At 63.1% G+C, this 57,671-nt stretch carries 46 protein-coding genes (2 of these 46 cut by a window edge); 28 read left to right on the top strand and 18 right to left on the bottom strand.

Features of this window, described 5'->3' with window-relative positions; all coding sequences use genetic code 11:
• The 4 genes from KUW18_RS04370 to KUW18_RS04355 form a co-directional block, all read right to left on the bottom strand.
• Nucleotides 1-5,755, bottom strand: the 5' portion of a protein-coding gene (locus KUW18_RS04370; protein WP_222560885.1) for a type I polyketide synthase. The gene continues 1,934 nt to the left of window position 1, outside the view; only the first 5,755 of its 7,689 coding nucleotides appear in the window; it begins with the start codon at nucleotides 5,753-5,755; its stop codon lies off the left edge, out of view.
• Complete coding sequence (locus tag KUW18_RS04365; RefSeq protein ID WP_222560884.1) at nucleotides 5,752-7,458, bottom strand: LTA synthase family protein; 1,707 nt, start codon at nucleotides 7,456-7,458, stop codon at nucleotides 5,752-5,754. The genes KUW18_RS04370 and KUW18_RS04365 overlap by 4 nt, the downstream gene beginning before the upstream one ends.
• 49 nt (nucleotides 7,459-7,507) lie before the next feature.
• Nucleotides 7,508-8,770, bottom strand: a complete 1,263-nt coding sequence (locus tag KUW18_RS04360) for a capsule biosynthesis protein (RefSeq protein WP_222560883.1) — start codon at nucleotides 8,768-8,770, stop codon at nucleotides 7,508-7,510.
• Nucleotides 8,771-9,357: 587 nt separating this feature from the next.
• Entirely contained in the window at nucleotides 9,358-9,981 is a 624-nt protein-coding gene (locus tag KUW18_RS04355; RefSeq protein ID WP_261396420.1) for a histidine phosphatase family protein, read from the bottom strand.
• 226 nt (nucleotides 9,982-10,207) lie between these two features.
• On the opposite strand from KUW18_RS04355, the gene KUW18_RS04350 reads away from it, so the two are divergent.
• Nucleotides 10,208-13,096, top strand: a complete 2,889-nt coding sequence (locus KUW18_RS04350; RefSeq protein ID WP_222560882.1) for an EAL domain-containing protein — start codon at nucleotides 10,208-10,210, stop codon at nucleotides 13,094-13,096.
• Between the two features lie 18 nt (nucleotides 13,097-13,114).
• Here the strand turns inward: KUW18_RS04350 and KUW18_RS04345 are convergent, their stop codons facing one another.
• The 3 genes from KUW18_RS04345 to KUW18_RS04335 form a co-directional block, all read right to left on the bottom strand.
• On the bottom strand, nucleotides 13,115-13,750 hold the full coding sequence (locus tag KUW18_RS04345; RefSeq protein WP_261396419.1) for a hypothetical protein: 636 nt from the start codon (nucleotides 13,748-13,750) through the stop codon (nucleotides 13,115-13,117).
• Between the two features lie 81 nt (nucleotides 13,751-13,831).
• Nucleotides 13,832-14,293 carry an Rrf2 family transcriptional regulator gene (locus KUW18_RS04340; RefSeq protein WP_206943719.1) on the bottom strand — a complete coding sequence of 154 codons (462 nt, stop codon included), beginning with the start codon at nucleotides 14,291-14,293 and terminating at the stop codon, nucleotides 13,832-13,834.
• Between the two features lie 1,181 nt (nucleotides 14,294-15,474).
• On the bottom strand, nucleotides 15,475-15,792 hold the full coding sequence (locus tag KUW18_RS04335) for a c-type cytochrome (protein WP_206943721.1): 318 nt from the start codon (nucleotides 15,790-15,792) through the stop codon (nucleotides 15,475-15,477).
• Nucleotides 15,793-16,209: 417 nt separating this feature from the next.
• Here KUW18_RS04335 and hemN point away from each other — a divergent pair, with 417 nt between their 5' ends.
• The 3 genes from hemN (at nucleotide 16,210) to KUW18_RS04320 (ending at nucleotide 20,808) form a co-directional block, all read left to right on the top strand.
• Nucleotides 16,210-17,595, top strand: coding sequence for an oxygen-independent coproporphyrinogen III oxidase (hemN, locus tag KUW18_RS04330; protein WP_222560881.1), 1,386 nt, complete (start codon nucleotides 16,210-16,212; stop codon nucleotides 17,593-17,595).
• Between the two features lie 234 nt (nucleotides 17,596-17,829).
• Complete coding sequence (locus KUW18_RS04325; protein ID WP_222560880.1) at nucleotides 17,830-19,941, top strand: adenosylcobalamin-dependent ribonucleoside-diphosphate reductase; 2,112 nt, start codon at nucleotides 17,830-17,832, stop codon at nucleotides 19,939-19,941.
• Between the two features lie 81 nt (nucleotides 19,942-20,022).
• Complete coding sequence (locus KUW18_RS04320) at nucleotides 20,023-20,808, top strand: ribonucleoside-diphosphate reductase (RefSeq protein ID WP_222560879.1); 786 nt, start codon at nucleotides 20,023-20,025, stop codon at nucleotides 20,806-20,808.
• Nucleotides 20,809-21,179: 371 nt separating this feature from the next.
• On the opposite strand, the gene KUW18_RS04315 is transcribed toward KUW18_RS04320, so the two are convergent.
• Together KUW18_RS04315 and KUW18_RS04310 are read right to left on the bottom strand one after the other, a co-directional pair.
• Entirely contained in the window at nucleotides 21,180-22,676 is a 1,497-nt protein-coding gene (locus KUW18_RS04315; RefSeq protein WP_206943728.1) for a CoA-acylating methylmalonate-semialdehyde dehydrogenase, read from the bottom strand.
• A gap of 217 nt (nucleotides 22,677-22,893) precedes the next feature.
• Complete coding sequence (locus KUW18_RS04310) at nucleotides 22,894-24,174, bottom strand: aminotransferase class III-fold pyridoxal phosphate-dependent enzyme (RefSeq protein WP_308126692.1); 1,281 nt, start codon at nucleotides 24,172-24,174, stop codon at nucleotides 22,894-22,896.
• Nucleotides 24,175-24,602: 428 nt separating this feature from the next.
• On the opposite strand from KUW18_RS04310, the gene KUW18_RS04305 reads away from it, so the two are divergent.
• The 8 genes from KUW18_RS04305 (at nucleotide 24,603) to KUW18_RS04270 (ending at nucleotide 32,953) form a co-directional block, all read left to right on the top strand.
• Complete coding sequence (locus tag KUW18_RS04305; RefSeq protein ID WP_409995820.1) at nucleotides 24,603-25,379, top strand: FadR/GntR family transcriptional regulator; 777 nt, start codon at nucleotides 24,603-24,605, stop codon at nucleotides 25,377-25,379.
• Nucleotides 25,380-25,510: 131 nt separating this feature from the next.
• Nucleotides 25,511-26,704 carry an ABC transporter substrate-binding protein gene (locus tag KUW18_RS04300; protein ID WP_206943734.1) on the top strand — a complete coding sequence of 398 codons (1,194 nt, stop codon included), beginning with the start codon at nucleotides 25,511-25,513 and terminating at the stop codon, nucleotides 26,702-26,704.
• Between the two features lie 57 nt (nucleotides 26,705-26,761).
• Nucleotides 26,762-27,622, top strand: coding sequence for a branched-chain amino acid ABC transporter permease (locus KUW18_RS04295; RefSeq protein ID WP_206943736.1), 861 nt, complete (start codon nucleotides 26,762-26,764; stop codon nucleotides 27,620-27,622).
• A gap of 1 nt (nucleotide 27,623) precedes the next feature.
• Entirely contained in the window at nucleotides 27,624-28,649 is a 1,026-nt protein-coding gene (locus KUW18_RS04290; protein ID WP_224851947.1) for a branched-chain amino acid ABC transporter permease, read from the top strand.
• Entirely contained in the window at nucleotides 28,646-29,422 is a 777-nt protein-coding gene (locus tag KUW18_RS04285; protein WP_206943738.1) for an ABC transporter ATP-binding protein, read from the top strand. Before KUW18_RS04290 ends, KUW18_RS04285 begins: the two co-directional genes overlap by 4 nt.
• Nucleotides 29,422-30,117 carry an ABC transporter ATP-binding protein gene (locus tag KUW18_RS04280; RefSeq protein ID WP_222560877.1) on the top strand — a complete coding sequence of 232 codons (696 nt, stop codon included), beginning with the start codon at nucleotides 29,422-29,424 and terminating at the stop codon, nucleotides 30,115-30,117. The genes KUW18_RS04285 and KUW18_RS04280 overlap by 1 nt, the downstream gene beginning before the upstream one ends.
• A gap of 110 nt (nucleotides 30,118-30,227) precedes the next feature.
• Complete coding sequence (locus KUW18_RS04275) at nucleotides 30,228-31,529, top strand: Zn-dependent hydrolase (RefSeq protein WP_222560876.1); 1,302 nt, start codon at nucleotides 30,228-30,230, stop codon at nucleotides 31,527-31,529.
• The gene (locus KUW18_RS04270) at nucleotides 31,526-32,953 is read left to right on the top strand and encodes an amidase (RefSeq protein WP_222560875.1); all 1,428 of its coding nucleotides are present in this window, start codon (nucleotides 31,526-31,528) and stop codon (nucleotides 32,951-32,953) included. Before KUW18_RS04275 ends, KUW18_RS04270 begins: the two co-directional genes overlap by 4 nt.
• A gap of 198 nt (nucleotides 32,954-33,151) precedes the next feature.
• Here the strand turns inward: KUW18_RS04270 and KUW18_RS04265 are convergent, their stop codons facing one another.
• Together KUW18_RS04265 and KUW18_RS04260 are read right to left on the bottom strand one after the other, a co-directional pair.
• Nucleotides 33,152-34,810, bottom strand: a complete 1,659-nt coding sequence (locus tag KUW18_RS04265; protein ID WP_222560874.1) for a thiamine pyrophosphate-binding protein — start codon at nucleotides 34,808-34,810, stop codon at nucleotides 33,152-33,154.
• Between the two features lie 13 nt (nucleotides 34,811-34,823).
• A complete protein-coding gene (locus KUW18_RS04260; RefSeq protein WP_206943748.1) occupies nucleotides 34,824-35,141 on the bottom strand; it encodes an NIPSNAP family protein in 318 nt (105 codons plus the stop codon).
• Between the two features lie 384 nt (nucleotides 35,142-35,525).
• On the opposite strand from KUW18_RS04260, the gene yiaK reads away from it, so the two are divergent.
• The 4 genes from yiaK to KUW18_RS04240 all read left to right on the top strand — a co-directional run bounded on the left by yiaK (nucleotide 35,526) and on the right by KUW18_RS04240 (nucleotide 39,824).
• Nucleotides 35,526-36,539: a 3-dehydro-L-gulonate 2-dehydrogenase gene (gene yiaK / locus KUW18_RS04255; protein ID WP_222560873.1), complete on the top strand. Its 1,014-nt coding sequence runs from the start codon at nucleotides 35,526-35,528 to the stop codon at nucleotides 36,537-36,539.
• Nucleotides 36,540-36,723: 184 nt separating this feature from the next.
• Nucleotides 36,724-37,695 (top strand): Bug family tripartite tricarboxylate transporter substrate binding protein, encoded by a 972-nt coding sequence (locus KUW18_RS04250; RefSeq protein WP_222162415.1) that lies wholly within the window; start codon nucleotides 36,724-36,726, stop codon nucleotides 37,693-37,695.
• 49 nt (nucleotides 37,696-37,744) lie between these two features.
• The gene (locus KUW18_RS04245; protein ID WP_222560872.1) at nucleotides 37,745-38,305 is read left to right on the top strand and encodes a tripartite tricarboxylate transporter TctB family protein; all 561 of its coding nucleotides are present in this window, start codon (nucleotides 37,745-37,747) and stop codon (nucleotides 38,303-38,305) included.
• Between the two features lie 4 nt (nucleotides 38,306-38,309).
• Complete coding sequence (locus KUW18_RS04240) at nucleotides 38,310-39,824, top strand: tripartite tricarboxylate transporter permease (protein WP_206943756.1); 1,515 nt, start codon at nucleotides 38,310-38,312, stop codon at nucleotides 39,822-39,824.
• A gap of 167 nt (nucleotides 39,825-39,991) precedes the next feature.
• On the opposite strand, the gene hmpA is transcribed toward KUW18_RS04240, so the two are convergent.
• Nucleotides 39,992-41,164: an NO-inducible flavohemoprotein gene (hmpA, locus tag KUW18_RS04235; protein ID WP_222560871.1), complete on the bottom strand. Its 1,173-nt coding sequence runs from the start codon at nucleotides 41,162-41,164 to the stop codon at nucleotides 39,992-39,994.
• Between the two features lie 465 nt (nucleotides 41,165-41,629).
• Here hmpA and norR point away from each other — a divergent pair, with 465 nt between their 5' ends.
• From norR to KUW18_RS04195, 8 genes are all read left to right on the top strand, one after another.
• Complete coding sequence (gene norR, locus KUW18_RS04230) at nucleotides 41,630-43,195, top strand: nitric oxide reductase transcriptional regulator NorR (protein ID WP_222560870.1); 1,566 nt, start codon at nucleotides 41,630-41,632, stop codon at nucleotides 43,193-43,195.
• Between the two features lie 156 nt (nucleotides 43,196-43,351).
• Complete coding sequence (locus tag KUW18_RS04225; protein WP_222560869.1) at nucleotides 43,352-44,536, top strand: NnrS family protein; 1,185 nt, start codon at nucleotides 43,352-43,354, stop codon at nucleotides 44,534-44,536.
• 4 nt (nucleotides 44,537-44,540) lie between these two features.
• A complete protein-coding gene (locus KUW18_RS04220; RefSeq protein ID WP_206943766.1) occupies nucleotides 44,541-44,942 on the top strand; it encodes a SirB2 family protein in 402 nt (133 codons plus the stop codon).
• A 285-nt stretch (nucleotides 44,943-45,227) separates the two neighbouring features.
• Nucleotides 45,228-45,680, top strand: a complete 453-nt coding sequence (locus tag KUW18_RS04215) for a c-type cytochrome (RefSeq protein ID WP_222560868.1) — start codon at nucleotides 45,228-45,230, stop codon at nucleotides 45,678-45,680.
• Nucleotides 45,681-45,760: 80 nt separating this feature from the next.
• Entirely contained in the window at nucleotides 45,761-47,101 is a 1,341-nt protein-coding gene (locus tag KUW18_RS04210) for a cbb3-type cytochrome c oxidase subunit I (RefSeq protein WP_222560867.1), read from the top strand.
• Nucleotides 47,102-47,153: 52 nt separating this feature from the next.
• On the top strand, nucleotides 47,154-47,999 hold the full coding sequence (locus KUW18_RS04205; protein WP_222560866.1) for a CbbQ/NirQ/NorQ/GpvN family protein: 846 nt from the start codon (nucleotides 47,154-47,156) through the stop codon (nucleotides 47,997-47,999).
• Between the two features lie 8 nt (nucleotides 48,000-48,007).
• Complete coding sequence (locus tag KUW18_RS04200) at nucleotides 48,008-49,957, top strand: nitric oxide reductase activation protein NorD (RefSeq protein ID WP_222560865.1); 1,950 nt, start codon at nucleotides 48,008-48,010, stop codon at nucleotides 49,955-49,957.
• Nucleotides 49,954-50,190, top strand: coding sequence for a hypothetical protein (locus KUW18_RS04195; protein ID WP_222560864.1), 237 nt, complete (start codon nucleotides 49,954-49,956; stop codon nucleotides 50,188-50,190). The genes KUW18_RS04200 and KUW18_RS04195 overlap by 4 nt, the downstream gene beginning before the upstream one ends.
• Here KUW18_RS04195 and KUW18_RS04190 read toward each other — a convergent pair.
• The 6 genes from KUW18_RS04190 to KUW18_RS04165 all read right to left on the bottom strand — a co-directional run bounded on the left by KUW18_RS04190 (nucleotide 50,187) and on the right by KUW18_RS04165 (nucleotide 53,958).
• A complete protein-coding gene (locus tag KUW18_RS04190) occupies nucleotides 50,187-50,534 on the bottom strand; it encodes a hypothetical protein (RefSeq protein WP_222162424.1) in 348 nt (115 codons plus the stop codon). The genes KUW18_RS04195 and KUW18_RS04190 overlap by 4 nt on opposite strands.
• Before the next feature lie 111 nt (nucleotides 50,535-50,645).
• Nucleotides 50,646-50,933: a cytochrome C oxidase subunit IV family protein gene (locus KUW18_RS04185; RefSeq protein ID WP_222560863.1), complete on the bottom strand. Its 288-nt coding sequence runs from the start codon at nucleotides 50,931-50,933 to the stop codon at nucleotides 50,646-50,648.
• Nucleotides 50,934-50,967: 34 nt separating this feature from the next.
• Entirely contained in the window at nucleotides 50,968-51,621 is a 654-nt protein-coding gene (locus KUW18_RS04180; protein WP_261396416.1) for a cytochrome c oxidase subunit 3, read from the bottom strand.
• A 6-nt stretch (nucleotides 51,622-51,627) separates the two neighbouring features.
• Complete coding sequence (locus KUW18_RS04175; RefSeq protein ID WP_222560862.1) at nucleotides 51,628-52,107, bottom strand: hypothetical protein; 480 nt, start codon at nucleotides 52,105-52,107, stop codon at nucleotides 51,628-51,630.
• 16 nt (nucleotides 52,108-52,123) lie between these two features.
• Complete coding sequence (locus KUW18_RS04170; RefSeq protein WP_315900639.1) at nucleotides 52,124-53,590, bottom strand: cytochrome D1 domain-containing protein; 1,467 nt, start codon at nucleotides 53,588-53,590, stop codon at nucleotides 52,124-52,126.
• A complete protein-coding gene (locus KUW18_RS04165) occupies nucleotides 53,587-53,958 on the bottom strand; it encodes a c-type cytochrome (RefSeq protein WP_261396415.1) in 372 nt (123 codons plus the stop codon). Before KUW18_RS04165 ends, KUW18_RS04170 begins: the two co-directional genes overlap by 4 nt.
• A gap of 691 nt (nucleotides 53,959-54,649) precedes the next feature.
• Here KUW18_RS04165 and KUW18_RS04160 point away from each other — a divergent pair.
• The 4 genes from KUW18_RS04160 to KUW18_RS04145 form a co-directional block, all read left to right on the top strand.
• Nucleotides 54,650-56,374: a nitrite reductase gene (locus tag KUW18_RS04160; RefSeq protein WP_206943782.1), complete on the top strand. Its 1,725-nt coding sequence runs from the start codon at nucleotides 54,650-54,652 to the stop codon at nucleotides 56,372-56,374.
• 62 nt (nucleotides 56,375-56,436) lie between these two features.
• Nucleotides 56,437-56,928, top strand: coding sequence for an Lrp/AsnC family transcriptional regulator (locus KUW18_RS04155; protein ID WP_224851949.1), 492 nt, complete (start codon nucleotides 56,437-56,439; stop codon nucleotides 56,926-56,928).
• Nucleotides 56,925-57,533 carry an Lrp/AsnC family transcriptional regulator gene (locus KUW18_RS04150; protein WP_222560861.1) on the top strand — a complete coding sequence of 203 codons (609 nt, stop codon included), beginning with the start codon at nucleotides 56,925-56,927 and terminating at the stop codon, nucleotides 57,531-57,533. Before KUW18_RS04155 ends, KUW18_RS04150 begins: the two co-directional genes overlap by 4 nt.
• A gap of 38 nt (nucleotides 57,534-57,571) precedes the next feature.
• Nucleotides 57,572-57,671: the 5' end (the start) of an Lrp/AsnC family transcriptional regulator gene (locus tag KUW18_RS04145; protein WP_222484850.1), read on the top strand. The gene runs 410 nt beyond the window's last position; the window shows 100 of its 510 coding nt (coding positions 1-100); it begins with the start codon at nucleotides 57,572-57,574; its stop codon lies off the right edge, out of view.

The raw sequence follows: 57,671 nt of genomic DNA, 5'->3' as shown, positions 1-57,671 counted from the left end.
TCAACGCGCTAGCACCGGTGACCAGGCGGGAGGAGAAAGCGTTTGAGCCGAGCCCCATGACGAGGTCTCCCGACGCCAGTCCCTCGACACCGCGGCCCGCGGCTTCAACGATACCTGAGAACTCAAGCCCCAGGCCTGCGCCCGAGAACCCTTGTTCCAGGGCCTCGTCGCTCAGCATGCCGAGGGCATACATGACATCGCGGAAATTCAGTCCCGTGGCCAGCACCTTGACCCTGACCTGATCGGCGTCGAGGGCATCAGGCGCATGGCCGCTGGTGAGCGCTGGTTGCCAGGTCAGTCGTGATAGCTGTCCCGGATGGCTGATGGCCAGGCGCTGGTCGTTCGCGCCGGTCGTCACAGGCGCGGACACTGGCCTGTCGCAAGCCGGGGGGAGCTCTGGCCATCGGCGCACGCGAACCGCGTAGCGATCTCCCTGGGCAGTGATCACGGTTTCCTCTTCGCCATCGTCCTGCTCAAGTGCCCGGCCAAGCGTCTGCAGCGCCTCATCGGTCAGGACAATATCAACGGCGCGACAGCGAACCTTCGGCCGTTCATTTGCCAGGCTGCGCCACAGTCCCCAGGCGGCGGCCTGCTCAATCTCATCAGCCGCCGTGCACCACATCGCGTCCGCCGACCTTGGCGTGGCGCCGTTCAGCAACGGTGCCAGCTGGCAGGTGACCAGCGTCATGGCTGCGACCTCAGGCAATCGAGCGAGCTGGCTAAGCTGTTCCAACCGATCGAGACAGCGACGGTGGGTATCGAGGGGGAGGCTTGGCTCTTGCTGCGCACTGGTGGCTGTAGCGCCAGTGGCTGGAGCAGGCGCAAGAGGCGCTGGGTGATCGCCTGTGGCCAGGCCGCGCAGGTCGACGAGATGAATGCGTGCGCGCTCGTCACTGGTCAGATGTTCAAGCTCAGCCGCCAGCTCACTACCCATTAGGCAACGTGGCATCAGGCAGTGTGCGTGGCTTGCTCCTTCCTCTTCTCCTTCCTCCTCGCCTTTCCCTTCTCCTTGCCCTAGCTGCAGCAGCAGACGCTGCGCTGCTTGCTGGCTACGCTGATCGGTGATGAGCCAGAGTGCCGGTGAGGAGTTGGCAGCGGCCTCGGCCATGTTGGGCTCTGTCAGTACGGCGTGAATGATCGCCGGTTGATGAGCACCCGTACGTGAGGGTGGGCTGAGAATGTCAAAGCCATGGTCGATGAGATACCGACATATGGCGTCGTGTCGGGCCGGACGAGCGGTTGGGTACAGTGCACCCAGGGCTTGCCACCAGCGGGTGGGAGGGGGCACCAGGATGATCAGCTGTCCCTGTTCGGCCAGACGGGCCCTGGCCTGATCGATGGCCTTCAAGCTGGCATCGAGATCGAGGGGCGTGGTGACCACCCAAGCCAGTTGAGCCGGAGGCCCGGCCGTGGATGTCGCCAACGATATGGCGCTGTTGGCGTCGATCAGGCGTTGGGCGCGCTGGCGCGAAAGCTCGTCCGAGACGCAGATCTGCAGCGTGATGCGGCTAGGCTGAAGCACCGGCAGCAGTGCCTCCGCCAGGCGTGGGGCCGCCATCCCCGCCTCCACCAGGCGTACAGGCTGAGACGAGGGAAGCTCCTGGTGCAGCGTGTCGACCAGCCCACGGACCTGCCGATGCAGTACCTCCCATAGAGCGTCATCCATCAGACTGGCCGCGGCAGGCTGGAGCTGTTCCAGAGTCAGGTCGTCGATGACCTGGTGCGTCCCGGCCAGCAGCGACGGCAGGTGCTGGCCAAGGCGTCCAAGCGGGCCTAGCAACGCCAGTTGCTGAGGATATTCCGCCAGCAGTAGCCGCCACAGCGCGACGGGCGCAGGTTGCCCATCTTCGCTAGCCGCGGTGGTCGAAAGCTGCGCTTTGTCCTGACAAAGGGGCTCTGGCGAGTCACCCCCTGAGACGGGGCGTGTGGTCGGGAGCAAGGCTTCGAGCCGGTGTGCCACGCTGTCTTCTGCGATACCGACGCTTTGCTCTGTCCTGGGCTCGCTGGCTGCAGCCTGGCCGGCGGCCTGTGCAAGCCAGCGATCGCAGAGGTGATTCAGCAGCACGCTGAGTTCCTCCAGCACAAGTCCGTGGGGGCCGTTGATCAGCTCCTCGAGCTGAGCGGCTAGACGGCTGCCGTGCTGACCGATCGGATGCGGCGAGAGTGGCGCGGGGACCAGGGTCGACGTCAGTCGTTCCACACTGCCTGTGTCGTTAGAAGAGACTCCTCGTGGCAAGGGCGTGGCGGCAAAACGCACCGCCTCAAGGGCGGCAACACAGCCACCGGCGTTGTAGAGCCATAGGTCGGCGGTGAACGAATGGGGGGAGCGCCGACGTATGACGGCTCTGGCCAGTGTCGGCTGGCCTGAGCCGCGACGAAACTGAAGTCGCGACAGTCGCACGGGTAGATAGCCACGTTTCTGGGGTTCTCCCAGCAAGGGAAGACACAGCTGCAGGGCGCCGTCGAGTAGACCGGGAGGCAACTCCCAGTTGGTGTCGTCCTCTACCATGGCCAGCGTGGCCACGGCCTCCTCACCTTGACACCAGATATGCTCGAGGCAGCGATAGTCACCGTGGTAGTCCAGTCCCATGGTCTGGGTGAGCTCGGTATGCTGCTCGCCGCTAAGCTGGGAAGGGGAGTCGGGTAGCTCGGGAGTTGGCTCCTGCAGCGTGCGCCCCAGGCAGCTTGGTGCCAGGCGTGCCGTCAGTTGTGGCGTCCACCGATCTGCCTCGTCGAGTCCTCGGGTCTGCAGGCTGACACGACGCTGGGCATCCACTTCCAGCCGGGTCAGACGTCCCAATGGGTCCTCCAGTACCAGCGGTGCGAGGATCTCCAGGTCGTTGATCTCGAGACAGGCGGAATCCTCGAGTGCGGCAGCGGCGGCCAGCACCATCTCGACCTGAGCCGCGGCAGCGAGTACCGGCGTGCCACCGACGCAGTGGTCTGCAAGCGATGGCAGCGTGGCAGTGCTCAGGCGTTGATGCCACACGGCCAGCGTAGGATCCGGGCGGTAGCCCAGCAGCACATGCTCTTCTCGAGCGATCAGCGAGTGGTCGCCCCAGCCGCTTGGACGGGGCCAGTGGTGGCGACGTTGCCAGGGGTAGGGTGGCAGCTCCACGGGGGCATGGCGTCGATCAAACCAGGCGGCGAAGCTGCCCTGCACGCCACTGAGCCACAGCCTAGCGGAGGCTTCTTCGAGCGTCGCCGAGGCATCTTTGGTGCGCGCCAGGGTAGTGACATGCAGGACCGGTTGACCATGCAGCCGGTACTGGGCCTCGATATAGCGTTTCAACAGCGGATGCCCACCAACTTCCAGCAGCACCGAGTCGCCGCGCTCCACTAGAACATCGAGGACCTCGCGAAACCTTACCGGGGCGCGCAGATTACGCCACCAGTAGCCAGCATCCAGCGGAGCGTCGATCAGCGTTCCGCTGACACTCGAGATCATCGGCAACTGGGGTGGGGTAGGGGCCAGGTCCCCCAGTGCATCCCGCAGCGAGGGTTCCAGTTCGTCCAGTAAGGCACTGTGAAACGGATAGTCCAGCGGCAGGCGAAGATGACGAATACCGGCGGCGGCAAGCTCATGTTCCAGCTCCGTCAGCGCTGCCAGTGGTCCTGCCAGGGTGATATTGCCGTGGCTATTGTCCCCCGCCAGATCAAGGGCAGCAAAGCGAGGCTGTTCCAACCAGGGCGCTATATCGTCCAACTGACAGGCGATGGCCGTCATGCCGCCCCGGTAGCGAAGCAGACTCTGCAGGCGACTGCGCTGGAATACCACCTCTACCGCATCGCTGAGTGACAGGGCACCACAGGCCCAGGCCGCGGCCACTTCGCCTACGCTGTGGCCGGTCACCGCCGTCGGTACTATGCCCGCCGCACGCAGCCATTCGGTCACGCCAACCTGTAGCGCAAAGAGAGCCGGCTGTGCCACCAGGGTGTCGTTCAGCAGCTCAGCATCGACGCCTTCCGCCAGCAAGGTGAACAGCGAAAACCCACCGCGGGGTGCAAAGCAGTCACTGACCTTGGCGATGGCGTCCCGGAAGACGCCACTGCTGGTAAAAAGCTCTCGCCCCATGCCTAGCCATTGGCAGCCGTTGCCAGTGTAGACAAAGACGGGCCCGCGGGGGGCCGCGAGACGCGGCTGCCGCCACACCACTGGCGGCTGGCCGGCAGCGCTGTGCGCTGCATCGGAGGAGTCGTCGCCCCCTGATGCTGGCGTAGCCGCCAGCTGGCGCAGCGCCCTCATGGCCTGCTCGTGATCACTGGCCAACGCGATGGCCTGGTGGCTTAGCCGTTCACGATGCTGGGTGAGGGTCCAGGCTAGCGCCTCCAGCGCTGGTTGATGGTGCTCAAGGTGGTCGGCAAGCTGAGCGGCCCGCGCCGCCAGGGCCGGCTCGTCATGGGCGGACAGTACCAGCGGCCAGCGCTGTGCGTTGGGCACTGGATGGGTTGCCACGGTAACCTGGGTAGGCGCTGTCTGGCGCGGTGGTGAGGTCAGCACGACGTGGGCGTTGGCGCCGCCAAAGCCGAAGCTGTTGATGCCGATGGTCAGCGGGCCACTGGCAGCCAGCGTTCGGGTATGACGAACGACCTCCAGATTGTGGTCATCCAGGCGCAAGGCAGGATTCAAGCGTTCAATGCCGATCGTGGCCGGAACCCGACGGGCGCTCAGGCAGCCCAGGGCCTTGTAGAGCCCGGCCATGCCCGCGGCGGTCTCGGCATGACCGATGTTGCTCTTGATCGAGCCGATAGGCAGGGGCATTGAGCGATGCCTGCCGAGTGCTTCACCGATGGCGGACACCTCGATGGGGTCGCCCACCGGTGTTCCGGTGCCATGCGCTTCCAGGTAGTCGAGCTGGGCCGGCGCGATTCCGGCGCGTGCATAGACCTCGGTCAACAGACGCGACTGGGCGTCGGCGCTCGGCACCGTAAGTGCGCTCTTGTGGCCATCGGTATTGACGCCGGTCGCCGCCACCTCTGCCAGGATCGAATCGCCGTCGGCCAGCGCCCGGTCGAGCGCCTTGAGCACGACGACCCCGGCGCCTTCCGCGCGCGCATAGCCGTCCGCCTCGTCACTGAAGACGCGGCAACGGCCGCGTGGGGACAGCATGCCCGCACGCGAGAAGGCGATGAAACCGAAGGGATGGAGATGCAGACAGACTCCGCCGGCCAAGGCGGTGTCGCACTCACCGCTGCGAATGGCCTGGCACGCCTGGTGAAACGCCACCAGTGATGACGAACAGGCGGTGTCGATGGCCATGCTGGGGCCCGTGACGTCCAGCAGGTAAGACAGCCGATTGGCGGCGATGCTGAAGGTATTGCCGGTAGCGGACAGGCTGTCCAGTGACGCCAGGTCACCGGCGTGCCGATAGGCGAAGTCGGGGCTGGAAATCCCCACGTAAACCCCGCAGCGCGTTCCTCTCAGTGTCGATACCGGAATAGCGGCATGCTCGAGGGCTTCCCAGGTCAATTCCAGCAGCACACGCTGCTGCGGGTCCATGGTGGCAGCCTCTCTGGGGGAAATGCCGAAGAAGTCGGCATCAAAGCCGCTGATGTCCCCGAGCGACCCGGCGGCCATGCTGACGCTGGTCCCCAGCGAGCCTCGCTGCGGATGATAGAAACGACGAGCATCCCAGCGCGAGGGATGCACCTGCGTGACCAGGTCTCGCCCGGCCAGCAGGCTCTGCCATAGAGACTCGCCGGGCTGTTGTGGAAAGCGGACTGCGTTTCCGATAATGGCGACACGCCGGGTCATGGCGACTCCTTCTGCCGACGTACGCGGCCAGACACGTTGGGAGAAATGCCGTGCGAGAAGTGCGGCGATGCGGGCGATCGTCGTTCGGCATCTTGATATGCCAGGGCCGAGGCGGCATCCAGCACGCCATCGGCCAGCTCGGTGAGCTCCGTCACCGGTGGCTGTGGGTCAATACTGGCGCCCTGGGGGCTCCATAGCAGAAAGGGTGTTTTGCCATCTGGATCGCCGAGCCAGTCATAGCTGGCGCTCAAGATAGGCACGTGATCACCGTAGGCACAGAGCAGTCCCGGGCGCGACTGGCCTGTCAGTGCCTCGGCGAGGTGGCCGATCATGGTGTCGATGTTCGCCAGATGGTGCAGATAGATGTCCAGCTCGTGACTTACCTTGTCCGGACGCCGGGCGTCTGGAGTCAGCCAACGTAGCGGCGATGGCATAGGTTCGAGCAGAAAGGGCCCATGACTTTCCATGGTGATCACCAACACCATCAATGGCCGGGGATCTGGATCCTGGAGCGCCCGTTCGACACGCTCAGCCAGTACTGCATCGGCCACGTAGGGGCCGTCGCGACGCTCGTGCCGGAAGCTGTCGAGATCTTCAAAGACATCAAAGCCTAGCCTCGGCATCACCTTGTCCCGCTGATAGAAGCTGGCCGGATAGGGGTGAAGCACCAGGGTCCGGTAGCCGAGTTGGGAGCAGGCGCTGGCCAGGCTGGGGACCTGTTGGCGAGCCAGCTGGTGGTAAGGATTGAAGCGATGCATGCCGAGGGCGTCAGCGCTCAGCCCACAGAGAAAGGCGGTCTCGCTGCGCACGGTATTGGCGCCCCAGGCGGGCACGCTAAGGCGCCCATGGGCCAAGGCGCTGGCGCAAAGGTGGTCCCAGTGGGAGAGCACCTCAGCAGGCACCCGCGAATACCAGGGACGAGGGTCGAACAGCGACTCCCCCTGGACGATGACCAGGTGAGGCAGGTTGTCCACCGAGGGCCTGAAGGGGGGCGTGTGCTGAGACAGCGGGATCGATGGCTGGTTGAAGTGCATCCGTCGAGGTTGGCGCAATGAGATGGGGGCGCGAGAGACATCGATCGGTGTGTCTGGATAGCGCGCGAAGGCCCAGAAGCCTGCCCATAGCCCCAGTCTGCGGTGATGGGCAACAGGATCCAGGCTGGCCCCTGGCAAACGCGTCAGGCCCAGCGCCAGAGCTGCTGACGGCGCCAGGGCCAGGAAAAGCCACCACAGCACGCTCTGCTGAGGGCCAAGCATGGACACCAGGCTGGGCTCCAGCCACCAGAACGCCGCGATGGCCAAGAGGCCTGCCAGGGTCGCTGATATGGCCAGCGTGATGCCGAAGAAGGGCAAATACAGTCGCGGATGACGCACCGCGTCCAGGAAGTACTCGAAATCCTGCAGCAGGAAGGGTTCCTTCAGGCTCTGCCATTTGGCCTGGTGGCTGCGATGCACGACCCACTGCAGGGTAAGGGTGATAACCATGGCCAGCATGCCGCGCTGTACCAAGGCCAGCCAGAGCAAATAGACAAGACCCCATGAGCCCATGTGGACCAGCCAGGCGGACGCAGGGCGTTGGCGCCATGGCGCGCGTTCATCGGAAGCCTCGAGGGCGAGGCTGAGCAGCGTGCCGAGGGGAAGACCAAGCAGCCCCAGGCACAGTGCTGTTCTCGCTATCTGTGTATCCAGCCCGGAGGTCATCATGACAGGACATCCTGGCCGAACCCTCGGTTCCCGGCGGCTGACCCAAGGCCTACGCAGCGCATGGCACGCATGACAGCAACTCCTCTAGTCGAGAGCGTTCGGTACACAGGCGACGGGTGCTGTGGTGGACCGCCAGTGCGATGCCTGGGCGGCAGTAGAAACTGCCGTTGAGCTGAACGGTATGGAGCAATGTTGTTTTCAGTGCCTGGAATAGCTTGCCGTCTGGGCGGGGCGGTGCATGCCAGAAGTCTGCTGGTACCCGACGTCGAGATAGCGTCAGGCCCGGCAGGTTGTAGATGGCATTCCCGAGGGAAAGTAGAGGGCAGTGGTTTTCCAGCGCCACAAAGCCCGAGGTGCTGTTGACGGTAATGGCTCCCTGGGCGGCAGGCAGCAGGTGATTGAGGTCGCCGCCCTCGATGAACAGCAGGCGATGATCGATCTGCCACTCCCTTGCCATGCTCTGGGTATGCCGACGAAGGCCACTCAACCCCGGATCGAGAGGATGATTCTTGACCAGTAAGCGAGCGTCGGGAGGAGCAAACTGAGCAAAGGAAAGCAGTACCTCGCGCAGTACCCTGACCATGTCGGGATAGTCTGAGTGACAGCGAATCTGCGCATCGCTGTCCAGCTGCAGCAGCAACACAAAGTAAGGCCCAGGATGGCCAAGAAACTCCCTCAGGCGACGAGCTTCGCTGGCGCGGCCAAGACGCTTGCGCGTCAATTGCCGTAGATAGCCGGCGTATTCGCGCGGTGCGCTGACGGGAGCGTGGCCGCGGTAGCCGGGAAACAGCAGTGGATTGGAGAGCCCTGCCAGGTGGTAGAGGACGTCATGGGTGGCACGCACCCTGAAGGGACTGAGGCTGTGTTGTGCAGGGGGCGGTGGGCCGAGCCTGGCAGCGGCTTCCACAAACCAGTCTGGGTCCTTGGGGAGCCGGGAGCAGCCGTTGACGCCATCCGGCTCCAAGGTGATCCAGTGGGGTCTAAGGTAGCCTTCTTCAAACACCTGGACGCGAAGTGCAAGCTGCCGGGCAGCCTGGATCGCTGCTCGATGGTGAGGGCGCTGATCACCAAACACCACAAGGTCGGTGATCCGCCATTGGCTCATCCAGGTGGCAATCTGTGACGTGAAGTCCGTTATCCCGCCGCGAAACCGACGACTGCCCAGCCGCCAGCGGTAGACCAGGTCACCGCCGCACAGGTCTATCAGATGCACGCCGTGCCCACGTTCCAGCAGTTCACGACTGAGCTGTGTGAAGAACGGTGAGCAGGGGCCCTGTAGCAGCAGGAACTGGCGAGTCCTGAGCAGCGTCATTGGTTGGGCACCCCTAACCTGCCGGGCCGCTCTACTCTGTGGCGCAGCCCCAGGGCGAGATGATCGCTCGTGTCCTGGCAGTGACTCGTCGACAACAGCAAGGCGCGCGATGATTGGCCATCCACCGCTAAGCCGCGGTGCTGAGACGTGGGTTCCATCATGCGAGCCAATAAAGTCCTGTGTCAGTGAAACGCCTGGCAGCGACCACAACGCCTTGGCTGGCTGCGCCGAGGCTGAGGCATCTGAGAGCGATGCCTCTGAGAGCGATGCCTCTGAGAGAGATAGAGGTGTGGTTCGCAACATATCATGCGGGCGAGTGACGATTTGGTACGAACTTCGCAGAATCGGGCGCTAAAAGTACGAGATCCATGACAGTCGCTGCTTCTATCCGATGGCTGCACAGCTTTTGTCGGCCAGGATAGGCGTTGATCGCGCTTCTGCGACTTTTCCACAGGACATCTCTGTGTCGTCCACAGTGTTGTGCACAGGCAGGAGCCTGGCAGGGCTGCCGGTCGGGGAAGGTGCTGGTCACGTGGGAGACGTACCGGCGAGGGCCGCCCGCCCGTCAGGGACCCGTGGAAACGGCGTCAGGAGGAGGTGGTGCCAGCGGCATCGGCGCCCACGATCAGAGGACGGATATCTGCCGGGGCCAGTGGCGGCTGGTCACGATGTGCCGACAGTGGCTGCCCGCTGGCGGCTGTCAGCAGGATGTGCAGTGGATCGCCGTGGCTGACAAGCAGGATGGTCTGGTGGTGAAAGCGGGCCTCCAGGTCGATGATCAGCGCGAACATACGCTGGACAACGTCCGCGACACTCTCGCAGCCTTGAAGGTGGTGATGGGGGTTCTCGGCATCGTGGCTCCAGGTAGAGGCGTAGGCGCTATCCGGACCCTGGTCGAGATCACCGAAAAAACGCTCTCTAAGCCGTTGGTCGGGCGTGGGCGTGAGCGAGAAATACGCGCCGACGTGCTCGGCGGTCTGGGTGGTACGCAGAAAGTCGGAGTGCACGATATGTGTCGGTGTCGCTAGATGCCAGCTGTCGAGTCGGTGCTGCAGCTGTTCCTCGCCCTTGGCAGACAGGCCATAGCCCTCGCAGCCGTGGGTAGGGGAAGACACGATCAGTCCTCTGGCATTGGCCTGGCTATGTCCATGGCGCATCACCAGATAGTGGTTGTGGCAGTGAGGAAGAGCCACTGTAGTGGCGTCTGCCATGGGCGTAGCTCCCGCTGCAAGAGGTGTTGCCTGGAAACGGCGTGCGGTCGGCGAGCGTCTGTGACATCGCCGTATCACCCAACAGCATAGGCGCTGGTAGAACAGGCTGCATCGTCAGCTTTCATCAGCGTGGCCCTTAGCGTGGAAACCCCCACTGCGATGTCAGCTCCAATTCAGCTATTCTCGATACATTGAATGCCTGATTCAGGGATGGGTCGCTCAGCCGATGAAGATGGACGCCCGCCGAGCCTTTCAGCGCCTTGCCGACAGCCTCTCTCGCGAAGTGGGGGGAGACTTCTTTGTTCATCTGGTAGAACGCCTGGCGGTGATTCTCAATGCAGATGCACTGGTGGTGGCGGTACCCGTCGGGGATGGCACGAGGCTGCGCACGCTGGTGTTGTATGTGGATGGCGAATGCCTGCCGAACATCGAATACGTGTCGGCGGGGACTCCCTGCCATGGCGCCATGGTCAGTGGCGCCTGCAGCTATACCGAAGACGTCTGTCATGCCTTTCCCGATGACCAATGGTTGCGTGAGTTCAGGGCCCAGGCCTACTCCGGTGTTCCCATGCATGGGCCGGATGGAGAGTTGCACGGGGTGCTGGTGGCGCTGTACCGCCATCCTCTGCGCCAGCAACATCTGGTGGAGGAGGTGCTGCGAATTGCCGGTGCCCGCTGCGGCGCTGAACTCTCCCATCAACGCACCGAGCGCAAACTGGCATCTACCGCGATTCAACTGGAAGCCACCAACCGGCAGCTGCAGCGAACCCATCGCGCTCTGACACTGCTGCGTCTGGTCAACCGAGCCGTGATCCGGTTGACGGACGAAATGGACGTACTCGAAGAGGTCTGTCGGCTGGCTGTTGATCAGGGGAGCTATCGCTATGCTTGGGCAGGGTTGGCCCAGGACGCACCGGACTATCGCATTCTGCCGCTGGCCAGTGCTGGGGGGGCGGATGAACTGCTGCGCCATGCCAGCTTCAGCTGGGATGCTGACGGACGCCATGGTCAGGGGCCGAGCGGGAGAGCGATTCGTGAGGACGTAGAGCATCTGGTGGCCGATTACGCCGACATGGAACACTACCCCAACTGGGTCCAGCGCTTCGGAGTGAGGGCTGAAATCGCCTTGCCGCTACATCTGGGGAGTGGGCGCCGGGGCGTGATGGTGCTGCTGATGGACACACCCTATCGCGCCAGTGACGGTGAGCTGGCGCTATTGAGGGAGCTGGCGGGCAATCTGTCGTTTGGGCTGCAGGCCATGCGTGCGCACCAGCATCAACGCCATACACAGCAGGCGGTGCTGGATATGGCGGAAGTGGTCACGGCCCGCAGTGATGACGCCTTTTTTTCTCAGTTTGTGCGCCGACTGGCCAAGGCTCTGGGAGCAGACGGTGTCTTTGTGTCCCGGGTAGAAGAAAGCGTCCCGCTACAGGCGACCTTGTTGGCTGGATTGGTGGATGGTCAGCCGGTGGCACCGTTTCACTACTGCTTTGAAGGCTTGCCTTGCGACGATGCCTTTCGCGACCTGGAACACGTTATTGCGCGTGGGGTAAGCGACCGCTACCCACGTGCCCAGGAGATGATCGGGGTCCGTGTGGAGGCTTATGTGGGGCGCCGCCTGGAAGACGCTAGCGGGGATGCCATTGGGACATTGTTCGTGCTGTTTCGTGAGCCTTTGCACGACCCAGAGCCCGTGTCGCACCTGTTGCGCATCTTTGCCGCAGGCGCGTCGGCGGAGCTGGAGCGGCGACGCAGCGACGCCCATATCCGCCGACTGGCGTTCTTTGACCCCGGTACCGGATTGCCCAATCGCGCTAACTTCATGGAGTGTCTGCAGAGTGCTATCGCCCTGGCGCGCACCGAGCAACACCGGGTCGCGCTGATGTTTCTGGACCTCAATCGGTTCAAGGAAATCAACGACAGTCAGGGCCACGATGTAGGTGACCAGGTGCTCAAGGAAGTGGCTGCACGGTTCAGCGCCTGCCTGGGCAAGCAGGGTACCCTGGCCCGCCTGGGCGGCGATGAGTTTGTGGTCATGGTCGAGCGAGCTGACGAAATCGGAACGGCTCAGGTCGTGGGGCGACTGCTCAGTGCACTGAATGCTCCGGTGGTGCATGACCGTCATCGCTTCAACGTGGAGGTAAGTATCGGCGTTGCCTTCTTCCCAGAGGATGGGGATGGGCCTAGAGAACTGCTGAAACACACCGATATCGCCATGTATCACGCCAAGGAAAGCCGCAGCGGTTATCGTTTCTATGCGCCGGAAATGGGTCGTGACCTGCGTCGTCGCCTGGTGCTGGCTGCGCGCCTCGATGATGCGCTGGCCGGAGAGCGGCTGGAACTGTGTTTTCAGCCCAGCGTGGCGTTGGGCAGTGGGGCTCTCGTTGGGGCCGAGGTGTTGTGCCGCTGGTTCGATGCCGAGCTGGGTTGGGTGAGCCCGTCAGAGTTCGTCACGATCGCTGAAGAGCGTGGCATGATCGAGGCCTTGGGCAGCTGGGTGATGGAGCGCGCCTGTCGCCAGCTGAAAGAGTGGCAGGACGCTTCGCTGACGCGCTTGCCGCATCGCCTGCACGTCAATTTGGCTGCCGCACAGTTTGAGGACCCAGACCTGGCCAAGCAGTTGACCGACATTGCCAGTCGCTATGGGATCTCGCCGCAACAGCTTGGGCTTGAGATCACGGAGAGCGGCTTCATGAAGGACCCTGAGCAAGCCGTGCGAATCACCGACGATCTCCGCCAGCGAGGCTTCTCGCTGTCTATCGATGACTTCGGCACCGGCTATTCGTCCCTTGCCTACCTGAAGCGTTTTGCGGTGGAGGCGGTCAAGATCGACATGTCCTTTGTCAGCGATATGCTGACGGACAGTAACGATCACGCCATTGTGGCGACCATCATCGCCATGGCACGGCAGTTGGGATTGACCGTGGTCGCTGAAGGCATCGAGACCGCTGCTCAGCTAAAGGCCCTGCGCGATCTGGGGTGCGACCATGGCCAGGGTTACCTGCTGTCGCGTCCACTGAGCAGCGAAGAGTTCGCCCAGCAGTGGTTGATGGGTGAGACCAGCAGAGGACCCCTGACAGAGACCGAGTCCGCCGAAGGGTATCGTCCTGGCTAGATCGTACAGGCTAGGTCGTCATGGCGAGATAGAGGGCGAGTCGGAGGAGTCGCCTGCCTCCTGAGTGCACAACCTGTTCAAGCGCGACAGCGCCTCATCGGCGCCTGCCAGTGAGAAACTGAGAAACCAATAGTCACTTTCCTTCTCGGTCATGCGCAGCCGGAGATGCAACGTACTGCCGGTGCTCAGGCGTGACTCCAGCAGTGGCATGTCCAGATCTTCGACGTGGACATACAGACCGTCATCGCCCCGCTGCGTAGAAAGCACTGCCGTCCCGGTCTGGGCGGTCTGCTCATCGACCAGAATATCGACGGGCACGCGGTTGACCACTTCACTGCGTGATTGACGTTCCCCCAGGCGGCTTCTCAGCTCAAGCCAATGGATGGCGCAGTGCCCTGCCGTGGCATTGATGCTGAGCAGCGTATCGCTGTAGCTGGTGTTTTCAAGGGCGCGTACATGTCGCTCCCCACCCAGAGAGGCGGTCAGCGACTGCCAGCGTTGGTGACGTTGTCCGTCGGCGACATTGAAGCTGGTGGCGAATACGGCTTGGGAGCTGGTCAGCGCGCCTACCAGGATCGCCATGCCAAGCAGACGACTGGCACCACGGCGAATACCCCGGTGAACGGAAAAGGCATGGGACAGCAAAAACGGCATGACAGCTCCTGACAGCGCTCGAGACAGAGCTCAGGAGGCTAGCACTCACGGGCGTCTCTGTCCCGGCCTTAGCCGGTGCGATCAGGCGCTCTCGGCTTCCGGTGTCAGCGAAATCAGCTTCAAGGCGTGCAGTCGCTGGCGGCAGTCAGTGGTCATCAGGTCATCCAGCGTATAGCGGTCGAGTACTTCCAGGAACGCTGCCAAGGCCTCGTTGGCGATCTGCTTGAAGCGACAGATGGGTGCCATGTAGCAGGCGCTGTCGTCCCCATCGCACTCGACCAAGGCCAGGCTGTGCTCCGTATCCTTTACCAATGTGCCCAGGTGGATGCTGGCGGGTTGACGCTTGAGCGACAGCCCTCCGTGCTTTCCTCTGACGGCGGACACATAGCCCAGGCGACTGAGTTCCTGGACCACCTTCATCAGATGGTTGCGAGATACCTCAAATCGCGAGGCAATTTCGGCGATGGTGGTGCGCTCATTACCTGATTCTGCCAAGTACATGAGAACGCGAAGAGAGTAGTCAGTAAAACGTGTGAGGTGCATGGGTCGTATCCCGGCGCCCTAGGGCGGCAGTTAGAAAGCGATAGAGGAAGATCTTTATCGGGTTCGACTCTATCAGGGGAGGGCAATACTAACGCAGGTATGGAGCATGAAAGTGAAGTAATGTGTGGAAAAACCTACAGCACATGACCTATATCAATTACTCGATCGTGAGCAGATTTCTCATCATCTTTGATGTCATCAAAACCTCACTATAATTTGAATGTAGCATGGAACTTTTCTTGAAATAGATGAAACATGAATTAATGAGTTCGGATGACCGCATTGGTTTAGTTTTCATACCTCGTTCGGGGTATTTGGAAGAAAGTCTGCTGATGTGGCTACCACGATTGAGACTTTATTCGGCCGGCCAATCTACTGGGCTATCAGCGAGTGAGCAGAGAGAAAGCCGGACAGGCAGGGGCTGGAGGCGCCGTACGAAGGGGGATGTCGGTAAGGGAATGAGTCACTTGTGGCGCAGTGGTCTCGCCTTTTCCAGATGGATTTCACTACCATACAGCGTAAAGCGTCACTATTTTTTTCATCGCCTAGGTGTCGATAAATGACTAAATCGCGACATCTGACTGACCCACCGTGACGGCAATGTGTCTATCAAAGGGGGTAGATTGGGATGGCGAGGTAACATTTTCAGGATGTGATGAAGGGACCTCGAGAGCGAGAAAAATTTATGATTTTTCTGGAATATCCAGCAATGATTGTGTGGTCATAAATGCGTGTTTTAGCAAAGTGCTTAAGGAAGCTTCTCTCCTGGGAAGCGGATCGACGGGCGTGCCGCCATGGAGCAAATCTCGCTGAAGTATGTCTGGATAGTCGTGGCTCTTGATAAATGGCGCAGAAGCATGTCGTGAGCATAGCGTCGCGGGCATAGCAGGGGAGATAACGCGCCAGGGGGCATGTTACGTGCGTCATGACGTCTCTTTGTGACACCCGACACGGTCATCAGCGGCTTGCGCCGCATGGCTATCCGCCTCGTGCCTCCCGAAAGGCCCATGTGCCAGCAGGCCGTGGGTGATAGCCGCCATTGTGAGGCAGGCATCATGGCGGTGGTGGTCGTCATGTGCTGGCACGAGAGCCCGGCCTGGCTGAGGGTTGCCGGTACTGTAGGACACCGGAAGCTAGAGAGAACGCTTCGCTGGGTGGCCTAGCAGCCTAGAGACCTGGTGTCAGGGCGTCAGTGAGGAGTAGTAGGCGGCAATATCGGCGATGTCTTGATCGGACAGTGCAGCCGCCTGGGGGGCCATGATGGCGGACATGCCGCCGCTGCGCTGGCCGTCGCGGTAGGCCTTCAGCGCGCCTTCCAGGTAGGGCGCATTCTGTCCTGCCAGGTTGGGATAGATGGGGCCAGTGGCCTTGCCATCGGTGCCATGGCAGGCGGCGCAGGCCCCGACCTTGGTTTCACCGGCGGCGGCGTCGCCCGCGGCGTGGGCAGTAACACTGAACAGACAGGCGGCGCCAAGCGCGGCCAGGGGGAACCATTTCATGATGAGCGCTCCTCGGGATTGGGTCTGCGGACGGGCAGCGTGGGCAAGGCATGCCACGCCGCCAGCCGAGTCTGTCCGGGGTCGTTGTGTCGGCAAGCCAGAGCTGCCGGCAACCCTTGGGACTCTCGAGTATTGGAGCGCTCAGCGACAATACCCTATGACGCTGGTCAACTTTCGCTAGGGAGAGGTAGTCGCTACGCACTATGCTTGATGGGGATCAAGGGAATCAGACAGGCATCATTGCGGTGGCGGCCGTCATGCGCTAGCACTAGAGACCGATCTGCCTGGGGATGACGTCTTGGCACTGATTTGATGCAGATCATGTCTGGCTTCGTCTGTCGCAGCCAAGCCGAGATGACGTGAGACAATGCCGACAGATGCCGCCGTCGGGCGGTCGTGTCATGAGAGGCCTTGTCGATGTCATCCGATGTTCTGCCGTTTCAGCGTAACCTGGTCGAAAAGTATGATCGTCCCGGCCCGCGCTACACCTCCTACCCCACTGCGCCGAATTTCCATGCGGGCTTCGGCGTCGATGACTATCGACAGGCGGTACAACGCAGCCAGCAAGGAGAGCCAAAGCCGCTGTCGGTGTACGTGCACGTGCCCTTCTGCGAGAGCCTTTGCTACTACTGCGCCTGCTCCAAGATCATTACCCACAATCGCGAGCGTGCCGCCGAGTATCTGAACCTGCTCAAGCGCGAGATCGCCCTGCAGGCCGAACTGTTCGATAACGACCGCGAATTGACTCAGCTGCACCTGGGCGGAGGCACCCCCACCTTTCTGACCAACGCCCAGTTGGCCGGGCTGATCGACAGCCTGGCGCAACACTTTTCCTTCGCTCCGCCGTCCCGTCGTGAGTTTTCGCTGGAAGTGGACCCGCGCACGGTAACGCCCCAGCAGATACACGAATTGCGGGCCATGGGCTTCAATCGGTTGAGTTTCGGCGTTCAGGACTTCGACCCCCTGGTGCAGAAGGCGGTGAATCGGCTGCAGAGCGAGGCCCAGGTAGCGGCGCTGATGGATGCCGCCCGGGAGGCGGACTTCGCCTCGGTGTCGGTGGATCTGATCTACGGGCTGCCGCTGCAGACCCGTGACAGCTTCGATACCACGCTGGCCAAGGTCGTAGCGCTCAGGCCCGATCGTATCGCCGCCTACAGCTACGCCCATCTGCCATCGCTGTTCAAGGCGCAGCGGCTGATCCGTGACGAGGACATGCCGCCGCCTGGGCGTAAACTAGAACTGCTCGAGCTGACCATCGAGCGGCTGACCCAGGCGGGCTACGTCTATATCGGCATGGATCACTTTGCCTTGCCCGAGGATGAGCTCAGTCTGGCCCGTGAGAATGGCACCCTGCAGCGCAATTTCCAGGGCTACTCGACCCATGCCCAGTGCGACATGATTGGCCTGGGGGTGACATCCATCGGCAAGGTGGGCGATGCCTACAGCCAGAACGTCAAGACCACCGCCGAATACGCCGAGCACCTTGAGGCCGGGCGGCTGCCGGTGCTACGTGGTTACCGCTTGACCGCGGAGGACCAGCTGCGCGCAGAGCTGATCACTGCCCTGATGTGCCACGGTGAGGTGCGCTTTGCCGAGTTTGAAGATCGTCATGGTATCCACTTTCAGCAGCACTTCGCGGCGGCGCTGAACCAGCTGGAAGAGATGCGCGAGGACGACTTGATCGAGATCAAGCAGGACGCACTCAGGGTGCTCCCGGCAGGCCGGCTGATGATGCGCAATCTGGCCATGGCCTTCGACGCCTACCTGGTGGCGGAAAGTGGGCGCTTCTCCCGTACCGTCTAGGATGCGCCGGACGGTTGGCGTCCCCGCCAGGTCCTCGCCGGTCCCGGCGTGACCGTTTATGCGCCAAAGGCAATTTAAAAACCGGGCCTTCCGTGTCCGGTTTTTTCGTTTATATTGTGCCGCCGGCCAAAAATTTAACTATATCTAGTATAGCGATCGACCTTGGCCGTAACGCGCGTCGACGCCCTTGTTACCTCGTTTCTTTGCCGGCAATTTCATCGGAGACATGTGTTCATGACCACATCCGCCAAGGCCGCCGCCCTGTCGCAGGAGGTCCCCATGCAGGGTCCCTCGTATGATATCTGGGATGCCAAGTACCGCTTGAAGGATCGTCACGGCCAGCCCGTGGATGCCGACCTTCAGGCCACCTGGGAGCGTGTGGCCAAGGCCCTTGCCGCGGTGGAAGGCGATGCCGCCGACATCTGGTTGCCGAAGTTTCGCTGGGCTTTGGAGAACGGTGCCGTACCGGCGGGCCGGATCACCTCCAACGCCGGCGCCGAGGGCTACAAGCCCGCCGTCAGCCTGATCAATTGCACCGTGTCCCGCACCATCCGCGACTCCATGCACGACATCCTCGACAGCGTGGTGGACGCCGGCATGACCCTCAAGGCCGGCTGCGGTATTGGCTACGAGTTTTCCACCCTGCGCCACAAGGGAGCCTTCGTGTTCGGTGCCGGCGCTGGCACCAATGGCCCCCTGGCGTTCATGGATATCTACGACAAGATGTGTTTCACCGTCGCCTCCGCCGGGGGACGCCGCGGGGCTCAGATGGGCACCTTCGACGTGGGCCATCCCGATGTTCGCGAGTTTATCGAGGCCAAGCGTGAAGCCGGTCGACTGCGCCAGTTCAACCTCAGCCTGCTGATCACTGACGAGTTCATGGAGGCGGTGAAAGAGGACGCCGACTGGCCGCTGGCCTTTCCCCTGCACTCCGGCGAGAGGGGTGATGTCGAGGACAAGGACCTGATCTATCGTGACTGGCCGGTGATCGAAGACGGCTACACGGTGGACGCCGAAGGGCGCGTGGCCTGCCGCGTGGTCGAAGTGATCAAGGCGCGCGAGCTGTGGGACACCATCATGCGTTCCACCTATGACTACGCCGAGCCTGGCTTCATCCTGATCGACCAGGTCAATCGCATGAACAACAACTGGTTCTGCGAAGAGATCCGCGCCACTAACCCCTGTGGGGAGCAGCCGCTGCCGCCGGAAGGGGCCTGTCTGCTGGGCTCGATCAACCTGACTCGCTTCGTGATCGACCCGTTTGGTGAGGCGCCGCGCTTCGACTGGGACAAGTACCGCCAGGTGGTCGCGGTTTTCACCCGCATGCTCGACAACGTGGTCGAGATCAGCGGCCTGCCGCTGTCCGGCCAGCGTCGCGAGATCGAGGCCAAGCGCCGCCATGGCATGGGCTTTTTGGGACTGGGATCGACCATGACCATGCTCAAGATGCCCTATGGCAGCGCCGAATCGCTGGTCTTTACCGAGGAAGTCAGTCGGGTGTTGGCCGTGGAGGGCTGGAAGCAGGCGCTGGAGCTGTCCCGCGAGAAGGGCATGGCGCCGATTCTCGAACAGGAGTTCGAGCTGACCCCCAGGATGCTGCGTGAACGTCCAGAATTGAGCCGCGATGGTTACGAGGCCGGCGACAAGGTGCCAGGCCGCACCCTGCATGCCCGCTACAGCCGCTATATGCAGAAGATCGCCGAGGTCGAGCCTGAACTGGTGGCGCAGCTGGCCGAGCATGGGGCGCGCTTCACCCATCACTCCTCGATTGCCCCCACCGGCACCATCAGCCTGTCGCTGGGCAATAATGCCTCCAACGGTATCGAGCCGTCGTTCTCTCATCGCTACTTCCGTAACGTCATCCAGGCGGGCAAGAAGACCAAGGAGCAGGTCGAGGTGGTGTCCTTCGAGCTGGCCGCCTATCGTCACTTCATGCACGCCGAGGCGGTAGAGAGCGACCTGCCGGATTACTTCATCACCGCCGATGCGGTGACCCCCAAGCAGCACGTGGCGGTGCAGGCCGCCGCCCAGGCCTGGGTCGACTCGGCGATCTCCAAGACGGTCAACGTGCCCACCGACTTTGCCTTCGAGGCGTTCAAGGACCTGTATCTGGACGCCTACCAGAGCCGCCTCAAGGGCTGTACCACCTTCCGCTTCAATCCGGAGGCCTTCCAGGGCGTGCTGGTGCGCGAGGATGACCTCAAGAACACCACCTACGTGTTCGAGCTGGAGAACGGCGAGACCCTCGAACTCAAGGGCGACGAGACGGTGATCTACGACGGCGAGGAGCACAATGCCGCCAACCTCTACGACGCCTTGAAGGAGGGGACCTATGGCAAGTGGTAACGCCCGGGGCGAAAGGTCGTTGCGTGGTGGCCGGCGCCTGTGGGCACCGCGTCTGAATCATCTTTGTGGAGGAGCCTGCTGATGGCTGTCGAAATCACATCCAAGATCGTGGGCTACCGGGTCAAGAGCGAAGAGGCCCCTGCGGCCCCGGTGCCGCCCCCTCTGCCCGAAGAAAACCCGCTGACCATGCGCATTCCCTCGCGCCCCGAGGGAACGCTCGAGGCGGTGTCCGAGAAGATTTCCTACGTCGGCGCCGAAGGCCGCAAGAAGGTCTACCTGTTGGTGTCCTTTATGCCGGTGGAAGGGGTGCTGAACGGACAGCGCGTGATCATCGAGCGTCCGGTGGAGTTCTTCTTTCCCTCCGGTCAGCTGTCCAGCGAGCACCAGTGGATCACCGCCACCATGCGCAGCCTGTCGCTGGCCGCCCGCGGCGGCTACGTCACCCAGGCGGTGGCCGATCTGCGCAAGGTGGCCTGGGACAAGGGCCTGGTGCGTTGCGGCATGAACCGCTGGAACAAGCCGATGTTCCACGACTCCGAGGTTGCCGCGATTGCCTGGTCGATCCAGCAGATCCTCTATCGCCGCGGCTTTCTCGATATCGACGGCAACCAGATTCCGGTAGAGGAGCTGGTCAGCCGCTATGCCAAGCGTCAGGCCTCTGGCCACGGCTGGTTCCCCGCCGAGGTCGAGGACGAGACCCCGAGCGGCGCGGTCGAGCCCTTGGATGGCAAGCCCGTCGTGGATGGCGCAGGTGAAGGCGCCGGCCCCGCGGTGGTTGGCCACTGCCCCGAGTGTCGCGGCGAGCTGATCATGATGGACGGTTGCCCCACCTGCTACGCCGGCTGCGGTTGGTCGAAGTGCGGCTAGTCGAAGCGCGGCTAAACAAAGCGCGGCTAAAGCAAGGTATGGCCAAACGATGACCCAACTGTAGCCAAACTATGACCCAACTATGGCCAAACCAGGCATGACTCATTTGGCGTCATGGCCGTCGCCGCCGTTGCGACGCTGACAGGTAGCAGGTGAACGTGGCTTTCAGCGAGCGAACAGCAAGCCTGACGAAAGGGTAGTGCGCCGACAAGGGTGTGGATAAGTGTGCGGTTTGACTGTGAATAAGCGTGTGGTAATCGGTGGAAGGGCTGTGCAAGGGATCTGTTCGCCGCTCGGCGTGGAGTGACAATAGCGTGTGACGGCAAAAGAAAACGGGCCCCTGGGGGCCCGTTGTTGTATCGAATGCAGGGTTACTGTCCGCCGGAGGGGAAGTTGAACTCTGCCTTGGCGGTCTCGAAGGATGATGGCCAGCGCTGGGACACGGCCTTGCGGCGAGTATAGAAGCGCACCGCGTCAGGGCCGTAGGCATGCAGGTCACCAAACAGCGAGCGCTTCCAGCCACCGAAGCTGTGGCTTGCCACCGGTACCGGCAGCGGCACGTTGATGCCGACCATGCCAACCTCGATGGCATCGGTGAAGCGGCGCGCCGCTTCCCCGTCACGGGTGAACAGGCAGGTGCCGTTGCCGTACTCGTGGGCGTTGGTCAGGTCGATGGCTTCATCCAGGCTCGATACCCGCACCACGCACAGCACCGGGCCGAAGATTTCTTCTGCATAGATGGTCATCTGCGGGGTGACTCGGTCGAACAGACAGCCGCCGACGAAGAAACCGTCTTCATGGCCTGGCACCACCAGGTCGCGCCCATCGGCGACCAGGTCGGCGCCTTCCTGAATGCCCTTCTCGATATAGCCGAGCACCTTGTCACGATGCTGGGCGGTGACCAGGGCACCCATGTCCAGGCCCTTGTCGGTGCCGGGGCCGATCTTCAGCGCGGCGATCTTCGGCGTCATCGCCTCGATCAAGCGATCAGCGGTGTCATCGCCGACACACACCGCCACGGAAATGGCCATGCAGCGTTCGCCAGCGCTGCCGAAGGCAGCCCCCATCAGGGTGTTGGCGGCATTGTCGATGTCAGCGTCGGGCAGCACGATGGCGTGGTTCTTGGCGCCACCGAGGGCCTGCACGCGCTTGCCGCTTTCGGCGCCACGGCGGTAGATGGTTTCGGCGATGGGAGTGGAGCCAACGAAGGAAATGGCCTTGACGTCGGGGGCATCCAGCAGCGCCTCCACGGTCTCACGACCACCTTGCACGACGCTCATGATGCCCTGGGGCAGGCCCGCCTCTTCCAGCAGCTTGGCGACCGCGACCGCCGCGGAGGGGTCCTTTTCGGAAGGCTTGAGGATAAAGGCGTTGCCGCAGGCAATCGCCATCGGGTACATCCACAGCGGCACCATGGCCGGGAAGTTGAACGGAGTGATGCCCGCGACGACCCCCAGCGGCTGGAAGTTGGAGAACGCGTCAATGGAGGGGCCCACGTTGTGGGAGTATTCGCCCTTGAGCAGTTCCGGTACGCCGCAGGCGTATTCCACGTTCTCGATACCGCGCTTGAGCTCGCCCATGGCGTCTTCGACGGTCTTGCCGTGTTCCTCGCTGATCAGCTGGACCAGACGCTCGGCGTCACGCTCCAGCAGCGCCTTGAACCGGTACATCACCTGAGCGCGCTTGGCTGGCGGGGTGTCGCGCCAGGCCGGGAAGGCGGCCTTGGCTGCCTCGATGGCGGCCTGCACGGTGGTGGCATCGCCCTCGGCCACCTGGCGGATGGTAGCGCCGGTGGCGGGATTGGTGACCGGCAAGGTGCGGCTGGACTCCAGGTCCTGGCCATTGATCCAGTGACTGACGTATTCCATTGAAGACCTCTTGTCTTGAAGGGTGATGTCTGGACGCTGGGTCCAGCGACGATATCGGTGTGAACAGTGGCCACAGGCAGGCATGACACCTGCCTGTGGATAATGCTGTGAATGATGGGTGTAAAGGTTGTCCACAGGCTGTCGATGTGGCGTGGATAACCGTTCTTGCCACTCACCCGTCAGCGCTGATGTTTGCCTCCTGGGGCGCTCAATGTGCTTACGCCAGGCGGTCGAGGGTGGTGGCCACGGCGTCGAATAGCCGCTCGAGCTCTGCCTCTGTGGTGCCGAAAGGAGGACCAAACTGCAGGGTATCGCCGCCAAAGCGCACGTAGAAACCCGCTTCCCACAGGGCCAGATGTGCGTCCCTTGGGCGAATGCTCGGGTCGCCGTCCCGTGGTGCCAGCTGGATCGCTCCGGCCAGGCCATAGTTGCGGATATCAACCACATGGGGGCGACCCTTCAAGGCATGCAGACGGTCCTCGAAGGCGGGGGCGATGGCTCTGACCTGGCCGGGAAAGTCTTCCCGCTCCAACAGTTCCAGCGACGCCAGGGCCGCGGCACAGGCCACTGGATGTCCGCTGTAGGTGTAGCCATGGGTGAATTCGATGGCGTGCTCGGCACCGCCTGCGTGCATGAAGGTGTCGAAGATCTCGTTGGATGCAATCACCGCGCCCATGGGCACCGCACCGTTGGTGATCTGCTTGGCCACCGTCATCAGGTCTGGCGTCACCCCGAAGGCCTCGGCTCCGGTACGGGCACCGCTGCGCCCGAAGGCGGTAATGACCTCGTCGAAGATCAGCAGGATATCGTGGGCAGAGCAGATCTCGCGCAGACGATCCAGATAGCCCTTCGGCGGAACGATGACGCCGGCGGAGCCTGACATCGGTTCGACGATCACCGCCGCGATGTTGGAGGCGTCGTGCAGGGCGATCTGCTCGAGCAGGGCGTCGGCCAGCTCTGCCCCGGTGTCGGCCTGGCCGCGGGTGAAGGCCAGTGACGGTTGCAGGGTATGGGGCAGGTGGCTGGCGTCCATCAGCTGGCCGTAGTGCTTGCGGTTGCCGCCGATCCCACCAAGGCTGGTGCCGCCGACATTGACCCCGTGGTAGCCCTTGGCGCGGCCAATCATGCGGGTCTTTTCCGGGCGTCCCTTGAGGCGCCAGTAGGCCTTGGCCATCTTCAACGCGGTATCGGCGGACTCGGAGCCAGAGTCAGTGAAGAACACATGGTCGAGCCCCTTGGGGGTCAGACTGGCGACCTTTTCCGCCAGCTTGAAGGCCAGCGGGTGGGACACCTGGAAGCTCGGCGCATAGTCGAGGCTGCCTAGCTGCTGGGCCACCGCCTGCTGAATCTCAACCCGGTTGTGACCGGCGCCGCAGGTCCAGAGGCCTGACAGGGAATCAAACAGCCGACGCCCGCGATCGTCGATGAAGTAGCGACCCTCGGCCCCGTGGATCAGCCGTGGGTGAGCGTGGAAGTCCCGGTTGGCGGTGAACGGCATCCAGTAGTGATGGTTCAGGTCGCTGTTATCCGCTTTCTCTGCGGTGGCGTCGGGGCGAGTCTCCAGAGTGTCGAAGGTCAGCATGGTGGGTCTCCTGTCAGCCGCCTGGGGCCGGGGCCTGGTGGTCATGGCCTGTCGTTGTCGTGGTCTAGCTGTCTTATCGGGTCTGTCTTGTCCGGGCTGTCTTGTTCGGGCTGTCTTGTCCGGACTGTCTAGGTCAGGCTAAGCGCCGAGCGGTGATAGCCGGATGGTCGTGACATAACGGCAGCATGGCGGCTGTAGAAAGTTGATAAAACACCACTCTGTTTTCGCTTAGGTAAGTAAATCTAAACGTAATTGGGTCTGCTGGCGTTGGCATAAATTGACTTGACCAATTCGCGCATTGGGACTAATCCTTATATTTATTCGAATAAATGACCGAGATGCCCGTGCCGACTTCTTTTCCCCAGCGCCGTCAGAAGCTCGCCGACCTGATCTGCGAGGACATCAAGCAGAAGATCGTGATGGAGAACCTGTCGCCAGGGGACCGGCTGCCCAACGAAAAAGCCCTGGTGGAGCGCTATGAATGCGCCAAGGGCACGATTCGTGAGGCCCTCAGGGTGCTTGAGGTGGAGGGGCTGGTAGTGCTGAAGACGGGTCCAGGCGGTGGCGCGATCATCCGAGAAGTGACCATCGACCCGGCCTGCCGCGCGCTGCGCAACTTTCTGCACTTTCAGCACGTGGATGGCAGCCAGGTCTATCAGCTGCGTCGGATGGTAGAAGTGGAGGTCGCGGTAGCGGCCATGGATCATCTTGATGAGGCCGGACGTGAGCGGCTGCGTGACAACATCGCCCACTGCCAGCGGCCCCATGAAGATGAACTGAGCCAGCGCCAGCACCGCATGCTGGAGCTCGAGTTCCACAACATTCTGGCGGAGTACTGCCCCAATCCGCTGCTGCGTTTCATGAGCACCTTTCTCAACGATCTACTGCGCGACCTGGTGGTGATCAAGAAGGCCTATCGGCCGGAACGTCATGCCTTTGATGAGTCCAACATTCGCTACCACATCGCCCTGATGGAAGCCTTTGACAACGGTGACCGTGAAGCGGTGCGCCGTCTTATGTTCGAGCACATGTGTGATGCGGAGCACCACATGTCGGCCCTGGAAGGCGAGATGGCCAACCAGTTTCTGGTGTCGCCCGAGGTGCTGGGCGAAAGCGGCTGATCCCGTTTAGCGCGATCCGGCGACGGCCCACAGCGACCTATAACAACAACAGCGTCCCTTATAACAACAATCAAGCCACCCACGTCAGCGACCCCTCATCCACTCCGATGACGTCGACAAGAGGAATAACAATGACAGTGCGCAAGACACCCCTTCTGCTTTCCGCCCTGGCCCTTGGACTCGTGGCCCAGCCGTTGCTGGCCCAGGATCAGGAACCACTGACCTTCTACGGCGTGAAGTCGCTGTCTGGCGCCTTCGCCAGTTATGGCAAGTACGCCGAAATGGGGTCTCGCCTGGCGGTGGAAGAAGCCAGAACGTCCCTGGGACGTGATATCGACTACGTCAGCCTGGACACCGAAGGCAATGCCGGCCGGGCCATCCGCAAGGTGCAGGAAGCCATCAACCAGGACGGCGCCCGCTTGTTCAACGGCGCCACCCTTTCCTCCACCGCATTGGCGGTAGGCAAGGAAGTGGCTGGCGTCGAGGGGGTGTTCATGACGCCTGCCGGCGCCGACGAACTGACCGGCACCGAGTGCAACGCCTCCACCTTCCGCTGGTCGGTGCCGACCTACGGCGCCATTCGCGAAACCCTGGTGCCGTTGATGGAAGCGCTGCCCGAGGCCAAGCGGTTCTATACCATCACCCCGGAATATGTGTTCGGCGAGGCGCTGCTCGACAACGCCAAGGCCGTCTTCGAGGAAGCCGGTGTCGAGCACGTGGGGAACAGCTATCACTCGCTGCAGGAGCAGGAATTCTCCGGCTACCTGACCAACGCCATGGCGGCCTCTCCTGATGTACTGGTGCTGCTCAACTTTGGCGCCCAGTCCTCCAACGCCCTGCGCCAGGCACGCAACTTCGGCCTCAATGATCAGATGGATATTCTGATGGTGTGGTCGGCGGGCCTGGACCAGTTCGAAGAGCTGGGTGCCGCCAATGTCGAAGGCATCTACTTCGGCGCCCAGTACTGGCACGAGGTGGATACACCCTTCAACAACGAGCTGGTGGCAGCGGTGCGCGACGCCTATGACATCACGCCCACCTATCCGCTGGCAGCGGACTACACCATGACGCGGGTGATGCTGGAGGTCGCCGACCAGAGCGGGGCCAGCACAGGTCCGGCACTGATCGAAGCCCTGGAGGGGTACACCTATCAAGGGCCGACCGGCGAAGAAACCATCCGAGCGTCTGACCATCAGGTCATCAAGGATTACTACCTGCTCCAGGGCAAGGCTCAGGACGAGATGGACGATGACGATGACTATGCCGACGTGATCAGCGCCGGCCAGTCCTTTGTCGCCCCCGAAGATTCGCCCTGCCAGCTGTAAGGCAGCCCTCGTCCGTCTGCCGGGGGCGCCGCCCTCGGCATTCCAGGAGCCGCGACCATGCTTAATGTCTATCTGTTCCAGGTCCTTAACGGCCTGGGGCTCGGGATGATCTATTTTCTGATTTCGGTGGGATTGACGCTGATCTTCGGCCTGTTGAACTTCGTCAACTTTGCCCATGGAGCCTTCTTCCTGGTCGGCTCCTACCTCTGCTACACCCTGGTCAGCCTGACCGGCAACTTCTGGCTGGCCCTGGTGGCGGGACCGCTGTTGGTCGCGCTGCTGGCCTGGGCGCTGGAGCGTAGCCTGATCCAGCGTATCTACCACTTGCCGCATACCTTTCAGATCCTGGTGACGCTAGGCATCGCCCTGATCATTCAGGAACTGTCGATCATGATCTGGGGGCCAGTGGGCAAGAGCATTCCCACCCCGGAAGCCCTGCAGGGTGTGGTGCGCATCGGCAACTTTGCCTACCCCTACTACCGACTGTTCCTGATCGGCTTCAGTGCCTTGGTCGCCGTCGTGCTGTGGCTGCTGCTGGAGCGGACCCGTTTCGGCGCGCTGGTCCGGGCCGGCAGCGAGTCCACCGAGATGGTGTCGCTGCTGGGCTCCAACATCTTTCGTCTGTTCTCGGTCACCTTTGCCCTGGGAGTGGGCCTGGCGGGATTGGCTGGGGTGCTTTCGGCTCCCCTGCGCGGGGCCCATCCGTTCATCGGCCCAGAGGTTCTGGGGCTGGCGTTCGTGGTGGTGGTGATCGGTGGCATGGGCTCCTTCAGTGGTGCCCTGGTGGCGGGATTGATCGTGGGCGTGGTGCAGAGCCTGATGACCTCGCTGTGGCCACAAGGCGCAAGCCTGATGATCTACGCCGCCATGGCAGTGGTGATTCTGCTGCGTCCCCACGGACTGTTCGGGAGAGCATGAGATGATGACCAAGACTCTGGAACCTACCAGCACCGCTGCGCGCCCAAGCCGGTTCAAGGGCCGCCTGGGGGCGGGGACGACGTTGGCCATGCTGGCGGTGATGGTGCTGCTGCCGGTGGTGCTGCCGTCGGCGACCCTGGCGACCGAGATTCTGATCTTTGCCATGGCCGCACTGGCCTGCAATCTGCTGCTCGGCTTCACCGGTCTGCTGTCCTTTGGCCAGGCCATCTTCTTCGGTGCGGGGGCCTATATCAGTGCCCTGGCGATGATCCACCTCAATGCCGGGCTGGTCGGTGCCCTGTTGATTGCGGTGGTGGTGGGCGCCGTGCTGGCGCTGGGTGTCGGCATGCTGTGCATCCGCCGTAAAGGCATCTACTTTGTGATGCTCACCCTGGCCCTGACCCAGATGGCCTACTTTCTGGCCTACACCTTGAGTGACTGGACCGGTGGCGACAACGGCCTGCTCGACGTGCCACGTCCGCCCCTGGCAGTGGGCGACACCACCCTGATCAGCTTCGACTCACCGCTGGCCTTCTATGCGCTGGTCGCGGTGCTGTTTGCGGTCATCTACGTGGTGGCACGACGCATCACCGACTCACCCTTCGGCAGCACCCTGCTGGCGATCCGCGAGAACGAACAGCGCGCCTCGGCGCTGGGGTATGACACCCGACTGTTCAAGGTCATGGTGTTCGTGCTGTCCGGGGGAATCACCGCCCTCGCCGGTGCCCTTTACGGCATGCTGCTGAACTTCGTGCCGCTGTCGAACATCGAGCTGTTGATGTCCGAACAGATCCTGATCATGACCATCATCGGCGGCACCGGCTCGCTGTTCGGCTCACTGCTGGGCGCCGGCGCGATCGTCTTGCTGGGTGATCTGCTGTCATCGATCTGGCCGCGCTGGATGCTGCTGCTCGGGGTGGCCCTGATCGCGGTGGTGATCTTTATGCGAGGTGGTCTGTGGGGCGGCCTGTCCAGCCTGCTGGAACGTCGTAGCAAGCGCACCGATGGCAAGGAGGGCGACCAATGACCACGCAAACCTCGCGTCCCGGCGCCGACACTCTGCTGGAAACCCGTGACCTGGTGCTCGCCTACGGGGCCTTCCACGCCGTGGATGGTGTCAACCTGCGTATCGGCAAGGGCAAGATCCATACCGTGATCGGGCCCAACGGGGCAGGCAAGACCAGCCTGTTCCACTGCCTGACCGGCGAGCGCCGTCCCAGCGCTGGCAAGATCCTGCTGGAGGGGAGAGACATCACCCGCGAGCCAGCCCATGGCCGAGTGGGACTTGGCATGTCGCGCTCGTTTCAGGTGACCAGCCTGTTTCAGGAGCTGAGCGTGCACGAGAACCTGCGGCTGGCGGCCCAGGGGGTCGACGGTTGGCGCGCCCTCAATTTCTGGCAACGCCTGAACAAGCGTCGCGAGCACCTGGCTCGAGCGGACGAGATTCTCGAACGCATTGGTCTGTCAGGCCGTGCCGGGGTGGCCGCGGGCGAGCTGTCCCATGGCCAGCAGCGCATTCTCGAGGTCGGCATGGCGATCTGCCCGCGACCACGCCTGCTATTGCTCGATGAGCCGACCTCAGGGATGGGCATCGACGATATCCCCAGCATGACCACGCTGATCGGCGAGCTGGGCCGAGACCACAGCATTCTGTTGATCGAACACAACATGAGCATCGTGATGTCGATCAGCGACACCATCACCGTCATGAACCGGGGGCAGGTGCTGGTGGAGGGCGACCCCCACAGCGTGCGCAATGATGCCCGTGTCAGAGACGCCTATCTGGGAGAAGCCGCCTGATGCTCGAGTTGACGGATATTCACAGCTATTACGGCAAGAGCCACGTCCTGGAAGGGGTGTCGCTGAAGGTCGGTGAAGGCGAGCTGGTGACGCTGCTGGGACGTAACGGTGCAGGCAAGACCACGACCTTGAAAAGCATCATGGGCCTGGTCGATACGCCGACCGGCAGCATCAGCCTGCGAGGCACGCCGCTGCTTGGCCAGGCACCGTTCCAGATTGCTCGCCAGGGCGTGGCGCTGGTGCCGGAGCATCGTGGCATCTTCAGCATTCTCAGCGTCGAAGAGAACCTGCAGATCGCCGTTCGCCGCGGCAGTCGCTGGCAGATGGAAGATATCTTTCGCTGGTTCCCCCGCCTCGAGGAGCGACGACGCAATCGCGGCAACGCTCTGTCCGGCGGCGAGCAGCAGATGCTGGCGATTGCCCGGGCGCTGCTCAACGATCCCCAGATCCTGCTGCTGGACGAGCCCACCGAGGGCCTGGCGCCAGTCATCGTCGACGAGATCGTCAAGATCCTCAAGGCCATTCGCGGCGAGGGACTTTCGGTACTGCTGGTCGAACAGAATCTGCGGGTCTGCGAAGAGGTGGCCGATCGCCACTACATCCTCGAACAGGGCCAGATCGTCTACACCGGCAGCGCCGATGATTTTCGTGACGATCCCGCGGTACGTGACCGTTATCTGGCCCTCAGCGCCTGACCTGGCGACGCCCCGGCCGCTGCGTTCGGCTGGGGCCACGCTACGCCCTCAGGACCTAGCGTCACCGCTCCCCTGGGGCGCTGAAACAGCACAATGACAAGGATACTCTGATGACAGCAACCGTCACTTCCCCGGCAGCCGCAGCGACTGCCACCCTGGCCTGCGATGGCGAGCGCCTGTGGGCCTCACTGATGTCCCTGGCAGAGCTGGGCGCCACTCCCAAGGGCGGCGTCAATCGCCAGGCCCTGACCGAGCTCGACCGCCAGGCCCGTGACCTGTTTATCGGCTGGTGCCAAGCGGAGGGCATGAGCGTGCGTATCGACGCCATCGGCAACATCGTGGCGCGTCGCGAGGGCAGTGAACCCGACCTGCCGGCGGTCATGACCGGCAGCCATATTGATACCCAGCCCACCGGTGGCAAGTTCGATGGCTGCTTCGGCGTGCTGGCGGGGCTTGAGGTGGTCCGTACCCTCAATCAGCATGCCATCACTACCCGTGCGCCCATCGACGTGGTCGCCTGGACCAACGAAGAAGGCTGCCGCTTTCCGCCCTGCATGATGGGTTCGGGAGTCTATGCCGGCCAGCTGGGTCTGGACGACATGCTGTCTCGCCAGGACGACGCTGGCGTCAGTGTGGGCGAGGCCCTGGATGCCATCGGCTATCGTGGTAGCGATCGGCTGGACCCCTCTTCGGTCAAGGCCTACTTCGAGGCGCATATCGAGCAAGGGCCCCTGCTCGAGGATACCGACACCACCCTGGGAGTGGTCATCGGTGCACTTGGCCAGAAATGGTTTGATCTGACCCTGACCGGCGTTGAAGCCCACGCCGGACCGACGCCCATGCATCTGCGCAAGGATGCGCTGGTGGGTGCCGCCGAGATTACCGTAGCGATCAACCGCATGGCGCGCGACGCGGCCCCCCACGGGCGCGGTACGGTCGGTGTGATGCAGCCCCATCCCGGGTCGCGCAACGTCATTCCTGGGCAGGTCAAGATGACCGTCGACCTGCGTCACCTGGACCCGCTGACCCTTGAGACGATGGCGTCCCAGCTGGCTGAGGTGGTGCAGGAGGTCAGCCAGCGTCATGGTCTGGCGGCAGAGCTGACGCCCACCGCTGACTTTCCGCCGGAGGCCTTCGACGATAGCTGCATCGAGGCCGTGCGTGCCGGTGCCAAGGCCCACGGGCTCAGCCATATGGATATCGTCAGTGGCGCGGGCCACGACGCCATCTTCGTGGGACGGGTGGCGCCGGCGGCGATGATTTTTGTGCCCTGCAAGGATGGTATCAGTCACAACGAAAGCGAGTATGCCAAGCCGGAGGAGCTCAAGGCCGGCTGCGATGTGCTGTTGCACGCCATGCTCGAGAGTGCCGGTGATGGCAGTGCCGCCGCTGATCAGGGAGGCCAGGCATGAGCCATGAGGCTGCAGTGACGACCGGCCAGGCGGCGGAGCTTGCTGATCTGGGAGCGACCCAGGCGCTTGAGGCCTATCGCCGCGGCGAGTGCACGCCCAGCCAGGTCATCGCAGATTGCCTGTCGCGCATCGCCCGCGACAACCCACGGGTCAACGCTTTCTCCCATGTGGCTGGGGACGATGCCCTGGCGGCCGCCGAGGCGTCGACCCTGCGCTGGCAACAGGGCAGACCGTGCGGGCCATTGGACGGCGTGCCGGTGACCATCAAGGACCTGACGTTGACCCAGGGCATGCCGACGCGGCTGGGCTCACGTACCAGCGATGCCCATGCTCCTGCCGCTGTCGATGCCCCGGTATCGCGCTTTCTGCGCGAGGCCGGCGCCATCATCGTCGGCAAGACCTTGTCGCCGGAATTCGGCTGGAAGGGGGTGACCGATAACCCGCTGCATGGCATCTGTCGCAATCCCTGGGATACCCGTCTGACCCCAGGCGGCTCGTCGGGAGGAGCCGGGGCGGCGGCGGCGCTCAACCTTGGCATGCTGCATCAGGGGAGCGATGCCGGTGGCTCGATCCGTATTCCCTGCAGCTTTACCGGCACCTTTGGCATCAAACCCACCTTTGGCTGGGTGCCCCAGTGGCCCTCCAGCGCCATGAGTACCCTGTCCCACCTGGGGCCCATGACTCGCTCTGTGGAAGACAGTGCCCTGATGATGCGCTTGCTGGCACAGCCGGACAGCCGCGATGGCTATGCGGGGCCGCGTTGCCCCATCGACTGGCAGGCGCCGCGGCCTGATCACCTGCGCGGCGTTCGGGTCGCGATCAGTCTCGACCTTGGCTATGTCGAGGTAGCGCCGGACATTCGCCAGGGAGTCATCCGCGCCGCAGCGCTGCTGCAGGACCTGGGCGCCAGTGTCGAGTGGGTTGATCCGGGGTTCGCCGATCCCATCGAGACCTTCAATACCCTGTGGTTTGCCGGGGCTTCCCAGGTGCTGGAGAGACTCGATGAGTCGCAGCAGGCCATGCTGGATCCCGGTTTCCTCGAGATCGCCCGACGCGGCACCGGAATTTCCCTGTCGCAGTATCTGGCCGCCCGTCGTCATCGCAGCGAGCTGACCGCCGCCATGGGCGAGTTCCATCAACGCTATGACCTGCTGGTAACCCCGACCATGCCGATCTCGCCGTTTGCCGCCGGCTACAACGTACCCCCGGGCGGGCCTTATCGGGAGTGGATGGACTGGACCCCCTTCACCTACCCCTTCAACCTCACCCAACAGCCCGCCGCCTCCTTGCCCTGCGGGCTGGACGAGCAGGGACTGCCGATGGGGCTGCACCTGGTCGGGCCGAAGTTCGCTGATGACCGAGTGATGCAGGTGGCGGCGCTGCTGGAGTCACGTCTGCCACGCCTGACACCGCCGCGTCCCTGACCCAGGCCTTTATCCAGGTATTGAGCTTGACCTGCCTCAGCCACCGCCTTTTCCTCCAGGGCGTTGGCGGCGCTGGATGGGTCCCTTGCACGCCAAAGGCCCGGCCGTCTGATCGACGGCCGGGCCTTTGGTCTTAGCTGTCCAGCCGTTGGCGCGCAGCGGGTCAGCGCGTCGGTCGGCTTTGCCAGCACGCTCGCCTCAGGGATTGAGCTGTTCCAGGGTCAGCCGGGGAGACAGGGCCTGGCGATCCTGGCGTAGCTCCAGCAGCGCCGGCGTGTTGCCCTGGCGGGTGTGGTCCAGGGCGCGCGCCAGGGCTTCGGGGAAGTCCTCGTCGCGACTCACCTGCTCGCCGAAGGCGCCATAGGCGCGGGCCAGGGCAGCAAAGTCTGGATTGACCAGGTCGGTGGCGGACGGCCGCCGTGGGTAGCGCTTCTGCTGATGCATGCGAATGGTGCCGTACATGCCGTTGTTGATCACCAGAATCACCACCGCAGCGCCATACTGGCAGGCGGTGCCCAGCTCCTGGGAGACCATCTGGAAACAGCCGTCGCCGGCCAGGCAGATGGCATCCCGCTCTGGATGGCGCAACTTGGCGGCAATGGCGGCGGGCAAGCCATAGCCCATGGAGCCCGAGGTAGGGGCAAGCTGGGTGCGAAAGCCGCGATAGCGGTAGTAGCGGTGCAGCCAGGCGGAGTAGTTGCCGGCGCCATTGGTCAGGATGGCGTCATCACCCAGCACCTCATTGAGCCGTGCAATGACGTTCTCCATACGTAGCGCGCCTGGCGTGGGCTCCGGCTGTTGCCAGCTGGCGTAGTCGTCGCGGGCGGCGCGGACCCAGGCGCCGCGCTCGACGCTGGGCGCCTCGGCCGCTGCCGCCAGCTGCTCGATCATCGCCCCCGCACACGCGACCACCGCCAGCTCAGGACGGTAGACCCGCCCAAGTTCGCTGGGATCGGCATGCACGTGGATCAGCCGCTGACGTGGCAGCGGTGGCGTCAGCAGGGTGTAGCCGCTGGTGGTCATCTCGCCCAGGCGCGCGCCAAGGGCCAGGATCAGATCGGCATCACGGACCCGCTGGGCCAGCGCCGGGTTGATGCCGATGCCCACGTCGCCGACGTAGTTCGGGTGGCGATTGTCCAGGTAGTCCTGGCAGCGAAAGGAGGCGCCGACGGGGAGTTCGCACAGGCGTGCAAAGTGGCCTAGTGCTTCGGCGGCGCGAGCTGACCAGCCGCCGCCTCCGACGATGACCAGTGGGCGTTCGGCACTGCCAATGGCGCGCATCACTGCCTGCACGTCGTGCTGCGCGGCGAGCCCGCTAGGCAGGGTGGCGGCAGGCACCGACGCCGCATCACAGTCTGACGACAGCATGTCTTCCGGCAGGCCCAGCACCACCGGGCCAGGCCTCCCGCTCTGGGCCACGTGGAAGGCGTGACTGATGTATTCCGGCAGGCGGTCGACCCGATCGATATTGGCGACCCACTTGGCCAGGGGCGAGAACATGGCGACCAGGTCGACCTCCTGAAAGGCCTCGCGATCGCGCTGGTCGCTTGCCACCTGGCCGACGAACAGCACCATGGGCGTGGAATCCTGATAGGCCACGTGCACGCCGCTGGCGGCGTTGGTGGCGCCCGGGCCGCGGGTCACAAAGGCGACGCCAGGGCGCCCGCTCAACTTGCCATCGGCCTCTGCCATCATCGCAGCCCCACCTTCCTGGCGGGCGACAATGGTCTCGATCTCGGCCTCGTGGAGGGCATCCAGCGCTGCCAGATAGCTTTCGCCGGGCACGCAGAATACCCGCTCGACCCGCTGCTGCTGCAGCGCCTTGACCAGAGCAAGTCCACCGTGAGGATGGGTCATGAAACCTCCTGGCTCAGAGCGGTGAGAAGCGGGTGGAGCGCAACAGCTTGTTGGTCTGATGCTGGACGTTACCGGCCTCGGCGCTTTTCTTGCGATAGGCGATCCATTCGGGGTCCTGTTCCATGGCCGTGCGACGGCGCTCCCGGTCCGCCGCGGAGGCATACCCCCAAAGGTGCACCACCTGGTTCTGTGGTCCGGTCTCGGTGACGAAGTAGCCGATCAGATTGCCCAAATGGCGCTGCTGGATGGGCAAACCCTCGCGTTCGTAGAGCTCGAGAAAGGCGTTCAAGCGGCCGGGGACCATGGTGTAGGTGCGGTGGTCGACGATCATGGGATCTCCTGGTGGGGCACGATGGGTGAGGCATTCATTTGTCAATATTTGTAGTACATATGATTAATTCGTGCGAGTACGACCATGGTGGAAGGTGGAGGCAGCGAAGGTAGGAAAGGGTGTTTCGTAGCAGCGATAAAGCAGAGTTAAGGTAGCGATCTGGTAGCGATCTGGTAGCGATAGGGGGGTAATAGCGCCGCCCGGTCGGGACGCGGGGTTGCCGAAGGGACGTCGTTGCTGGTCGCTGCTTCACTAAAGTCGCATTTCGTTGTGCGGTGGCCCCGTCTATGTTGCTCATACAGCAACTTTGTATGATGTAGTACTTAATCTTCGCCGGCGGTGCTGGCCCTGAGCGGCGAGGCACCACCCTCAAGGAGAGGTTCGATGACTCAGGTCACCTTTGACGAGCTGCGCTCGCGTCTGGCCGCAGTGCTGAATGCGGCGGGCCTGGCGCCGGAAGATGCCGAGCTGTGCGCGCGCATTCATGCTGAAAGTACTCGTGACGGGGTGGTCTCCCACGGTATTGGCCGCATTCCGCGTTTCGTCGATTACCTGAACAAGGGGTGGGTCGATCCGGCTGCTCGGCTGAGCCTGGTGCAACGATTGGGTGCCCTGGAAGTCTTCGATGGCCACTTTGGGATTGGCGTTCGCCACGCACTCGACGCCACCGAGCGGGCCATGGAGTTGGCCTCCGAGCATGGCATGGGGCTGGTCGCCGTGCGCAATACCACCCACTGGATGCGCGGCGGCAGCTATGGCTGGCATGCGGTCGAGCGGGGATTTGCCGCGATCATGTGGACCAACACCGAATCCTGCATGCCCGCCTGGGGGGCCGCCAGCCAGAGTATCGGCAACAACCCGTTGGTCATGGCGGTGCCTGCAGAGCAGGGCCCCATGGTGCTGGACATGGCCATGTCGCAGTTCTCCTACGGCAAGCTGAACAGCCTGGCCCTGGCCGGCGAGTCCTTGCCGGTGGACGGTGGCTTCGACCAGGCGGGACAGCTCAGTCGCGATCCTGGCGCCATCGCTGAGTCGCGACGCCTGCTGCCTGCGGGCTACTGGAAGGGATCTGGCCTGGCGATGCTGCTGGACGTGATGGCGGCGCTATTGTCCCAGGGCAACCCCACCCATCATATCGATACCCTGGGACGCGGCAGCGGTGGCGGCGCCTCCCAGGTATTTCTGGTCTTCGACCCGCGCAAGCTGGCTGGACTCGAGGCCTGCAATGCGCTGGTCGAAGGGCTTGCCGGCCACCTGGCCGACGCCGTGCCGGTGGACGCGGGCCGGCCGCCCCGCTGGCCGGGACAATCCACCGGAAATAGGCGCCACGCAGACAACGACAGCCTGCTCGACGTGCCCGATGACCTGTGGCAGGCCGTTCTCGCCCTTCCTAGATAAAGAGCCTTGAGAAGAGGTCAATGAGTCGGCCGTCGCCAAGCGGCAATGTTGTCAGGGCAGGCCAGTATCCGCTTCCACCGGCCCCCGGTGCAGGGCCATCAGTGTAACGCCAGCAGTCGCACCGCCAGCAATCACAATGCCAACAGACCCAAATCGCCAACAACAATGGCAAGGAGTGAACAAGATGCGCAAGTTGATGAGCGTGGCCCTGGGAGGCCTGATCGTTGTCGCCAGTGCCAGCGCGCAGGCCGACTATCCCCAGCGTGATATCCGCATGATCGTGCCCTGGGGCGCCGGCGGCGGCACCGATGGCATCGTCCGCAAGATCTCCAATCTTGCCGAAGCGTCCCTCGATGGCACCATCTATGTCGAGAACATCGAGGGTGGGATGAGTGCCAATGGTCTGGTCCAGACGCTGGGAGCCCGTCCCGACGGCTATACCCTGGTGGCGCTGACCTACGACAGCGTGGTGACGATTCCCTGGCAGGGGATGCTGGCCGGCTTTGATATCGACAAGCTCGACCTGATTGCGCGTATTACCAGTGAACCCGATGCCATCGTGGTGCCCGCAGACTCGGACTATACCAGCCTGGAGGCGTTGATCGACGCTGCCAAGGCGGCCCCCGGAGAGGTGCGCGCGGGTATTCAGAACATGGGTTCGCGTACCCACCTGACCCTGCTGCAACTGCAGGACCAGGCCGACGTGTCATTCAAGATCGTGTCCTATCCCGGCGGTGCCGCGCCCCAGAAGGAAGCCCTGCTCAACGGCGAGGTGGACTTTGCGCTGACCAGCCTAGGCGATTTTGAGTCGTTGATTTCCGCCGGCAACGCCAAGGGCCTGGTGGAGTTCACCGACGTCCAGAGCGAGAGCTTCCCTGATGTGCCCCCTGCCAGCGAGCTGGGCTACGACATCCAGATGGGCAGCTTTGTCATTCTGGCCGCGCCGGCCAACACGCCGGAAGACGCCCTGACGGCCCTGGAAGCGGCCTATCAGCAGGCCTACGACAGTGAAGAATTTCAGACCTGGCTGGTCGACGTAGGGGTCACCCCCAACTGGCTGGGTGCCGACGAGGTCGAGGCCTGGGCAGAAGATACCCAGGCAGAGCTGTTCGCGCGGATGGATGAGCTCAAGGAAGCCGGCCTGATTGGCCAGTGAGTCTCGGTTGCCGTCGGGCGCCGGCGGCAACCCTTGTGAGGATGTTGCCATGAAACTGCTGCTACGGGCGGGAGGTTGGCTGGGTGGGCGGCGAGGTGTTGTCGCCTGCCTGCTGGCAGTGACCCTGATCTACCTGGTAGAAGCCTTCAAGATTGCGCCACCACTGCATAATGGTGCCCTGACCGCGTCGTTCTTTCCGGTGCTTCTGGGCGTTGTCATGCTGCTGGCGCTGGCCTTCGTCGTGCGTGCCGACCGCCACGCTGACGGTGACAGCGCAGAGGAAGAGGTCCCGATGAGCGAGTCTGACCAGGAGGCGACCCAAGAGGCGACTCAAGCGGCTACTGCGGGCGAGCAGGCACCGGCATCAATCTGGCAGGGCGCCCTGGCGGTGACCCTGGCGACCGGTCTCTATATCGGTCTGTTTGCCAGCGTCGGCTACTTTCTTTCTACCTTTGCCTACGCCTTCGTCATGATGCTGATCTTTGGCGCGGGCCGTCCTGCGCTTCGCAGCCTGGGCTTCAAGGCGCTGGTGGCGGTGGTCATCGCGCTGCTGGGATACGCCCTGTTCGAGCTGGTGTTCCAGGTGCGTCTGCCGACGCTGTGGAGGTGACGGCATGGATTACCTGATCGAACTGTCCAAGGGCTTCGCGGTGTTGATGCAGCCGGATATCCTGCCCTATCTGATCGGTGGCTACCTGATCGGTACCTTCTTTGGTGCGGTGCCGGGGCTGACCTCGATGCTGGCCATCGCGCTGCTGCTGCCGTTGACCTATAGCCTCGACATCACCGCCGCGCTGGTGGCCTGTGCGGGCATCTTCATGGCCGGGATGTGCAGCGGCAGCATCACCGCGACGACCATCAATATTCCCGGCGCCCCGGCCTCGATGATGACGGCGATCGAGGGCTATCCGTTGCAGCAGCGCGGCCAGGGCGCCAAGGCGCTGGGGCACGCGGCGCTGGCGTCGATGATCGGTGGCGCCATCGGGGCTCTGCTGCTGATGGTCATGGCACCCCTGGCAACGGATGCCGCGCTGCTGATTCGTACCCCCGGCAAGTTCTCGCTGATTGCCTTTGCGCTGATCGTGATCGTGATCTCTCAGCGCGGGGCCATCTCCAAGGGGCTGGTCGCGACCACCCTGGGGGTGATGGTGGCCACTGTCGGCATCGACGTGATGCAGCCGATTACCCGCTTCACCTTTGGTACTGGGGTACTGATGCAGGGCATCGACATCATGCCGCTGGTCATCGGCGCCTTTGCCGTCAGCGAGCTGTTGGTGCAGTCGCAGAATCGTGCCAAGCGTACCGTCGAGCGGGATGCGATCAAGGCCAGCGCCATTCGCCGCCGCGACTTTATTCCACCGTGGAAAGAGGTGCGCGAGATCGGACTCTATCGCTATCTCAAGTCGGCCATGATCGGCTATAGCGTCGGTGTATTGCCCGGTGCGGGCGGCTCCATGGCGGCCTTCGTGGCTTACGCAGAGTCCATGCGCAGCTCACGCCACCCGGAGAAGTATGGCAAGGGCTCGGTAGAAGGTATCGCCGCCGCGGAAGGGGCCAACAATGCGATGTGCAGCGGGGCCTTCGTGCCGATGCTGTCGTTCGGTATTCCCGGTGACCCGACCACCGCCATTGTGCTGGGGGTACTGGTGGTCAACGGCCTGCAGCCGGGGCCACAGTTCCTCGACAGCCAGCTAGCGCTGGTGGCACCGATGTTCATGGCCCTGCTGGTATCTGCGCTGGTGCTGGTGCCCCTGACCCTGTACGTGCTGGGGCCGTATTTCGTGCGCATCGTCTCCATCCGGCGCGATGTGCTGTACGCCAGTATTGCCGTGGTGGCCTTGGTGGGCTGCTATGTGGCGACCTATTCGGTGTTCCAGATGGGCCTTGCCCTGGTATTCGGCGTGCTGGCGTTCCTGCTGCGGCGCCAGGGCTACCCGGTGGCCTGCCTGTTGCTGGGCTTTGTGCTGGGGCCGAGCCTGGAGGAATATTGTCGGCGCTCACTGTCGCTGTCCGACGGCAATCCGCTGATCTTCCTCACCAGTCCAGACAGTCTGTTCTTCCTGGCACTGACCGGCGTGTTCTATTACTTCATGGTGATAAGAAAGCCGGAAGCTCGTCAGCACGCTTGAGGCGCTGGTCCAGCCACCATCGCCATCTTGCATCTGCCAGCAGGCCGCGCTCTGATCCCAGAGCGCGGCTTTTTTACGGATGACGGCGTCGCAGAGGAAGCTTTGTTGATAGCGCTTTGGCGCTAACGCAACGGTGCTCAAGCGACGGTGACGAAGATCAACAGGGATCAGGCTGCGTGCAGTGGACGCGAGGGACCAAAGTGCTCGTAGTGGCGCTGCTCAGGGGCAATACCCAGGGCGGCCAGGTGGCTGTCGATGGCACTCATGAAGGGCCCAGGGCCGACAAAATAGCACTGGGTATCGGCACCGGGCAGCAGTCGGGCGAGCAGAGCCTGTTCAAGGCGTCCCGTGATATCACCGTCGTCTCCATGATCATAGGCACAGATCCGCGTCATCAGCGTCGGGTACTCCCTCACCAGGGCGTCCACTTCGCTGCGAAAGGCGTGGTGGTGGATGTCCCTTGCCGCATGGACATAGCACAGCCGGCGGCCCTGGCTGAGCGCCTGGCGTGCCAGCGGCAGCATCGGCGTCTGGCCCACGCCACCGCTGATCAGCATCACCGGCCTATCACTATTGTCCAGCGTCAACTCTCCGGCGGGAGGCAACAGCGCCAGGGTGTCGCCAACCTGCATCTGCTGGTGCAAATAGTTGCTGACCCGTCCGCCTGGCTCCTGCTTGACCGAGATGCGGTAATCGCAGCCGTTGGGGCTGCCGGACAGGCTGTAATGGCGGTGGACGGTCTCGCCGTCGATGCGCAGTTGCAGTCCGATGTACTGACCCGGCAGCGCATCGGCGACCGGCTGACCATCGCAAGGTGCCAGGATGAAGGAGCGAATGACCTCACACTCGCGCTGGATATGGGCAATGCGAAACTCGCGCAGGCCCTGCCAGCCACCGGGGCGGCCAGCGAAGGCCTGATAGCGCTCGGCCTCTGCCGCGATCAGCAGCTCGGCCAGGTCGCCATACAGGGCTCCCCAGGCGTCAGCGATCTCGGCGGTGACGGCATCGCCCAGGACGTCGCCGATGGCGGCCATCAGGCACTCACCAACGATGGGGTACTGCTCGGGCTGGATGCCCAGCGAGACATGCTTGCTGATGACGGATTGCATCTGCTGGCGTACCGCCTCGGGCTGCTGGCGCAGCCCCACGTAGGCGAGCACTCCCCGTGCCAGGGCCTTGGGCTGGCCGCCGTCGGCCTGATGGGCCTGGTTGAACACCGCCTGGACCTCTGGGTAACGCTCGAACATCAGCGGGTAGAAGCGGGCAGTAATGGCGTCCAGATGCTCGGCGACCAGCGGGGCGGTAGCATCGATGATGGCGTCTTGGGCAGCTGTGGTCATGGTAGGTCCTGTCAGGGAAAGGTGGTGACGAAGGTGCCGTGCATCCTTCATCTTGGCGTCTTGGCGCTGTCGTATCGGAGGCATGGCTCGCTGCGGACTAGTCGCAGTCCTGGCGAGGTGGTCAGCCAGGCTGTCGCAGCGGGTCGGAGGGTGGCCGTTCGCGCCCGTGCTGAAGCGCTGCGCGTTTTAAGATCAAGAGCGCTGCGCGTTTTAAGATCAACAACCTGGTGGCGCGTCAGGCTCCCTCTGCCTGATGTCTCAGGAGCAAGGGCCGTGCCCAGGCGTCATGGGTGCGCCAACTTGCCGCGGCCCTGGCAGGATCGCCAGCGAGGATGCGGGCTGGGGCGGGCTAGGGCAGGCTGGGGCGGGCAGGACGAGCGCGATCGAGGGGCGAGTGAATGTTGCCTAGTGTCATATCGACAGGGTTATTGCTATCTTTTTGACACTGGTCATGTCAAAAGGACAATGCGGGTGGTCGATTTTCTTCAACAGCTGCGCGGACTGTTGCAGCGGCTGGGAGACCAACAGGGGCCTGAGCTCGCCGAGGCCTGGCAGGGCGTGCTGCGCTCGCTGGTGGCGAGAACGTCGGCGGACGCCAGTGCCTTGCTGGTCGTACACGGGCCAGGGCTTCGACCCGTGGCGATTCAGGGCCTGCCTGAAGGGGTCGCGGGCAGAACCTTTGTGCTCCAGGACCATCCTCGCCTGGACGCTATCGCCAAGGCGCCCGGGGTCTGTCGCTTCGCTGCCGACTGTGGGTTACCCGATCCCTATGATGGCCTGCTGGATGACGGCCTGACCCCGGTGCATGACTGCCTGGGTGTCCCGCTGCGCGATGGTGGCGAGCTGATCGGCATGCTGACCCTGGACGCGCTGACACCGGGCGCCCTCTCTGACTTGGATGACGAGGGTCTGCTGGCCGCTGCCGAGCTACTGGGCACCTGCCTGCGTCTGTCGCAGCGACTGGACAGTGCGCGTTTGCAGCTGGCCCTGAACCATGCTCCTGAGAGCCATCGCAACCAGCGCCTGGTGGGCTGGCGCAGCGCTACCATGCGCAAGCTGATGGCGTCGGTCGAACTGGTGGCAGCCACCGACATGAGCGTGCTGGTGCACGGGGAAACCGGTGTCGGCAAGGAGCGCATCGCCCACGCCCTGCATCATGGTTCGCGCCGCGCCGGGGGGCCCCTGGTGGTAGTGAACTGTGCGGCGTTACCGGCATCACTGATCGAAAGTACCCTGTTCGGCCACCGGCGCGGCGCCTTCTCCGGGGCGGTGAGCGACCACAAAGGCCACTTCCAGATGGCCGACGGTGGCACCCTCGTGCTGGATGAAGTGGGAGAACTGCCACTGGAGCTGCAGCCGAAGCTGCTGCGGGTGCTGCAGGAAGGGGAGATTCAGCCCCTGGGCAGCGATCAGCTGCGCCATGTCGACGTCAGGGTGGTGGCGGTGACCAACCGGGATCTGGCCCAGGAGGTGACCCAGGGACGCTTTCGTGAAGACCTCTATCATCGGCTCAGCGCCTTTCCCCTTGAGGTCCCGCCGCTGCGCCAGCGCCTGGATGACGTGATGTTGCTGGCCGGACATTTTCTCGAGCAAAACCGGGTGCGACTTGGCGTCGGCAATCTGCGTCTTAGCGACCAGGCGCGGGCAGCACTGCTCGCATGGCACTGGCCGGGCAACGTGCGTGAGCTGGAGTCCCTGCTGGCCAGGGCGTCGCTGCTGGCGATGGCCGAGGTCGACCGGCTGGCGTCACCGGATGCACGACGCAGAAGCCTGCGTATCGATACCGTCCACCTTGGACTGAAGACACCTCCTCTGACGCGCTCAGCCGCCCACCTCGATGAGCAGGTGAGTGCTCAACGTGGGACGGCACATGACCTATTGCCGCTCAGGGAGGCGACGGACGAGTTCCAGCGCGATTGCATCAGCCAGGCTCTGGCCATGGAGCAGAGCTGGGCCGGAACGGCGCGTCGGCTAGGCATGGACCCGGGCAACCTGCACCGGCTGGCCAAGCGGCTGGGGCTGAAGGCCTGAGGGGCGCCAGGAGGCACTAGCGAGGCTGCTACCTGGAGGCGGCCAGCAGGGGGACGGTCGGCCTGGCATCAGCAGTGCCTTTGATGTGCATCATGGTGGCGATAGCCAAAGCGGGCCAGACTGGACAAGACCAACGGCTTTACTCGGGTACTTGTCATGTCCTCCATTGCCGATCGCCTGCCGCTGGCACGCCTTGCCTTTCGTCCCTTCTTCTTGCTGGCGGCGGCATTCAGCCTGCTGTCGCTGCTGCTGTGGCTGGGCTACTGGCACGGCGTGTTCCTGCTGTCGCCCCGGGCGGGCATGCTGTGGTGGCACCAGCACGAAATGCTGTTTGGCGTGGTGGCCGCGGTGGTCTCGGGTTTTCTGTTGACCGCGGTGCAGACCTGGACGGGACTGCGTGGCCTGCACGGTGGTCCACTGCTCGGGCTTGTAGCGCTGTGGCTGGCGGCGAGGCTAGGGCTGGCGTTTCCCGGCTTGCCCGAGCCCCTGGTAGTGGCGCTGGACGTCGGCTTTCTTGCGCTGGTCTGTGCAGTGATGGCGGTGATGGTCATTCGTGCCAGGCGCTGGCGTAATCTGGTCTTTATCCCGGTGCTGGCGATTCTGGCCGGGGCCAATCTGGGCAGTCACCTGGGGGTTGCTCGGGGAGACCCGGAGCTGGTATGTCAGTCCTCCTACCTGGCGGTCATGCTGGTCACGTTGATCATGGCCGTGCTGGGGGGGAGGGTCATCCCGATGTTCACCGCCAACCGCATGGGACTCAAGCGACGACCGTCGCTGGGATGGCTGGAAGGTGCGGCACTGGGCAGTCTGGCCGTGGCGGTGCTGCTGCAGCTGGCCCTGACGTTTGGCATTGAGCTGCCTGATGCCCTGCTGGCCAGTATTCTGTTGTTGGCGGCAGTGCTTCACCCGCTGCGTCTGATCCGCTGGCAAGGGGTGGCCACCGCACGGGAGCCGCTGTTGTGGAGTCTGCACCTGAGCTATGCCTTTGTCCCATTAGGACTGCTGCTGTGGGCGTTCGGGCTGTTCGGTGTCGGCCGCGTGGAGCTGGGCATTCACGCCATCACGGTGGGCGCCATGGGGACCATGATGCTGTCGATGATGTGTCGCGTGTCGCTGGGACATACCGGCCGTCCGATGCGCTGCCTGCCGGGGGTCGGCGTGGCCCTGGGGCTGCTGATCATCGCCGGACTGTCACGCTCGCTGCTGTTGGCGCTATGGCCTTCGGTAACCCACTGGGTCTACAGCGCCAGTATTGTGTGCTGGTGCGCCGGCTACGGACTGTTCCTTCTGCACTACCTGCCGATACTGAGCGCACCTCGCCTCGACGGCCAGATGGGCTAGCAGCATGTCGGCAAGCCTCTATCTGTTCATGAAATCGCTGCATGTGACGCTGGCCGTGTTCAGCGTGCTGTTCTTCGCCTGGCGCTGGTGTCGCGCCATGCAGGCCGGTCCAGCGGTTGGCTCCCCCACGATGAGAAAGCTCCCTCATGTTCTGGACAGCCTGTTGCTGGCGGCAGGGGTAGCGCTGATGGTGTCGACATCCCAGTGGCCTCACCAGACACCCTGGCTTGCCGCCAAGCTGACGGCCTTGCTGGCCTATATCGGGCTTGGAATGCTGGCCATGCGTCCCTCCTTGCCTGACTGGGCGCGCAGCGTCGCTGCCTCACTGGCTCTTGTGGTGTTTCTCTACATGCTGGGGGCGGCTCATCGCCACAGCATGCTCTCCTGGTTTTCGTCATTTTCATGATCCGATGACGGCTCGTCTTTGAGCTGTATCAATGCTTTTCTTTCAGTGTTTATGGTGACGGAATTGTCTCCATGAAGTGGGCAAATCTCTTTGCCAAAAAAGGGTGAATAACGTCACTCCATTAAGTGGTTGATAGGGCGAATCAATCAATAAAATGGGTGATGCACGTCATATTCCGAGTGTTTTTGTCAGGTATAAAGTCTCTCCTCTTCATACAATGAATATCGGCGCCATGGAGGTCTGTCTTTTCGGCGCCATGGGGCAAAACAATGAGGAGGCGTCGTCATGACCGAGGGTCTGACAAAATCTGCAGCACGCAACATCTTCTATGGTGGATCACTGTTTTTCTTCCTGATCTTTGTAGCTCTGACGGCGCATAGTCACTGGTACATCGTGAAGGAGTCTACCAGTGCCCTCCCTCTCACCGATTCGGTAAGGGCAGGCAAGCATGTCTGGGAGAAAAACATGTGTATCAACTGCCACAGCATCATGGGTGAGGGGGCCTATTTCGCACCAGAGCTTTCCAATGTATGGACACGCTACAAGGGACGTGACAACCCAGAGGCTGCTAGAGCAGGCCTGGCCGCCTGGATGCGCGCACAGCCGCTAGCGATCCCCGGTCGTCGAAAGATGCCGCACTTTGACCTTAGCGACGAAGAAATGACGTCGTTGATCGACTTCCTTCAATGGACCGATGCCATCGATGACCAGAACTGGCCACCCCATGAGTCCGGGTAGCAGCCTCTGGCTACGCCAGCCAGTGGTCGGCAGTCACGACATGGGGTCGAGAGAGGGATAATCCTGGAGGGATATGCAACATGAAATATGAAACGCAGAAGGTGGCCTACGCCTTCTTTCTGGTCGCCATGGGGCTGTTTGCCCTGCAGGTCGTGTTTGGCATCATGGCCGCAGTGGTCTATGTGTTTCCTGATTTTCTGGCCCAGGTCATGCCGTTTAACGTGATCCGGGTTAGCCACACCAACCTGCTGATTGTGTGGCTGTTGATCGGCTTTATGGGCTGTACCTACTACCTGATGCCGGAAGAGGCTGAACGGGAGATCCACAGTCCGATGCTGGCCTATCTTCAGCTGGGCATCTTCGTGGTCGCGGGCGTCGCCGCCCTGGCGTGCTACCAGCTGGGGATCCATGAGGGGCGTGAATTTCTCGAGCAGCCGTTCTTCGTCAAGGTGCTGATCACGGTGTCCTTCCTGATCTTTCTCTATAACACCAGCATGACCTTGCTCAAGGGCCGCAAGACCACCATCAACCTGGTGTTGATGCTCGGCCTGTGGCTGGCCGCGGTGTTCTGGCTGTTCGCATTCTACAACCCGGGCAACCTGTCGGTGGACAAGGTCTACTGGTGGTGGGTGGTGCATCTCTGGGTGGAAGGCGTGTGGGAGCTGATCATGGCGTCGCTGCTGGGATATCTGCTGATCAAGATGTCCGGGGTGGACCGCGAGGTGATCGAGAAGTGGCTGTACGTCATCGTCGGTCTGTCGCTGTTCTCGGGGCTGCTTGGCACCGGACACCACTACTACTGGATCGGCACCCCCAGCTACTGGCAGCCCATCGGCAGCATCTTCTCGACCCTTGAGGTGATTCCGTTCTTCGCCATGGTGGTGTTCTCCTTTGTGATGTTCTGGAAGGGCTCGCGCAATCACCCCAACAAGGCGGCCATGCTGTGGACCATGGGGTGCCCGACGGTGGCCTTCTTCGGCGCCGGGGTGTGGGGCTTCATGCATACCCTGTCCTTCATCAACTACTACTCCCACGGCACTCAGGTGACGGCAGCCCATGGCCATCTGGCCTTCTATGGCGCCTACGTGATGCTGATCCTCGGGGTGATCAGCTATGCCATGCCGCAGCTGCGCCGGACTCAGCCCTTCAACCAGGTGCTCAATATGTGGGGCTTCTGGATCCTGACGTCGGCCATGTGCTTCATGACCTTCACCCTGACCTTTGCCGGTGCGGTGCAGACCCATCTGCAGCGGGTGCTGGGAATGAACTACATGGAGGTGCAGGACCAGCTCGGCCTGTTCTACGCCATGCGCCTGGGCACCGGTATCGCTGTGGTGGTGGGCGCGGCGCTACTGCTCTATGCCTTGTTTGGGCCGATTCGCCGTGGCACTGCGGCGGGCTCGACACTGTCTGCTGCCTGACCCGCATCGAGGCCGTCTTAGGGCGGCCTCGAATGTCTGGAGGACCCCCTTGATGACTCACGCTTCACTCTCACCACTACTCTCACCACTACTCGCACCACAGCCGCGCAGCCTGGCCGCTGACAGCGTACCGTTCTACCAACCTCAGGGTAACGAAGTCGCGCTGTTCGAGCATGCCTATCGCCAGCGGCTGCCGCTGATGCTCAAGGGGCCCACGGGCTGCGGCAAGACGCGTTTCGTGCGTCACATGGCAGCGCGGCTTGGCCTGCCGCTGCATACGGTGGCCTGTCATGATGACCTGACGGCGTCAGATCTGACCGGGCGCTATCTGCTCAAGGGTGGGGAAACCGAGTGGTCCGATGGCCCCCTGACCCGGGCGGTTCGCGGCGGTGGGATCTGTTATCTGGATGAGGTGGTGGAAGCACGCAAGGACGTGACCGTGGTGCTGCATCCGCTGACCGATGACCGGCGCCTGCTGCCGCTGGAGCGCACCGGCGAGCAGCTTTTGGCCCCGGATGATTTCATGCTGGTGGTGTCCTACAACCCGGGCTACCAGCATATTCTCAAGACCCTCAAGCCCAGCACGCGCCAGCGCTTCGTGGCCATCTCGCTGGACTTTCCTGCGGCACCGGTCGAAGTCGATATCGTGGCCCGGGAGAGCGGCCTGCCCCGTCAGCGCTGCGAGGCGCTGGTCAGCCTGGCCGCCCGGCTCAGGACGATGAAGGGCCAGGACCTGGAGGAGGGCGTCTCGACACGCCTGTTGATCTACTGCGCCAGCTTGATCCAGGCTGGCATGCCGGTGCTGGACGCCGCCCGGGCGGCGCTGCTGGAACCTCTCAGTGACGATCCAGATGTGCTGAAGGGTATCGAGGATGTCGTCACCGCCACGTTCGGGTAGCCGCCGTCATGCTGGAGTTTCTTGAGGTCGAGGAGTTCGTGGGTCGTCGCTGGCACCGCTGGGCATCCCGTGCGGCGAGCTACCCGGAGTATGCCGAGGCGGCGGTTCACCTCGATGAGCTGTCTCGCCCGCTGGGGGTGCTGTTTCGCGCCAGCGGGGGAGACCCGGGCCTGACCATCGAGGCCATCGGCAAGCGTGCCTCTCGCCACCGGCTGTCGTGGCGACAGCGGCTGGGTTTCGATGAAGAAGCGCTGGAGGTGGCGCGGCGAGATAGCGAACACCTGCTGCTGCCGCCGCGCCTGGCGCTGCTGCCCGAATGTGCCCTGAACCTGGACCTGTATCGCTGGTTGGTGATGTTTCTGGCTGAGGCCCGTCCCATCGCTGCCGCGAGGGACCCTCTGGTTCGTGATCTGGCGTCGCTGGCTGAGGCCCGGCGCTGTACCGAGGCGACCCTGGCGCGCTATCCGGGGTTCGTCGCCCGCCACGCGCGACTCTGTCGGGCGCTGCTCAAGGCGCGTCCTCAGCGCCGTGGATTGCCACCGGCAGAGGCCGCCGTGGAGGCGCTGGTTCGCCGCCTGCTGGGGGATGACGCTGGTGAGGCGTCGCCCTGGTGGGACTGGCTCCAGCATGGCGCTGCAAGGACATGCCCTGAGGTGCGGGCACCCAAGGGCTATCGTCACTACCTGCCACTGCCGTTGTGGGGCGAGGCACTGAGCCCCATGACCCTGTCGGGGGCGAGTGATGACGACGAGGACCGCGACGATGCGTCAGCCTTGCCCAAGGCGGTCGAGGTGGAAGGTGCCAAGCGCAAGGCCGAGCGACATTATCAGGACCAGGCGGAGAGGGACGATCCGCTGATGCTGAATGCCTCGGAGAAGATGCTGTCCTGGGCGGAGATGGTCAACGTCAACCGTCAGCTGGAGGATGAGGACGAAGAGGCCGCGCGGGAAGCCGCCGACCAGCTCGACGAGATCACCTTGAGTCGCCACCAGCGGCGCGCTGCTTCACGCTTGAACATGTCGCTTGAGCTGGCGCCCCACGCCGTTGCCGACAAGGCGCTGGTAACGAGCCAGCCTGATGAGGTGCTGTACCCCGAGTGGAACTACCGCAAGGGGTGCCTGCTAGCGGACCGCTGCCGGGTGATCGTCGAGCCCGCCACCGACGAGGCCGAGCCCTGGCAAGGGGATCAGCAGGCGTCTCGACGGGTGCGCAAGGTGCGCCGACAGTTCGAGGCGCTCAGGCCGCGGCGTGAGTGGCTAAGAGGCCAGGCGGAGGGCGACGAGCTGGACCTTGACGCACTGGTGCGGTGTTGCTGTGACCTGGCGGCAGGGAGCCAGGCCAGCGATCGGCTGTTCGTCGATTCCAGGCCCCAGGGACGGGATCTGGCGGTGTCGATCCTGATCGACGTATCGCTCTCCACCGATGCCTGGCTCGATAGCCGTCGGGTGATCGACGTGGCCCAGGAAGCACTGATGGTGCTGGGACATGGCATCGCCGACTGTGGCGACGATGTCAGTATTCATAGCTTTACTTCCCAGCGCCGCCACAGGGTCTGGGTGCGCCAGCTCAAGGGCTTTGATGAGCCCATGGGAGAGCCTGTCGAACGCCGCATTTCGGCGCTGACGCCGAGGCACTATACCCGTATGGGACCGGCAATCCGCCATCTGACGAAGGGGCTGGTGGACCATCCTCGTCGACACCGCCTGGTGCTGGTGCTGACCGACGGCAAGCCGAACGATACCGACTATTACGAGGGACGATACGCCATCGAGGACACCCGCCATGCCGTGCGCGAGGCCGTGCGCGACGGGGTGCGGGTGTTCGCGGTGACCATCGATCGCGAGGCGAGCCGCTACCTGAGCCGTATCTTCGGCCGTTCGGGCTACGCTATCGTGCCGCGGCCGGAACATCTGGCGCTTGCGCTGCCGGGCATCTATCGCCAGCTGGTGGCGCAATGAGGGACGTTCGCAGCGATGCCAGCCGCCACGACAGGAACCACCGCAGAGGGAATGCACTACGCCAGCGGTTGGCGTTGGCAGCCGGCCTGGCACTGGCAGTGACGCTGCTGACGCCGCTGGCCTGGCTGATCCACCACCGAGACTGGGGAGTGCTGCTGATGCCGCTGGTCCCCGTGGTGATCTGGTTGACCCTTAACGCGTGGCGCTATCTGGAGCAGCGTTTCACTGGCTAGCGGACGAGGTCCCGGATACCCACTATTTCGTAGGCAAACTGGGCGCTGTCGTGGCGATAGATGTCGGTTCTCAGCACGCGCTGTCCCAGCAGCACTGCCGGGGACGAAAAGTTCAGGGCACTCTGGGTACAGTCACCGTAGCCCCACTGGATCTGGTAGTGGTCGTCGCTCTGGCGATCCAGCACGAAGGGGTAGGTGACCAGCGCTTCTTCTGCGTGGTCGCGAGCGTAGCCGTAGACCTGCTCGGAGGTCAGGTCGCCGTGTTCGTCGATCACCGCGATCAGGCGGATGGTCTCGCTCGGGTCATCCTCGAAGGTCATGTCAACTTCCACGGCCTTGTTCATCATGGCTCCTTGGGTGTTGGTCGTGTTTTGTCTGTTTCGGGCAGGTCTGTTTCGGCCGGGTCTGTTTCAGTGGGGCTGTTTCTGGCGGGGGGGCTTGGCAGCGAGGCCGCATCAGTCCATTGCCAGCCAGCGCGGCAGCAAGCCCGCCGCCGCGAGGCAAAGTCCCATCACGCCGACCATGAGCAAGAGTCCGCCGCGCCAGGCGGAAGGGGCAATACGCAGGTCGAGGTAGTTCGCCAGGATCTGTTGCGCCTTGATCAGGCTGGCGCCGATCACCAGCGTCAGGCCCCACCAGGGCAACTCGCCCCGATGCAGGGCGCTACTGGCCATGGCCAGCAGCGTCATCAGCATCAGTAGCGCCCAGGTTCGCCAGCGGCGTCGTTGCAGGTCGTGGTGCATGGTCGTGGTCCCTTCGGTACGGGTGTCGATGGCGTCATCTCACCAGGTACAGCAGCGGATAAAGCAGCACCCAGATCAGGTCCACCATGTGCCAGAAGGCAGCGACGGTCTCCACCGTATGGGGGTGTGGGCGCCAGGCGGCGATGGCCAGCAGGCATAGACCAAACATGACGTGTGCCGCATGAAAACCGGTCAGACCGATATAGAAAGTGAAGAAGGTGGCGCTATTGGGTATTGGGCTGGTAAAGAACTCGAGGTGATATTCGAAAGCCTTGATCACGCAGAACAGGATACCCAGCGCCATGGCGATCCAGAGCCGCTGACGGGTGCGGCGTCGCTGTCGCGCAGAAGGTGGTTGTCGGGAGGCATCGACGGCCAGCGCTGCGGCCAGGCCGCTGGTGAGCAATACCAGGGTATTGAGACCGCCGATCAGCGGCGCGAGATGCTGTTGGCCGAGCAAGAAGGACTGCGGTGCGTTCGCACGGTGCCAGGCAAACACACCGAAGAAGGCCGCGAAGACCAGCAGCTCGCTGAGGATCAACACCCACATCAGCGGGTTGCCAGGCAGGCCCGACAGCGGGCCCCAGCCCGGATTGGGCATAGCGCTGGGACTCTTATCGCTGGGCATAGCGCTGGGACGCTTATCGCTGGGGCCTTCGATATCACGCCGTCGCTTGAGGTTCGCCATGACGTATCAGTGTGGCGGCGCGTCGGTGAAGCGAATGCGACAGCCCCCAAACCATGGCGACCATGGACGCGGAATCGCTTGCTGCGCCCACAGTCGGCGAATGCCGAGGGCGCAGCGTCCCACCATCCAGATCAGCGCCAGGGTAATCCCCGCGTAGCCATAGACCCAGCCGGCAAATCCGTTCAGTGCCAGGGCCTCACTGGCGGTACCGATCAGCTGCCACAGGCCAAGCCCCACCAGGCCAGCCGCGACGCCATACCAGAAGGTCGCCAGCTGAAAGCGCAGATGACTGAGGAGCAGGGCAGCGGCGGGGCGTCGCAGCAACAGCCACAGATGCGCCACGAGGGCACAGACAGGGGCCGTCACCACCGCCATGACGCTGCCCAGCATCAGGGCATACAGCAGCAGAACCCGACGCTGTTGCGAGTGAGAGGCAGACGGCGGGTGGTGATCGTTGCTGTCCTGTGACAGGGGGCGACTCGGCATGCCTTGTCTCCTGGGCCTACAGGCCGATGCGGTGGGCGCGGTCGGTGAAGAAGATGCCGCTCGGTGAGGCGATATCGAGAGTCGCCAGAAGCTCGAAGGTGGCGGTGTCATAGACCACCACCTGGTCGGAGTCACGGGCCGAGATCCATACCTCTTCGCCGCGAGGACTGAACTCCATATGCAGCACGGCCTGGCCTGGCGTCAGTGACCTGATGATCTCTCCGCTCTCGCTGTCGAGGACCTGGACCATGTCGTTATCCGGATAGGCGAAGTTGACCCACAGCTGTCGCTGGTCCGGGCGACTCATGACAAACACTGGCTGGCCGTGTACCGCGATACGGCGTTCGAGCTGCCAGTCATCCAGACTGGCCATCAGCACCTCATGGCGGCCTACCGCCGGCCACCAGGCGTGATCGTTGGCGATGGTCCAGCCTTCCAGGTGCGGCATCTTGTAGACCGGCAGTGACTCGTCGCCCTGACGGTAGCCGGAAAGCACCGGCTCGACCCCGCGCTCCGGGTGCCACAGGTCGAGTCGGGCCAGGTGGTCCTCGCCGAACAGTCCCGCCACATAGTAGCGGCCGATAGGGTCGATCAAGGCGTCGTAGGGTCGGTCACCGATCTGCGTAAAGCGGGTGACGGTGGGCGCCTCTCCGCTGGCCAGGGGCGTCGTGTCGAGTATCTGAATCTCGCCTGCCTCCCACAGGCTGTAGACGAAGCGGTGTCCTGGCGCATCCACCAGACCGACCACCTTCGACAGGGCTTCATGAACGCTGTTGTGCTGACCGCTGTTGTGCTGATCATTGTGCTGACCGCCCGATGGATAGCGTGCCGGGACCTCGGCCAGCAGCGTCAGACTATCCGAGTCGAACAGCTTGACCCCGCCGGGCTCATAGTTCGCCACCGCCACGATGCGCCCGTCCTGGGATATCGCACCGCCGATGCTGTTGCCTGACTGAATGACCCGGGCGGCGATACGTGCGCACAGCAGGTCCACCTTGGTCAGCCCGCCATCACGCCCGAACACATAGGCGTAGCGCTCGTCACTTGAGAACTTCACCGAGGCATGGGACAGATCCCCAAGCCCCTCGATGCGACCAATCACCTTGTGTGCGCGGCGGTCCACCAGCGCCAGTCGGCCATCTGCCCGCTCCACCACTACGCCGAGTCCTCCGGTGGCACGCAGCTGGCAGGCGTCGGTGTCTTCTGGCAGTGCAGCGGGGGAAGGTGACGTGCCAAGCGAGTCGGTCGTGTGGATCGTCGTGGTGTCCTCGGGACGATCCTGTCCCATGGCAAATCCCGAGCCCAGCAGCAGGCCATGCACCAGACCAAGCATCAGACCAAGCGACAGCATGGCGCGACAACTCCGCCATGCGGTGGATAAGGCGGGCGACAGGGCGGTGGGTGACGTGGGCGCCGGTGACGCAGTCACGGTGCTCGCGTCACGTTGGGAGCCGTGCCCGAAGCGGGAAAGCGTGGTGGTCATGGAGACTCCTGGGGAGCAGCAGGCTGATGCTTCAGGGCTTCAGCGATCCAGTGGGCCTGCTGCGGGGACAGCACGCCACGCCATGGCGGCATGGCGGTGCCGGGCAGGCCATCGAGGATAAGCGTGGTCAGCGTGTCGGTGTCATAGGCAGACAGTCGCTCGCTGGTGAGGGGGGGGCCAAGCCCTCCCTTCAAGGTCATGCCGTGGCAGGACCCGCAGTCCTGGTGCAGCAGGTTATCGAGGGCTGCGGGGTCGACACCGTCGGCCGCAGGCGTCGCCGCCGCGACCATGGAGGTTGGGCTCAGCAGCAGGCCTGCTGCCATCAGGCCAGCGGTCATCAGACCGGCTGTCGCCAAGCGGGCTGGCATCCGACTTGCCGCCGCCCAGTGCTTCACCAACCGTTGATGTGGATAGGGTCGCACTACCCACCCCCCGCACCGAGCTGGCGCTAACCGGGTGAAGTGGCGAAAAACATATCGCAATGCCATGGAAACACTGCCTCTAGCGATGGACCTGTTGCGCTCGCCAGTGTCCTAGATTCATCAAGAATATGTATTGATATGGATCGTTGTTTTTCCATTGAAAGCGTCAGTGATGGAAAGAAGTTGTATTGAGTAGTCCAGTTTCAAAGATCTGTCGATGTCCAGGAAAACGGTTAGATGATACGCGTCAATATCTTGCTTGAAATGGCATGAAACTATCTTTTTGCGACAGTAATTTGAGAGGTCTATTTTCGATAAGTGTTTGAAAATAAATATAAATATGGCTGATTGCCAGAAAGGGTGGAAATAGTTGATGAGGATCAAGAGTCAGCAAGAGACCAAGTGAAATTGTCGGGAATGCGCGTTTCCATAATGGCAAGGAGAAACATCGCCGATGGCGGGTGCCCCTAGGGCTCTCGTCCAGCGTGTTGATAGCGCCAAATGATGACAAGAGTTTTGCGAGAAAAGAGCAATAGCGCGCACAAAAAGAGTGGCAAACACCTGGCGACATTTTCACCTTGTGGCTCAGCCGAGGCCCCGGGTGAAAGACACGTGGATCATGACTCGAGGTGAAACGATGACCAGCAGCGTCACGACTCTCAAGCCCCTGGCCGCAGCGATCGCCATAGTGATCGCCGGCCTGGGCAGCGCCTACGGCGCCGACAAGACCCTGTCCCCGGAGGAGTCCGCTTATCAGGGCAGCCCATCGGGCATCGACCCTGCTGCGGTGATGATGCCCGACGAGGAGGGCGCCCCCGCCATGTCGCGGGAGGAATTCGAACACGCCAAGGAGATCTACTTCGAGCGCTGTGCCGGTTGCCACGGTGTCTTGCGCAAGGGGGCCACGGGCAAGCCGCTGACGACGGATATCACTCGGGAACGGGGCGTCGACTATCTCAAGACCTTCATCACCTACGGCTCGCCCGCCGGCATGCCCAACTGGGGCACGTCAGGCGAACTCAGCGACGGCGAGATCGACATGATGGCCCGCTATGTCATGCACGAGCCACCGGTGCCCCCGGAGTATGGCCTGCAGGACATGAAGGACACCTGGACGGTATTCGTCGCACCGGAAGATCGTCCCACCGAGCAGCTGAACGACCTGAACCTCGAAAATCTGTTCTCGGTCACCCTGCGTGACGCCGGCCAGATCGCCCTGATCGACGGCGACAGCAAGGAGATCGTCAAGGTCATCGATACCGGCTACGCGGTGCACATTTCCAGGATCTCTGCCTCGGGGCGCTACCTGTTCGTGATCGGCCGGGATGCCAAGGTCGACATGATCGACCTGTGGATGGAAGAGCCGACTACCGTTGCCGAAATCAAGGTAGGCCTGGAAGCCCGGTCGGTGGAGACCTCCAAGTTCGAAGGCTTCGAAGACCGCTACGCCATCGCCGGTACCTACTGGCCGCCCCAGTACGTGATCATGGACGGCGAGACCCTGGAGCCGATGAAGATCGTCAGTACCCGGGGCATGACCGTGGGTACCCAGGAGTACCATCCGGAGCCTAGGGTTGCCGCCATCGTCGCCTCTCATCAGCACCCGGAGTTCATCGTCAACGTCAAGGAAACCGGCAAGGTTCGCCTGGTCAACTACGAGAATCTGGACGCCCTTTCCAGTGTCGAGATCGAGACCTCTCGCTTCCTGCACGATGGGGGCTGGGACAGCACCGGTCGTTACTTCCTGACCGCCGCCAACCAATCCAACCAGATCGTGGTGATCGACGCCAAGGAGCGCGAGCTTGAAGCCATCGTCGACGTGGGCAAGACCCCGCATCCAGGACGCGGTGCCAACTTTGTCGACCCCGAGTTCGGGCCGGTGTGGGCGACCAGCCACCTGGGCGACAACACCATCTCGCTGATCGGCACCGACCCGGAGGGTCACCCTGATCAGGCCTGGCAGGTGGTGCGCACCCTGGAAGGACAGGGCGGTGGTTCGCTGTTCATCAAGACCCATCCTGAGTCCGAGCATCTGTATGTGGACACCGCGCTGAACCCGGCCGAAGCGATCAGCCAGAGCGTTGCCGTGTATGACGTCAATGCGTTGGAGGAGGGCTTTAGCGTGCTGCCCATCGCCGAATGGGCCGATCTGGGTGAGGGGCCCAAGCGGGTGGTTCAGCCGGAATACAACCGCGCTGGCGACGAGGTCTGGTTCTCGGTGTGGAACACCGCCGATCAGACCTCCGCCCTGGTGGTGGTGGACGATGAAACGCTTGAGCTTGAGGCGGTCATCAAGGACGAGCGACTGGTCACGCCGACCGGCAAGTTCAACGTCTACAACACCCAGCACGACGTCTACTGACGTCAGGGTGGGCCGCCGTGATGGCGGCCCGCCTGTCATTGAGCCTAGCTCGGGAGGTGACCATGACATCCGACGGCCTGGTGGCATGTCTGGACGACGTCGATCGCCGACTGCTTGATCGTTATCAACGCGGGCTGCCCCTGGTGGAGCGACCCTATGCGGCCATGGCCGAGTCCCTGGGGGTGACGGAACAGGCGCTGATCGAGCGTCTGGCCCGGCTGACCGAGATGGGCATCATCGGACGCGTAGGAGCGGTATTCAATCACCGTCAGGCCGGTGCCAGTGAGCTGGTGGCCGTGTCCGTGCCAGACCATCGCCGCGAGGCGGTGGCCGCCATCATCAGCGCCTGCCCCGGGGTCAACCACAACTACTGGCGCGAGCACCGCTACAACCTGTGGTTCGTGGTCACCGCACCGGATGACACCAGCCTCGAGCTCAGACTGACGCGGCTCGAGGCCCAGCTGCACACGCCGCTGCTGCGCTTACCCATGGTGCAGAGCTTTCATATCGATCTGGCGTTTGCTCTGCCCTGGACAGAACTGGAGGACGCATGACGGAGGCCACCGCAGGGCGATTCCTGGGGCTGTCTCAAGGGCTGTCTCAAGGGCTATCCCAAGGGCTATCCCGAGAACTGCTGGAAGGGCTAAGCGAACATGCCCTGGCGGGGGCGCCACACGAGCAGGACTGGCGTCACACCAGGCTGCGAGCCTGTCTGGAGCAGGGCCTGCCGCTGGTGCCTGAGCCGTTCAAGGCGCTGGCCGAGGAAACGGGACTGAGCGTCGGCGAAGTGCGCGCGCTGATCGGCTATTGGCAGCACAGTGGCCTGATCAAGCGTGTCGGTCTGGTGGTACGCCACCGCAGTCTGGGCCTTACCGCCAATGCCATGGTGGTGTGGAATCTGCCGGACGAACGCGTCGATGAGGTAGGTCGCCGCCTGGCCAGTGAGCCCCAGGTCACGCTGTGCTACCAGCGCCTGCGCCGTCCGGACTGGCCCTACAACCTGTACTGCATGATTCACGGGGTCCGTCGCGAGCGCGTCGAGGCCCAGATCGCTGCTCTGATCCAGCGCCACGCGCTCGAGCACGTCGAGCACCAGATACTTTTTAGCCGCCGCGCCTATTGCCAGCGTGGCGGTCGCTTTACCCCAGAGATGCCCTGAGCGGTATCGCCCCATCCACTACCGGAGGAGCCATGAAGATGACTGCCTCGAATCACGGCTCCACGGACGGAACCACCAGTGCCCACGTTGATGTGGTGGCCAAGCTGACCCAGCAAGAGCGCGACATCATCAACCGGC

This window comes from Halomonas sp. DP5Y7-2, from assembly GCF_019802025.1.
Taxonomy (GTDB): domain Bacteria; phylum Pseudomonadota; class Gammaproteobacteria; order Pseudomonadales; family Halomonadaceae; genus Halomonas; species Halomonas litopenaei_A.
The sequence above is the reverse complement of the archived record's forward strand: the minus strand, read 5'-3'. Positions and strand labels throughout refer to the sequence as shown.

Bases quoted from the DNA above. Each gene is read 5' to 3' on its own strand.
- KUW18_RS04180 (WP_261396416.1), bottom strand. From the start codon at position 51,621: ATGGCGAACCTCAAGCGACGGCGTGATATCGAAGGCCCCAGCGATAAG.
- KUW18_RS04205 (WP_222560866.1), top strand. From the start codon at position 47,154: ATGACTCACGCTTCACTCTCACCACTACTCTCACCACTACTCGCACCA.
- KUW18_RS04185 (WP_222560863.1), bottom strand. From the start codon at position 50,933: ATGCACCACGACCTGCAACGACGCCGCTGGCGAACCTGGGCGCTACTG.
- KUW18_RS04285 (WP_206943738.1), top strand. From the start codon at position 28,646: ATGACCACGCAAACCTCGCGTCCCGGCGCCGACACTCTGCTGGAAACC.
- KUW18_RS04345 (WP_261396419.1), bottom strand. From the start codon at position 13,750: ATGCCGTTTTTGCTGTCCCATGCCTTTTCCGTTCACCGGGGTATTCGC.
- KUW18_RS04170 (WP_315900639.1), bottom strand. From the start codon at position 53,590: ATGACCACCACGCTTTCCCGCTTCGGGCACGGCTCCCAACGTGACGCG.
- KUW18_RS04245 (WP_222560872.1), top strand. From the start codon at position 37,745: ATGAAACTGCTGCTACGGGCGGGAGGTTGGCTGGGTGGGCGGCGAGGT.
- KUW18_RS04290 (WP_224851947.1), top strand. From the start codon at position 27,624: ATGATGACCAAGACTCTGGAACCTACCAGCACCGCTGCGCGCCCAAGC.
- KUW18_RS04215 (WP_222560868.1), top strand. From the start codon at position 45,228: ATGACCGAGGGTCTGACAAAATCTGCAGCACGCAACATCTTCTATGGT.
- KUW18_RS04195 (WP_222560864.1), top strand. From the start codon at position 49,954: ATGAGGGACGTTCGCAGCGATGCCAGCCGCCACGACAGGAACCACCGC.
- norR (WP_222560870.1), top strand. From the start codon at position 41,630: ATGCGGGTGGTCGATTTTCTTCAACAGCTGCGCGGACTGTTGCAGCGG.
- KUW18_RS04200 (WP_222560865.1), top strand. From the start codon at position 48,008: ATGCTGGAGTTTCTTGAGGTCGAGGAGTTCGTGGGTCGTCGCTGGCAC.
- KUW18_RS04155 (WP_224851949.1), top strand. From the start codon at position 56,437: ATGACATCCGACGGCCTGGTGGCATGTCTGGACGACGTCGATCGCCGA.
- KUW18_RS04310 (WP_308126692.1), bottom strand. From the start codon at position 24,174: ATGCCGTTCACCGCCAACCGGGACTTCCACGCTCACCCACGGCTGATC.
- KUW18_RS04325 (WP_222560880.1), top strand. From the start codon at position 17,830: ATGACCACATCCGCCAAGGCCGCCGCCCTGTCGCAGGAGGTCCCCATG.
- KUW18_RS04250 (WP_222162415.1), top strand. From the start codon at position 36,724: ATGCGCAAGTTGATGAGCGTGGCCCTGGGAGGCCTGATCGTTGTCGCC.
- KUW18_RS04275 (WP_222560876.1), top strand. From the start codon at position 30,228: ATGACAGCAACCGTCACTTCCCCGGCAGCCGCAGCGACTGCCACCCTG.
- KUW18_RS04320 (WP_222560879.1), top strand. From the start codon at position 20,023: ATGGCTGTCGAAATCACATCCAAGATCGTGGGCTACCGGGTCAAGAGC.
- KUW18_RS04280 (WP_222560877.1), top strand. From the start codon at position 29,422: ATGCTCGAGTTGACGGATATTCACAGCTATTACGGCAAGAGCCACGTC.
- KUW18_RS04335 (WP_206943721.1), bottom strand. From the start codon at position 15,792: ATGAAATGGTTCCCCCTGGCCGCGCTTGGCGCCGCCTGTCTGTTCAGT.
- KUW18_RS04190 (WP_222162424.1), bottom strand. From the start codon at position 50,534: ATGAACAAGGCCGTGGAAGTTGACATGACCTTCGAGGATGACCCGAGC.
- KUW18_RS04350 (WP_222560882.1), top strand. From the start codon at position 10,208: ATGAAGATGGACGCCCGCCGAGCCTTTCAGCGCCTTGCCGACAGCCTC.
- KUW18_RS04265 (WP_222560874.1), bottom strand. From the start codon at position 34,810: ATGACCCATCCTCACGGTGGACTTGCTCTGGTCAAGGCGCTGCAGCAG.
- KUW18_RS04225 (WP_222560869.1), top strand. From the start codon at position 43,352: ATGTCCTCCATTGCCGATCGCCTGCCGCTGGCACGCCTTGCCTTTCGT.
- KUW18_RS04360 (WP_222560883.1), bottom strand. From the start codon at position 8,770: ATGACGCTGCTCAGGACTCGCCAGTTCCTGCTGCTACAGGGCCCCTGC.
- KUW18_RS04165 (WP_261396415.1), bottom strand. From the start codon at position 53,958: ATGCCAGCCCGCTTGGCGACAGCCGGTCTGATGACCGCTGGCCTGATG.
- KUW18_RS04260 (WP_206943748.1), bottom strand. From the start codon at position 35,141: ATGATCGTCGACCACCGCACCTACACCATGGTCCCCGGCCGCTTGAAC.
- KUW18_RS04210 (WP_222560867.1), top strand. From the start codon at position 45,761: ATGAAATATGAAACGCAGAAGGTGGCCTACGCCTTCTTTCTGGTCGCC.
- KUW18_RS04150 (WP_222560861.1), top strand. From the start codon at position 56,925: ATGACGGAGGCCACCGCAGGGCGATTCCTGGGGCTGTCTCAAGGGCTG.
- KUW18_RS04270 (WP_222560875.1), top strand. From the start codon at position 31,526: ATGAGCCATGAGGCTGCAGTGACGACCGGCCAGGCGGCGGAGCTTGCT.
- KUW18_RS04220 (WP_206943766.1), top strand. From the start codon at position 44,541: ATGTCGGCAAGCCTCTATCTGTTCATGAAATCGCTGCATGTGACGCTG.
- KUW18_RS04340 (WP_206943719.1), bottom strand. From the start codon at position 14,293: ATGCACCTCACACGTTTTACTGACTACTCTCTTCGCGTTCTCATGTAC.
- KUW18_RS04315 (WP_206943728.1), bottom strand. From the start codon at position 22,676: ATGGAATACGTCAGTCACTGGATCAATGGCCAGGACCTGGAGTCCAGC.
- KUW18_RS04160 (WP_206943782.1), top strand. From the start codon at position 54,650: ATGACCAGCAGCGTCACGACTCTCAAGCCCCTGGCCGCAGCGATCGCC.
- KUW18_RS04175 (WP_222560862.1), bottom strand. From the start codon at position 52,107: ATGCCGAGTCGCCCCCTGTCACAGGACAGCAACGATCACCACCCGCCG.
- KUW18_RS04300 (WP_206943734.1), top strand. From the start codon at position 25,511: ATGACAGTGCGCAAGACACCCCTTCTGCTTTCCGCCCTGGCCCTTGGA.
- hmpA (WP_222560871.1), bottom strand. From the start codon at position 41,164: ATGACCACAGCTGCCCAAGACGCCATCATCGATGCTACCGCCCCGCTG.
- yiaK (WP_222560873.1), top strand. From the start codon at position 35,526: ATGACTCAGGTCACCTTTGACGAGCTGCGCTCGCGTCTGGCCGCAGTG.
- KUW18_RS04355 (WP_261396420.1), bottom strand. From the start codon at position 9,981: ATGGCAGACGCCACTACAGTGGCTCTTCCTCACTGCCACAACCACTAT.
- KUW18_RS04240 (WP_206943756.1), top strand. From the start codon at position 38,310: ATGGATTACCTGATCGAACTGTCCAAGGGCTTCGCGGTGTTGATGCAG.
- KUW18_RS04365 (WP_222560884.1), bottom strand. From the start codon at position 7,458: ATGATGACCTCCGGGCTGGATACACAGATAGCGAGAACAGCACTGTGC.
- KUW18_RS04295 (WP_206943736.1), top strand. From the start codon at position 26,762: ATGCTTAATGTCTATCTGTTCCAGGTCCTTAACGGCCTGGGGCTCGGG.
- hemN (WP_222560881.1), top strand. From the start codon at position 16,210: ATGTCATCCGATGTTCTGCCGTTTCAGCGTAACCTGGTCGAAAAGTAT.